Genomic DNA, 56,584 nt, shown 5'->3' with positions numbered 1-56,584 from the left:
GCCCGTTCTGGGCGCCATGCTCGACGATGCCGCCCGCGACATTCCGGAACTGGACGGTTGGCGCGACGCCCGCTAACAGGGCATCAGGCAACTGCCGTCGGCCCGTCATATCGGGCGGGAAACAGAATGGATCCTTATCGCGCGCATGGCCCTTCCCGTATTCGGACCCGATACCAGCCAGGAAGAACTCGACCGCATGGTCGAGAACGCCACGGCGGCGTCCAACTTCCTCAAGGCGATCAGCCACGAGGGGCGTCTGATGATCCTGTGCCATCTCGCCTCGGGGGAAAAATCGGTCAGGGAGCTCGAGGATCTGCTCGCCCAGCGACAGGCCGCCGTATCCCAGCAGTTGGGCCGACTCCGGCTCGAAGGGCTGGTCACGCCCCGCCGGGAGGGAAAGGCGATCTACTACTCCCTTGCCGACGACCGGGCCGTGCGCATCATGGACGTGGTCTACGATCTTTTCTGCAACGGCTCCGCCGGCCGGGGCGGACCCCGGTCCTGACCGGCGCACCTTCCGCCTCACCGGGCCGGGTTCCCGAATGATCGGCGGGATCGACGAGCCCGTCATGACCGCCCTCGTCGGGTTCTTCGGCGGCCTGCTGCTCGGGCTTGCCGCGCGTCTGGGCCGGTTCTGCACGCTCGGGGCGATCGAGGATGCCCTCTATCGGGCCTCGTGGGCCCGCGCCCGGATGTGGGGGGTGGCAGTTGGCGGTGCCGTCGTCCTCACCTTCACCGCGGGCGAGGCGGGGCTGATCGACCTTCCGGACACGTTCAACCTGGCCTCGCCCTGGTCGCCGGTCGCGGTCGTCGCAGGCGGGCTGCTGTTCGGCTACGGCATGGCGCTGGCGGGGAACTGCGGGTTCGGGGCGCTGGCGCGCGCCGGTGGCGGCGACATGCGATCCCTTGTCATCGTCATCGTCATGGGGCTGGCGGCCTATGCCGTCCTGTCGGGCCCGTTCGCCCCACTGCGCGTCGCGGTCTTTCCGCCGAACGTTCCGCTGCAGCCGCAGGGCCTTGCCCATGGCATCGCCGCGATGACCGGCATGCCGGTGGCCATTCCCGGCATCGCGGCCGGCCTGGGCCTCATCGGTCTGTCCCTCGCCGACCGCTCCTTCCTTCGGGACTGGCGCGCCATCGGCTGGGGTCTGTGCGTCGCCGTGGCCATCGTGTCTGGCTGGATCGGCATGGCCTGGATCGCGGACACCGGCTTCGCCGCCGTGCCGGTCGTCTCGCATTCCTTTGCCGCACCGCTCGGCGGGTCCCTGCTCTGGCTGATGACGGCGAGCGGTACCGATCTGGATTTCGGCATCGGCTCGGTCGCGGGCGTCTTGGCGGGCGCCTTCGTCGGCTGCCTGATCCGCGGACAGTTCCGCTGGGAGGCCTGCGAGGATCCGCGGGAATTGCGGCGCCAGCTCATGGGGGCCGTCGCCATGGGCGTCGGCGCGGTCCTCGCCATCGGGTGCAGCGTGGGCCAAGGCCTCACCGCGTTTTCCGTTCTCGCCTATTCCGCGCCGCTGGCCTCCGCCGCCATCCTCGTCGGGGCCGCGATCGGCCTGCACCAGTTGATCGTGGGCTTCGGCCGGATCTGACCCCGCGACGCAGGGCGATTTCGGCGGAGAGCCCTGATCACCGGCGCCAGATCGCGCAGGCCGACCTTGGCGGCATCCCCGCAACCCGCGACCGCTGCTCATGCACCGGTCCGCGCCGCCATCACGGAATCCTCCAGGGTATCCAGCGTCTCAGTGAAGACATCGTCGGGGATGGGCGCCAGAAAACGGATGACGTTTCCGTAGACACCGCAGGTCAAAAGGATGAGGTTCCGCTGCAGCGCCTCCCCTCGGGTCCTATCCGCCAAATCGGGGTTCGGCCGGTCCGTTCTCGCGTCGTCGACCTTTACTGTTTCGTGAAGACCGGACTGCGGCTATCGACGATCTCGGGCAGTCCCTCGCGCATGCCCTCCAGCCTCTGCTTCAGACGCGCCCCAAGGTCGTCGGCGCGGTTACAGAGTTTCCTCCTCCACGATGTTATCGAGGACGGCATGTGCGGCCGCGATCGGAAGGCTACCGTCCAACCCCTTGGCCATCGCCGTCAGGTTGGGAACGACACGCGAAAGACGTCGCCGGGCATCGCGCCAAACCTTTTCTTGTAGGGCATGACCTTGTCGGGCAGCGCCATGCCCATGAAGGTTCGGCCGGGCAAGGCGCGGATGAACGCGATGACAGCGGAACGGCCGGTCGCGGCTCGCGCGATCGTGACGGCGTCGCCGGCGACCTCCGCTTCCGCCGCAACGACGATCGTCTTCTTGTCGAAATCGCCAGGCAACAGGTCGTTCAGACGCGCCGCCAGATCCATGTAGTCGTGACAGGGCGCGACCTGGTAGCAGATGTGAGTGAACCGGTCCAGCTGCTGCTTCCCGACCGCGATTACCTTGGGTGACGGTGCCGAATGTTGACTGCCGCGATTCCGGCGGCGAAGCCGATGTAGTGGTTCTTCATCACATCCTGGATTTCTGCATCCTCGGCTTGGTGGCATAGGTCGGGGTCGTCATCCCGACGCCGCGAGCGATGTTCGCCCCACGCTTTTCGGCGTTCTTCGTCTTCTGTGCTTTCAATGAAACGTGCTGCCCCGCCCCTCAGCCGAGGGCGATCCAGGTCGTCTTCAATTCGGTGTATCTGTCGAGGGCGTGAAGCGACCTTTCGCGCCCGATGCCCGATTGCTTGAAGCCGCCGAACGGCACCGTCAGATCGTCGCAGTCATAACAGTTCACATACACGAGCCCGGCGCGGATCCCCGCGGAGACCTTGTGCGCCGTCGTCAGATCGTCGGTCCAGACGGCGGATGCGAGACCGAACGGTGTGTCGTTCGCGACGCGCACGGCCTTATCCATATCGTCGACGGCGATGACCGACAGGACGGGACCGAAGACCTCCTCACGCGCAATGGTCATGTCGTTCGTCACATCGGTCAGGACCACCGGCTCGACATAGCAGCCACCCGTATCCTCCCTGACCTGTCGTCCGCCCGTCCTGATCGTCGCGCCGTCGCGTTCCGCCGTTCGGATGAAGTCCATCCCCCGCTTCGTGTGGCGATGATCGACGAGCGCGCCCATGGAGGTGGAAGGGTCGAGCGGGTCGCCCGGCGCATAGTCCCTCGCGACCTCGAGCAGGGTCTCGACCACCTCGTGGTGGATGGTGCGCTCCACGATCAGGCGGCTGGGGCAGGTGCACATCTCTCCCTGGTTGAAGAATGCCGAATGGGCCGAAGTACGCGCCGCGTGCGCCGTGTCGCGATAGCTCGACAGGATGATGTTCGCGCTTTTGCCGCCCAGTTCCAGCCCGATCTTCTTGAGGTTCGACCGTGCCGAATATTCCATGAAGATGCGGCCCACTGGAGTCGAGCAAGTGAAGAAGATCCCGTCGACGTCCATGTGAAGCCCGGGCGCGCGCCCGACGTCCGGGCCCGTGCCGGTCACGACATTGAAGACCCCCGGCGGCACCCCCGCCCCCAGCGCGAGTTCCACCAGGCGGATCGCGGTCAGCGACGATTGCTCGGCCGGCTTCAAGACGACGGAATTTCCAGCGGCAAGCGCCGGCGCCACCTTCCAGGTCGCCATCAGCATGGAAAAGTTCCAAGGCACGACGGCGGCGACCACGCCCAGCGGCTCCCGCGTGACGAGGGCGATCGCATTGCGCGCGGTCGGCGCGATCTCATCGTAGATCTTGTCGATCGCCGCGCCGTAGTAGTCGAAGCAATTGGCCACGGCGCGGACGTCGATCGACGTGCTGTCGCCGATGGGCTTGCCCATATCGAGGGTCTCGAGCAGCGCCACCTCATCGCGTTGCGTGCGGATCAGGTCGGCCAGGCACCGCATCACGCGCTTGCGGTCGGCCGGCGTCGTCCCGCTCCAGACGCCTGCCTCGAACGCGCGCCGTCCGCTCGCGACGGCACGGTCCACATCCCCGGCATCGCACAGCGCCACATCCGGAAGATGACGGCCATCGATCGGGCTTTTCGATGCGAAGGTCTTGCCGGACAAGCCGTCGACGGACTTTCCGTCGATCACCGACTGTCCGGAAAATGTGATGGCCGTCGCGGCATCCTGCCAGTCGCCCGACGTCCGCTCCATGCCACCCCGTTTTCTGATACAATCCTGAATAAAGATATCACGATGCGGCGACGCAGGGCCAATTCGTTTCGGGTCAGGGTCCGTAGGGAACCTGCGAAGGCGACGACAGCTTCGCGCGATCGAGAAGGTATTGCCTGCCGGAGCGATAGATGCCGTCCCGGATGTCCGCCTCGATAGCGACAGCGAGTGCGCCGGGGTCGCGATCCCGCAGGGCGCGCAGGATCTCCTTGTGACGGTCGATGACGTAGAACTCCAGTCCGCTCTGCAGGATCTGGCGCTGGAACGGACCGAGTTGCAGCCAGATGCTCTCGATCATGGGCATTGCCGCCTGATGTGGATTGGTCATGTAGACAGCGCGATGGAAGTCGTGGTTGAGGACTGTAAGCCCTAGTTGGTCGTCCGTGACGAGCGCCTCGTCCATCCGCGTATCGATGCGTTCGAGCCCCTCGATGATCACGTCCGAGACGTAGGGCAGCACGCGAACCGCCGCATGGCTCTCGATCGTCACGCGCAGGCTGAAGATCTCCTCGAACTTGGCCAAGGTCATCGCCGGGACCCTCATCCGCCGGTTTCCCAGCACTTCGATCGCGCTCTCGGTGCTCAGCCTGCGGACGGCTTCCCGGACGGGCGTCGGACTGCACGCCATCAGGTCCGCCAACCCCCGAATGGTCAGTGTCGTCTCCGGCGCGAGGTTCCCGGTCATGATGGCGGACCGTAGCCTGCGAAAGACCGCCTCCTGCTCCGTCGAAGGCGATCGGACTGCGATATCGGGCATCTCTGCCTGCTCATCCATGTGCGTTCCGAGCCTCCCGTTGATGTCTTCACGGGTCACAGGCCAAAGGCCGCCGTTGACACTAGGCAAATTGTGATCATACGTCACAAAATAATATCACATGAGCGATACATTCCGATGAGGGACATGGATAGCCTTGGCTGGCTTTCGCTAGAGGCGGGTATCTCGAATGTCCTGGCTTGCACCTGCGACCGGAACGGCCTGCTGCCCGGAAAGCCGCTGGACCTGAATAATCCCGAAAGGGTCCTGGCGGGTGCGATGCGGACGCCCGTGTCCCGCGCCGTGACAGACATCCGGAGCGAGGATATCGAGGCCAGCGCCTTCGTCTTCGAGACTGGCGATGCGGGAAGGATCTGTCATCATTGCAAGCGCCCGGAACCGATGTGCCTCGACCGGCAGGTCACCCAGTACGAATATCACAGCTATCTGGAGACCGTCTGATGAATGCGCGGAGCGAGATGTCCTATGCGGGCGACGGGCGGCACACGAACAGCTATTATGCCGCCTCGGCCAACCCTGCCCCCGACCGACCCAGCCTCAAAGGCGAGATAGAGGCCGATATCTGCGTCGTCGGCGCAGGATACAGCGGCTTGTCCACGGCGCTGCATCTGGCTGAGAAAGGCCACAGCGTCGTCATCGTCGAAGGGGCGCGCGTGGGCTGGGGGGCGTCGGGGCGCAATGGCGGGCAGATCGTCAACGGCCTGAACGCCAGCCTGCAGACGATCCGGAAACGCTATGGACAGGACACGGCGCACTTCGTCGCCGGAATGGTTCAGGAAGGCGGCGAGATCATCCGCGAACGGGTCGCGACCTACGGGATCGCCTGCGACCTCAAGGACAACAACATCTTCGTCGGCCTCACCGGCGCGCATATGCGCGAACTGGAGGAGCGTCGCGCCCTCTGGGCCAGCTACGGCATCGACAACCAAGAGATGCTGGACCGCGAGCAGTTGCGCGACCATGTCCGCTCCGATCTCTATGCCGGCGGGTTGATCGACCGCACGGGCGGGCACATGCATCCGCTGAACCTCGCTCTGGGCGAAGCGGCGGCGTTCGAGAGCCTCGGCGGCACGATCTACGAGATGTCGCCGGTGACCAAGGTGGATACGGAAGCCCCGTCGCCAACGGTCACGACCGCGCAGGGGAAGGTGACGTGCAGGACGCTCGTCCTCTGCGGCAATGCCTATCTGGGGGAGGTGGTCCCGAAGCTGGCGGCGCGGGTCATGCCCGTCTCCACGCAGGTCATGGCGACCGAACCGCTCGATCCGGACCTTGCAGCGTCACTCATCCCCGGTGACGACTGCATCGAGGATATCCGCTACATCCTCGACTACTACCGGCTTTCGGCGGACAAGCGGCTGCTGTTCGGCGGCGGCACGGTCTATGGCGGGGCCGATCCCCGCGACATCGAGGCCAAGCTGCGCCGGAACCTCGCCGCGGTCTTTCCGCAACTGGCGCACGTCAAGGTCGAATATGCCTGGAGCGGCAATTTCGCCCTGTCGTTCAGCCGGGTGCCGCAGATGGGCCGCATCGGCGCGAACACCTATTTTGCCCATGGCTACAGCGGTCACGGCGTCACCGGATCGCATACCTTCGGCCGGATCCTGTCGGAAGCGATCACGGGCGACCTGTCCCGTTTCGACGTCTTCGCGTCGTTGCCCTGGTATCCGTTCCCCGGAGGCCGGGCCCTGCGCGTGCCTTACTCCGTTATCGGATCGTGGTGGTACGGACTGCGGGATCGTCTGGGCGTGTAGCCGAAGAACGAGTGCCTTGGCGCGGCGGCCATCGGCCCCTTCGCGGAACTCCATGGCCGAGGGTGACCTCGATATCGACAGCAGGTCCGACCATGTTGCCAAAGACACGATCACGAACGTCGAGGCGGAAACCTGCATGAAGACCGACTACGATGTCTTCGACAGCAACGAGGTTCCGAAAGCCCATCTGCCGAGCGGATCGACGTGACACCACGTCGCCGTCCCCTCGATCAAGATCATGCCCCCCTCCTCGACTGAATCGGGCTCGACCCATTCCGAGTGGACGAAGGATCTACCGCAAGCGCGGGTGTCTCCGGAAGCGGTGCGGCCTCACCTGCGGTGCCTGCATTCCTCGCCGTACATCAACGCCCCCGCCAACGGCGAAATCGTTCGGGCGCGTGGCGGTGCGGCCAACGCTCCGACCAGTGAAAACGTGCTGTCGTTCGTGGACGACATCCCGCGCCCCGAAGTCCGGGCCCGATCACGGCCGTCGTCTCTTTCGCCATCCCGACCCTTTTTGTGACAGGGTTCGTGCACGAAGGCGTCCGCGAAGAACCGGCCATCTAGTTCCCGAAGAACGCCCTTCATCCGATAACGTGACGGCCGCAGATGGTTGGCTCATCACCGGGTCGCGGTTCGGGGCCTTCGAAGGTCACGTCTGGCTCCCGCCCTTCCAGCAGTTCCTGGGCGCGGCCTACGGGGAGAGGGCGTAGATCGTCCGCGTGTGCTTCGGCCATCAGATCCTCACGCAAGCGCCCGGCAGCACAGTCCAGAAGTTTGCCGGCCGCTGGTCCGTGGGTCCGGTCCGATACAAGGTGGAGGGCGGCGGGATTGCGTAGATGGCCTGGCACCAAGGCCAGATCGCCGTTCTGCCCAATGGTGCGGAGGTGATCGTCCCGTCGGACTTCCGCAGATACGCCATTTCGCGCAACGGCGACCGGCCGCTGACGTGCCAGCTGCATTCCGAATGCGCCCCGGCGTTCTTTTCGGCCCTTTTTCGAAGTGCGCAGGTCAATCCCGCCCGCCGAGGTGGCGCAGGGCATCACCTGAACGACGGTTCCGCAAGACAGCGGCGCGCGGATAACCCGTCGCGCCACTGCCCCGCCGGACCGTCCCCTACTTCGTGCGGCCAAGCGCCACGACGGCGATCATCTCGACCTTCATGCCGGGGCGGGCGAGGGCCAAGCCGCCGGTGGCGCGGGCGGGCGGCGCCTCGCCGTCGACCCAGTCGTCCCAGACCGCGTTCATCCCCTGGAAATCGGCCATGTCGCTCAGCCAGACCTGGACCGAGGCGATGTCCCCCTTGGCGGCGCCCAGCGTCTCGACCACGGCGTCGATCTTGGTCAGGACCTGACGGGTCTGCTCGCCGATATCGGCAGTCAGGTCGTCGGGCACCTGCCCGGCGAGAAAGGCGATATCGCCGATGCAGACGGCCTGGCTCATGCGCGGGCCGGGGTTCAGACGGTGAAGGGTCATGGTCATTTCCTTTCGGGGTCAGTCGTTGTCGCTTGCCGTCGATCCGGCGCCCGCGCGGGACGCCTCCGACGGCGGAACGGTCGTCCGCATGGCCAATGCGTTCAGCGCGGCGATGGTGTCGGCATCGATCGGGGGCGATGCGGCAGCCGCCGGCGCGCGCGCGGGGCCGGGCCGCGCAGTCAGCGACAGCGCGGCTGATCCGGCCAGCCCGTCCATGGCCCCGGCCAGATCGCCCGGATCACCGCCGATGCAGACCGACCCATCGGCCCATTCCAGCTCGATCCGGATGTCCGCGGCCCCGGCGATCGTCGCAAGGAACGGCACCAGAAGCACCGGGTGATCCACCGGGCCGATCCTCAACGGGCAGCCTTCAGCCAATCCCTCGGCCAAAGTCGCATGATCGCAGAGCGTGGCGCCCAGCGACACCGGGCAGAGCGTCCGACCCTCCGGCGCGCGCCATTCGCCCGGCGCGACCGTGGGGCAGAGATCGGACCAGGCGCGGCCCTGCGCCTCCGCCAGATAGGCGTGCAGATACCGCGGCCCGTCGAACCCATGCTGGACGAGCCAGGCTGCGGCAAACCCCGCCTCCTCCGCCAGCCCCCAGGACATGCCCGCGCCGCGTGCGGCCTTCATGCAGAGCGCGGCCACTTCGTTGCGCGACAGCGCAGCGGTCCGGGCGCCATTGAGGAAGGGCGTCGAATCGCCGCGCGTCTGGTCCAACGGTTCGACGGTCATCGCGGCCCCTCCGATCCGATCTCGTCGGGATAGGGCGCTCCCTGGAACAGGTTGATCCGGACCCAGCGGTCGGACCTTGGGTCGAACCGGGTGGCGCCGAAGAACGCGAGCTTGCTGCGCAGCAGGTCGATGGGCAGCATGTCGGCCGCGATCAGGTTGTCGCGGACCTCGGCGTAGGGGTGGAAGCGCGCGACTTGTGCCCGCCGCACCATGAACCGATGCTCCGGGTGCGCCAGCAGGACGGTGGCGACCGGCGCATCGTCCGGGTAGTCGCGCAGCGTCCCCTCCAACTCACTCGCCAGGCGCGCAATGCAGAGCGGCTGCTCCCGAGCGGCGCCTTCCTCTATTGCGCGCTCGCCCAGCCTGGGCTCCAGCTTCTCCTCCGAGACGTACCAGAACCGCGCCACGTTCTCGGGCGCGGTGAAGTCGATGGCCAGCGCCCACCCATAGCGATCCGCCAGCACCGCGCGCAGGTCGCCCACGCGCATCGCGCCGTCCAGACGGAAGGCCGCCGCCTCGTCCGCGCCCATGGTCGTGGCCAGATCGTCCACCAGGTCGCCGTGCGGCTCCAGCATCAGCGACAGAAGCGCCTCCTGCCCCTCGCAACTCAGCGTGCCCGCGCCCCATCGCCACAATGCGTCCCAGGGGCGCGATTGCCCGGTGTTCCATCGCGTCAACTGATCCGACACGAGGTCCAGGTCGCGCCGAAGGTCACCCAGCTTGGCCACCTGAACCGGATGTTCGGATGTCCAGGCGGCGGCGTTCCGGATGGCCAGGTCCAGCACGCGGCGCAGTTCGGTCACGGCTTCGGGCGTCGCAGAGGGCTGGTGGCGGACGCGCGCCAACGCCTCCTCCCGCGCCATCATCCAGTTGTTGAGAAGGATGGGGTGGCGGACCACGAAGGGCGCCATGCCGAGCCCCGTCGAATTGCCCACGCCCAGCGTCCGCCTGATCGCGGGGTCGAGACGCACCGCCCCCACGCCGCCGCGCACGGCGGCCATGTGCTCCACGATGTCCACGGTGAAGGCCCGGATCAGCCAGACAGTCAGCATCTCGACCTGGAAGGGCGCGGCGAGTTCGGGGCGATCGGCGATGTCGGCGCGGTCGGCGGCGCCGAACTTGCCCGACCCGTAGACCGCGGTCGTCCGCATCAGATAGCCAACGGCCGCGATTTCCTTCAGGTCGGGCTGGCGGCCTTCGGACAGCGCCTCGATCACGTGGCGGACCAGGCGCACCGACCGGTTCGCGCGCGCCAGCGTCAGCTCCCGCGTGGTGACCCGGCCCGCTTCCTGCAAGGGCACGTTGGCGCGCAGACGCTCGATGTCGGCGGGCGAAGGCTCGCCGTCGAACAGGGTAAAGGTCGCGTCCCATGCGGTGGCGATCACCCGATCCGACCGCATCTCATCGGGAAGGTCATGCGCGAAGGCGACGAGGCTATAGGCATGCGCCCCGCCCCGCACGCGGTAGACGGCATGGCCCACGCCCCGGTCGTCCACCTCCCATACGGGCCGGTCGATGCGCCACCCTTCGGTCCGCATCCGTCGCAGCAGGGTCCGCAGGAACGACAGACGGGTCGGATGGCTGCACCCCATGCGCGCCAGACGCATGACCTCCGACGCGGGCCGGCGGAAGGCGGCGACGTCGGGCATCGGATGAAGATCGGTTCTGGACATCACGTTTCCTCCCCAAGGTGACGGATCGACGGCCGTGGCGGCCCTTGCGTCCGCCACGCGCCCTGTCAGGCGTGGACTGTCCTGCCTGCGCGACCCAGCATCAGCGTGATGCGGACGGCATCCCACAGCGACGGGAGCAGGATCAGCGACACGGGCACGGCGGTCACCACGATGAAGCTCTGCAGCTTGCCGATGCCCCCCGCGCCCGTCGAGATCAGGATCAGCGCCATCACCCCCATGACAAGGCCCCAGAACGCCCGAAGGCCGGCCGTGGGCTCTCCCTCGGACATGGCGGCCGAGATGACGTAGCTCATCGAATCGCTGGTCGTGGCGACGAAGAACATAGTCAGGACGAGGAACAGCACCGACAGCATCAGCCCCAGCGGCATCGCCTGGGTGATGGCCAGCAGGCCCGCGGGCAGGTTGAACCCCTCGAACGGGCCCGAGATCACGCCGGGCTGGGCGATCTCGAAGAAGATGCCGGACCCGCCGATGATCGTGAACCAGAAGTTGGTGACGATGGGGGCCACGATGGAGAGCATCACGATGATCTGGCGGATCGACCGGCCGCGGCTCACGCGGGCGATGAAGATCGCCATGAGCGGCCCGTACCCCATGAACCAGCCCCAGAAGAACACCGTCCACCAGCCGAGCCAGCCCGGATCACCGAAGACCCCCGCCTCGCCCCGGTGAAGCGCCATCTGGAAGAAGTTGCCAAGATACACTTTCATCCCCCCGAAGAAGCCCGAGAAGATCCCCGTCGTAGGCCCCGCAACCAGCATGAAGGCCAGAAGTGCCAAGGCCAGGATCACGTTGATCCGCGACAGAAGCTGGATGCCCCGGGTCAGCCCCGTGATGGCCGAGACGGTATAGACCCCGACGAGCGCCAGCACGGCGATGGCCTGCGTGGTGAAGGTGTCGGGCACCCCCGTCAGCGCGTTCAGGCCATAGGACATCTGCAATCCGAGGAACCCGATCGGCCCCACGGTCCCCGCCACGACCGCGATCACGCAGGACGCATCCGCGATCAACCCGATGGGTCCGTGGATGGCCCGGTCCCCGAAGACCGGATAGAGCAGCGTGCGCGGCGCAAGCGGCAAGCCCTTGTCGTAATGGTAATGCATCAGCATCACCGTCGTCAGCGACCCCAGGATCGCCCAGGCGAGGAACCCCCAATGCAGGAAGCTCTGCGCCAGCGCAGCACTCGCGCGGGCCTGCGGGTCGTCGCCGACGTCCGCAAAGATCGGCGGCGCCGACAGGAAATGCGCTATGGGCTCGCCCGCCGCCCAGAACACGCCGCCCCCCGCCAAAAGGGTGCACATGATCATCGACCCCCAGCTGAACAGCCTGAACTCCGGCCGCGCGAGGCCTCCCATTATCGTCCCCGCCCCCGGCAGGACGCAGACCACGAGGCCGATCAGGAACGTCGCCAGCAGAAGCACCTGCCAGTAAAGGCCGAAGTACCGTGCCGAGAACGCGAAGCCCGCGTCCACCAGCGCGGACAGGCCGTCGATGTCGAACAGCGCATAGGCGCAGAACAGCAGGATGAACCCGACCGCGACCGCGAACAGCGGCTTGTCGATGCGACCGGACTGGATGTCCGTCTCCGTGTCGGTATCGCTCATCTGGTTCCCTCCCTGAACGTGATGGTTCCGCGTCCTATTCGGCGGCGCGGCTTTGCATCCCCGGCGACGCGCTCTGCGCGCCGAAGCTCCGATTGAAAAAGGCGTGCCAGTTGCCGCCCATCACGCCATCGACCGTCGCGCGGTCGAGGCCGGCGGCCAGCAGCCCGCCGCGGATGCCGGCCAGATCGCGGTTGTCGTGGAACCAGTCGGGCATCGGCGGGAATCCGGGCGCCTCCGCGCTCCCCTCGCCGTAGTCCACGGTCTTGGTCCAGCGGCCCGTCCGCATCCAGTCGACGATGCTGTCGGGCTGGTCCTGGCAAAGGTCGGTGCCGATGCCCACGCCCTCCGGCCCGACCAGATCGACGGCGCGCGCGGCCATGTCGCACCAGGATTGCAGCGTGCAGGCGCTGCCGCTCAGCAGGTGGTGCGGATAGGCCGACAGCCCCAGCATCCCGCCGCCCTCGCCCAGGGCCCGCAGCAGGTCGTCGGACTTGTTGCGCAGGGCGGGGTGCCAGCTTGCCGGGTTGGCGTGGGTGATGGCGATGGGTCGGGTCGACTGGTCGATCGCCTCACGCGTGGACCGCTCGCCCGAATGGCTCATGTCCACCACGAGCCCCACGCGGTTCATCTCGGCCACCACGGCACGACCCATGCGCGTCAGTCCGGTGTCGTCGTTCTCGTAGCAGCCCGAGGCCAGCAGCGACTGGTTGTTGTAGCTGAGCTGCATGAACCGCAGGCCGAGCGTATGAAGCACCTCGACCAGCCCGATGTCGTCCTCGATACACGAGGGGTTCTGGGAGCCGAAGAAGATCGCCGTGCGGCCCGTCTCATGCGCAAGGGTCACATCGGCGCCGGTCCGGCCCTGGAAGATGAGGTCGGGATGAGCCTCGAACCAGCGGTTCCAGCGTTCGATGTTCAGCACCGTCTCGCGGAAGGTCTCGTGATAGGCGATCGTGACGTGGACGGCATCGACGCCTCCCGCGCGCATCTGCCGGAAGATCCCTTCGGACCAGTTGGCATACTGCAGCCCGTCGATCAGGACGCTCATTCCGGCGCTCCCGCCGCGACATAGGCCGTCTTGACCGTGGTATAGAATTCCGCCGCATAGGTGCCCTGCTCGCGCGGGCCATAGCTCGACGCGCCGCGGCCGCCGAAGGGAACGTGATAGTCGGTGCCGGCGGTGGGCAGGTTCACCATCACGCATCCGGCCCGCATGTTGGCGCGGAAATGGCTGGCGCGGGCCAGCGACCGGGTCATGATCCCCGCCGTCAGCCCGAACTCGGTGTCGTTGGCCAGGGCCAGTGCCTCGTCGTAGCTTTCGGCCTTCTGCACGCAGGTGACGGGGGCGAACATCTCCTCTCGGTTGATCCGCATGTCGTTTCGGGTGCCCGCGAAGACCGCCGGGGCCATGAAATAACCTTTGGTCGCGCGCTCCAGCCGCTCGCCGCCGCACAAAAGCTCCGCGCCCTCCGACCGGCCCAGTTCGATGTAGTCGAGGTTCTGCGACAGCTGCTCCTCGCTCACCACCGGGCCGATCTGGGTGTCCTCCTCCTGCGCATGCCCGACCTTCAGCGCCCGTGCCGTCGCGACCAGCCGGTCCACGAAAGCGTCATGGATCGACGTGTGCACGATCAGTCGGCTTGCGGCGGTGCATTTCTGTCCGGTGCCGCCAAAGGCCGAATTGGCGGCATGCGCCACCGCCAGGTCGAGGTCCGCGTCGTCCATGACGATGAGCGGGTTCTTCGACCCCATCTCCATCTGCACGCGCGTCATGTTGCCCACCGCCGCCGATGCGATGGCGCGTCCAACCGGGACCGAGCCGGTGAAGCTGATCGCATCGACCGCCGGGCTTTCGACAAGCCGCTGGCCCACGTCGCGGCCGGGGCCGGACACCAGGTTGAAGACACCCGCCGGGATGTCCTGGCGCGCGATGATCTCGGTCAGGGCGACGGCGCTCGCCGGCGTCAGGTTCGCGGGCTTCCAGACCACCGCGTTGCCGAAAGCCAGCGCCGGAGCGATCTTCCAGGCCGGGGTGGCCACGGGAAAGTTCCAGGGGCTGATGATGGCGACCACGCCCACCGGCTCGCGCCGGACGTCGATCTCGATGCCCGGGCGGACGCTTTCGGCCAGATCGCCATGCTGGCGCAGCGTCTCGGCGGCGAAATAGGTGAAGAACTGCCCTGCACGATAGACCTCGCCCCGACCCTCGGCCAGAGGCTTGCCTTCCTCACGCGACAGCAGGCGGCCGATCTCCTCGGCCCGCGCCATCAGTTCGGTCCCGATGGACATGAGAACGTCGTGCCGCTTCTGGATGCCGGCTGCCCACCATTCGGGCTGCGCCCGCCGCGCCGCTTCCAGTGCCGCATCGAGATGCGACGCATCCGCCTGCGCGTAATGCCCGATCAGCTCCGAAGTATCGGACGGGTTGCGGTTCTCGACAGTCGACACGCCGTCGCTCCATTCGCCGTCGATGAAAATTCCGGTGCGCTCGGTCATGGCGGTCTCCTGTGTGTGAGAGACACCCTAGACGGCGTGTGTCACTTCAGTCATTCTGCAAGTTCTGAAACAACCTTCAGTTATCCTGAATGGCGATCAAGCTTGAAATGCTCCGTGTCTTTCGCGTCGTGGCCGAACAGGGCACCTTGGCCGCAGGCGCGCGCCTGTTGGGACGGACCCCTTCGGCCATCTCGATGACGCTCGCCCAGATCGAGGACGAAATAGGCGCCCCCCTCTTCGAGACCGATCGCAAAAGCCGCCTGACCCCCTTGGGCCAGCTGGTGCTGGAGGAGAGCCGCCGCGCCACCGACATCTTCGATCGCAGCGCCGAGGCGATCCGTCGCCATGCCATCTCCACTGCGGGCATCGTCCGCATCGCCGCGGTGCCCTCGGCGACCGTGTCCCTGTTGCCGGCGGTGATCGAGGCGTTCCAGACCGCCCATTCCGATGTCCGCATCGAGATCAGCGACGTCGACAGCGTCGCCGTGCGCCGCCGCGTGCAGCGCGACGAGGCCGACATAGGCATTATCTCCGCCCGGCCCGATGATCCGTCGGAGGGGGAGCTGATCCGCTGCGACGACCTCGGGATCGTCTGCGCCGAAGGCGGGCCTGTCCACGCTGCCCATCTGGCCGAGGGCGGACGATCCGGCTGGGGCCTGCTGGCCCTGGAACGGCTGATCGCCAATCCGCTCTGCCATCTGATCGACGACCCCGACGTCCATGCCCTGCTCGCCGCCAGCACGCTGGAGGCACGCAACACCACCGCCATCCTGTCCTTCGTTCGCCGTGGCCTGGGCGCCAGCATCCTGCCCTTCGACGCCGTGCGGAGCCAACCCGAGGGTGTGGAGTTCTTCGTCCCCTCCCATCCCGTCGGCCGGCGGGAGCTTCGCCGGATCCGCCAGAAGTCCGATCGACCGGGCGCGCAGGTCGAAGCCTTCTGGGACCTTCTCCGGCGCCCCTTCCCGACCCTCTGACCGCTGCCTATCGTCCCCCATGCTGATCGCCTTCAACAAGCCCATGAACGTGCTGAGCCAGTTCACCGACGAGGGGAAATGGCCCGGCCTGAAGCGGTGGATCGACGTGCCAGACGTCTATGCCGCCGGGCGGCTCGACCGCGACAGCGAAGGGCTGCTGATCCTGACCGACGACGGGCGGGTGCAGGCCCGCATCACCGACCCGCGAAAGGCCATGCCCAAGACCTACCTCGCCCTGGTCGAGGGGGAGCCGGACGTGGAGGCGCTCGACGCGCTGCGCGGGGGCGTGACCCTGCGGGACGGGCCGACCGCGCCGGCGCGGGTCCGGGCGGTGCCGGCGCCCGAGTGGCTCTGGCCCCGCGACCCGCCGGTGCGCCTGCGGAAGTCCGTGCCCGACGCCTGGCTGGAGATCACGATCACCGAAGGGCGCAACCGGCAGGTGCGTCGGATGTGCGCCCACGTCGGCCTGCCGGTGCTGCGACTGATCCGCGCACGGGTGGGTGACTGGGGGCTGGATGGATTGGCGCCGGGGGAGTGGCGCAGGCTCTAGGCCATGGAACCGGGCATCCCGCCCCGCGGTTGGGACGCGAACCCAACATCAGGAGACGCCCGTGACCGAGACCGTATCCATGCCCCTGCCCGGCCGGCCCGCGCCCGCGCTCGACCTGGACCTCATCATCGGGGCGAAGTGGTCGCTGGCCGAACAATCGCCCGAGGCCTTCACGATGATCGTGGCCTACCGCGGATTGCATTGCCCGATCTGCAAGGAGTACCTGACCGACCTGCGCGACCTCTATGACGATTTCCTGGCGAAGGGGGTCGAGGTCGTGACCGTGTCGATGGACGACGCCGACCGCGCGAAGGCGGCCCATGGCGACTGGGGACTCGATCCGATGCCGATGGCGCATGACATGACCGAGGATCAGGCACGCGCCTGGGGTCTGTTCCTGTCGGAGGGGCAGGGCGACGACGCGCCGGAGGTCTTCTCCGAGCCGGGATTGTTCCTCGTGAAGCCCGACGGAACGCTCTATCTGGCCGAGATGGCGAGCGGCCCCTTCGTTCGGCCGGACCTGAAGTTGCTGGCGTCGAAGATGGGGTTCATCATCGAGAAGGACTATCCCGCGCAAGGCACGCGGGCGGCCTGAACGCGCCCGTCAGCGCAGCGCGTCGGCCGCGATGATGGGAAAGAACGCGCCGCCCGAGGCCACGCCGAAGACGCCGTCGCGTTCCTCTCCCAGTTCCACCAGCCGGTAGAAAGACTTCCGGTCGATCAGGGCCTGCAGGCCGCGCCTTACCTCGACATAGGGGGAGGGTTCGCCGTTGGCGGCCAGTTCGACCCGGATCGGATGGTCGGGACCGGCAGGCACCGTGTCGCCGACATTGGTGCGGAAGGTGATCACGCCGTCCCCCGCGTCGAAATCGACGGCGACGAAGGGCGCATCCTCGACCTTGATGCCGACCTTCTCGACCGGGGTGACGAGGAAATGGCGTTCTCCCTCCTTCTTCAGGATCGAGGAAAAGAGCCGCACCAGACCGGGTCTCCCGATGGGCGTGCCTTCATGGATCCAGGTCCCGTCGCGGCGGATCACGATGTCGATCTCGCCGCAATAGGGCGGATCCCATTTGTCCACCGGCGGCGGCCCCTTGGACGCGCGGGCCGCGTCGAGGAGGGATGCCGCCGAGGGGTTCACGTCATCTTGTTCGGCCATTGCCCTTTGCCCCTGCCTCCGTCACCGATAGATGTACCCAACAGATAACCCCCGCGGGAGCATTGCAATGGCCGATGAGCTTTTGAACGAGATCGAGGCCCTGGGCGCCCGCCTGACCGAGGCGCGCGGCGCCATCGCCACCCGCATCATCGGGCAGGACGCGGTGGTCGGCCTGTCGCTGGCGGCGATGCTCTCGGGCGGCCACGCGCTCCTGATGGGATTACCGGGTCTGGGCAAGACGCGGCTGGTCGAGACGCTGGCCACCGTGATGGGCCTTTCGGGCAATCGCATCCAGTTCACGCCCGACCTGATGCCGTCGGACATCCTGGGGTCCGAGGTGCTGGAGACGGCGGCCGACGGCAGCCGGGCCTTCCGCTATATCGAGGGGCCGATCTTCGCGCAGCTTCTGATGGCCGACGAGATCAACCGCGCCAGCCCCCGCACGCAGTCGGCCCTGCTCCAGGCCATGCAGGAGCGGGAGGTGACGGTGGCTGGCCAGACACGGCGCCTGCCCGCGCCGTTCCACGTTCTCGCCACGCAGAATCCCATCGAGCAGGAGGGCACCTATCCCCTGCCCGAGGCGCAGCTCGACCGGTTCCTCGTCAAGATCGACGTGGATTATCCCGACCGCGACACCGAGCGGGCCATCGTGCTGGCCACGACAGGCGGCGCGGAGGCACAGGCGCCGGCGGTTTTCGACGCGGCGGGCCTTATCGCGGCGCAGGCGGTGGTGCGCCGGATGCCCGTGGGCGATTCCGTGGTCGAGATGATCCTCGACCTCGTGCGTGCCTGCCGACCCGACGGCGAAGACGCGCCCGACACCGTGCGCCGCCACGTCGCCTGGGGCCCCGGTCCGCGCGCGGCGCAGGCGCTGATGTTGCTGGTGCGGGCGCAGGCCCTGCTGGAGGGGCGGCTCGCCCCCGACCCGACCGACGTGTCGCGGCTGGCCCGGCCGGTTCTGGGCCACCGCATGGCCCTGTCTTTTGCCGCCCGCGCCGAAGGCGTGCTGCTGGACGAGGTGATCGACGAAGTGACGGACCGGACGATGCGCCTCGGTCGCGCGGCTTGAACGACATCCTCCATACGCCCGCCACCCTGCGCGCCCGGTCGGAGGCGGCTGCGGCCGCCCTGCCTGGCCTGCTCATGTCGGCGGACCGGCTGGCGGCGACCGTCCTTCTGGGCGAACACGGGCGCAAGCGGGCCGGACCGGGCGATGCCTTCTGGCAGTTCCGTGCCGCGCAGGCGGGCGATCCGCGCCGGTCGATCGACTGGCGGCAATCGGCGCGGGGCGATGCCCATTTCGTGCGCGAGACGGAGTGGCAGGCGGCGCAGTCGCTGATGCTGTGGGTGGACGACGCCGCATCGATGTCCTTTGCCTCGGGCAAGCGGCCGTCCAAGCTGCGCCGGGCGCAGACGCTGGCCTTGGCGCTGGCGGTGCTGGCCGTGAAGGCGGGCGAGCGGACGGGCCTCGCCACCCTGCCCGAGCCGCCGCGCGGCGGGCGGGCGCAGTTGATCCGGCTGGCCAACGCGCTGATGGAAGGGGGCGATAGGCCGGACTACGGCGCACCCCGGCCCCGCGTGATGCCCATGGGCGCGCGCGCCGTCTTCCTGTCGGATTTCCTCGGGCCGCCGGAGCCCGTGGCCGACGCACTTACCGCCGCCGCCGACCGGGGCGTGCGGGGCGTTCTGGTGCAGATCCTCGACCCCGAGGAGGAGGCCTTTCCCTACGACGGCCGCACCCTGTTCGAGAGCATGTCCGGCACGCTGCGTTTCGAGACGCTGAAGGCGGGGCAGCTTCGCGACGACTACCTCTTCCGCCTTGCCGCCCGCCGGGCCGCGCTGCGCGACCTGTGTTCGCGGACGGGCTGGCGGTTCCATCTGCACCACACCGATGCCTCGCCCGAGGCGGCGCTTCTGTCGCTCTATACGGCGCTGGAACGTCACCGATGACCGGCATCGCCTTCACCGCGCCCCTTCTGCTGATCGGGTTGATCCTCCTGCCGGTGCTCTGGTGGCTGCTGCGCGCCGTGCCGCCTGCGGCGGTGCGCCGGCGGTTTCCGGGCATCGTCCTGCTGCTGGGGTTGCGCGACGACGAAAGCCAGACGGCGACGACGCCTTGGTGGCTGCTGGCCCTGCGGATGCTGGCGCTGGCGGCCGTAATCGTGGGCTTCGCCGGGCCGATCCTGAACCCGCGCGCGGCGGGCACGGGCGGCGGGCCGCTTCTGGTGCTGATGGACGCGAGCTGGGCCTCGGCCCGCGATTGGCCGGCGCGGGTGGCGAAGGTCGACGAGATGCTGCGCGACGCCGCGCGGGCCGGGCGTCTGGCCGCCGTGCTGCCCCTGACCGAGCCGCTGCCCGAGGAGATCCCCTGGCAATCCGCCGCCGCCTGGGTCGAGCGTCTGCCCTCGGTCGAGCCGCGCGCCTGGGCGCCGGACTACGCAAGGCTGGCCGATCTCGACACCGATGGGGCGGAGGTCGTCTGGGTCTCCGACGGTCTGGCACGGGAGGGGCGCGATGCCCTGCCCGCCCGCGTGATCGAAAGCGGGCGCTTCGTGGTCGGCCTGCGGCCCGCGCGCTACGAGGACGGGATGATCGCGCTGGAGGCGGTGCGGATGGGTGACGGCACGGCGCGGAGCGTCGATATCCGCGCCATCGGACCGGGGCCGAACGGAGCGCTGACGCAACTGGGCGTGGCAACCGCCGCCTTCGAGGCGGGCGCGGCCGAGGCCGAGGTCGAGCTATCGCTGCCGCCCGAGCTTCGCAACCGCGTCGCCCGGTTCGAGATCGCGGGCGAGCGGTCGGCCGGGGCCGTGACGCTGACCGACGACAGCCTCGCGCGGCGGGAGGTGGCGCTGCTGACGCGGGCGGAGGACGAGGCGCAGGACCTGCTGTCGCCGCTCTATTACCTGCGGAACGCGCTCGACCCGACCGCCGACCTGATCGAGGGCGACCTGCAGACCCTCCTGCCCGCGGATCCGGACGTGCTGGTCATGGCCGACGTGGCCCGCCTGTCGCCGACCGAGAGCGCGCAGGTCACGGAATGGGTCGAGGACGGCGGGCTGCTCCTGCGCTTCGCCGGCCCGCGCCTCGCCGCCTCGGACCTGAGCCGGGACGTAGAGGACCCGCTGATGCCCGTGCGCCTGCGATCGGGCGGCCGTACCGTGGGCGGCGCGCTGTCCTGGGGCGAGCCGAAGTCGCTGCGCCCCTTCGATGAGGCCTCGCCCTTTGCCGGGCTTCAGACGCCGGAGGAAGTCACGGTCAGCAGCCAGATCGTCGCGCAGCCCGACCCGACGCTGGCCGACCGCACCATCGCCGCGCTCGCCGACGGCACGCCGCTGGTCACGCGCAAGGTGCTGGGCGAGGGGCAGGTGGTGCTGTTCCACGTCACCGCCAACGCCGAATGGTCGACGCTGCCGCTGTCGGGCCTCTTCGTCCAGATGCTGGAGCGGCTGGCCGTGTCCACCCGCCCCCCCGCCCTGTCGCCGGAGGATCTTGAGGGCACGACCTGGGTGCCGCGCACGGTTCTCGACGGCTTCGGTACCGCGCGCGATGCGGGCGGCATGGCGGGCGTCGCGGGCGAGGATCTCGTGGATCCGGTGCCGTCGCCGGCCCTGCCGCCGGGCGTCTACGAGGGGCCGGGGGCGAGCCTTGCGTTGAACGTGCTGGACGCGGAGGCGGTTCTGGGGCCCGCCGTCTGGCCGGCGGGCACGGCGGTCGAGGGGCTGGACCGCGCGGCCGAGACGCCGTTGATGCCATGGCTTCTGGCACTGGCCATGGGCCTTCTGACGCTCGACGTGCTGGCCTCTCTCTGGCTGGGCGGGCGGCTGCGACGCGGGATGTCGGCGGCGCTTCTGGTGGTGCTGGCGGCGGGCCTGCCGCAGGGCGCGCGGGCGCAGGAGGACAACCCCGCCGTGCCGGGCGAGGTGACGCTGGCCTATGTCGAGACCGGCGACGCCCGCATCGACGAGGTGTCGGCGGCGGGGCTGCGCGGCCTGTCGACCGTGCTGGCGCAGCGCACCTCGGTGGAACCCGACGCCCCGCGCGGCGTGAACCTCGAGACCGACGAGCTTGCGTTCTACCCCCTGCTCTACTGGCCCGTGACCGAGGCGCAGCCGCTTCCGTCGGCCGAGGCCTATGCGCGCCTGAACCGCTACCTGCGCGGCGGCGGGATGATCGTCTTCGACACCCGCGACGCCGACCTGGGCGGGTTCGGGTCGTCCTCGCCCGCCTCCGTCCGGCTGCGCGATCTGGCCGCGCCGCTCGACGTGCCGCCGCTGGAGCCGATGCCGCCGGACCACGTGATGACGCGCACGTTCTACCTGCTGCAGGACTATCCCGGCCGTTACAACTCGCCCGAGGTCTGGGTCGAGGCGTCCCCCGACGTGGAACAGGTCGAGGGGATGCCCTTTCGCAACCTCAACGACGGCGTGACGCCGGTGGTGATCGGCGCGAACGACTGGGCCGCCGCCTGGGCCGTGGACGACCGGGGCCGCGCGCTTCTGCCCGTGGGACGCGGCTATGCGGGCGAGCAGCAGCGCGAGATCGCCTATCGGTTCGGCGTGAACCTGGTGATGCATGTGCTGTCGGGGAACTACAAATCCGACCAGGTGCATGTGCCCGCCCTTCTCGACCGGCTGGGGAATTGAGATGACGCGGCAGATCCTGTTCGACCCGATGCTGCCCTGGCCCGTGATCGCGGTGCTGGCGGGCGTGGCGCTGGCCTTCTGCCTGCTTGCGGCATGGCGCGGCCTGCCGGGGTGGTGGCTGCGGGCGCTGGCCGCGGGCGTGCTGACCGTGGCGCTTCTCGACCCGAGCCTGCAGACCGAGGAGCGCGAGCCGCTGTCGGACATCCTGCTCGTCGCAGTGGACGAGAGCGCGAGCCAGCGCCTGTCGGACCGCGCCGGCCAGACCGAGGCCGCGCTGGCCGACCTGCTGGCCGAGGCTGACGCGGACGGGCTCGACGTGCGGGTGACGCGGGTGGCGGACGCGTCGGGCGACGAGGGCACGCTGGTCATGGGCGCGCTGAACGAGGTTCTGGCGCAGGTGCCGCGCGACCGGGTCGCCGGGGCGGTCGTGATCTCGGACGGACGGGTGCACGACGCGGGGCTGGCCCCCGACCTGCCCGCACCGCTGCACCTTCTGCGGACCGGCCGCTCCGACGACTGGGACCGGCGGCTGATCGTGTCGAACGCGCCGAGCTTCGCCATTCTCGACGAGGAGTTCACGATCACCCTGCGGATCGAGGATCAGGGCGATGTGCCGCCCGAGATGGGCGCGGAGGCCGACATCGTGGTCTCCGTCGACGGCGGCCAGCCCCGTGCCTTCCGCATCCCCGTGGGGCAGGATCTGGAGCTTCCCATCGCCCTGCCGCACGGCGGGCTCAACGTGATCGAGTTCACCGTGCCCGAGGCGGACGGCGAGCTGACCGACCGCAACAATGCCGCCGTGGTGCAGATCAACGGCGTGCGCGACCGGCTGCGCGTGCTGCTGGTGTCGGGCGAGCCGCATCCGGGGCAGCGGACCTGGCGCAACCTGCTCAAGGCAGATTCCGCCGTGGACCTCGTGCATTTCACCATCCTGCGGCCACCGGGCAAGCAGGACAACGTGCCGGTGAACGAGCTGTCGCTGATCGCCTTTCCCACGCGTGAATTATTCAGCGAGAAGATCGAGGAATTCGACCTCATCATCTTCGACCGCTACAAGCGGCGCGGCATCCTGCCGTCGATCTATTTCGACAACGTCCGCAACTACGTCGAACAGGGCGGCGCGCTTCTGATCTCGGCGGGGCCGGACTATGCCTCGGCCGACAGCCTCTATCGCTCGCCCCTGGCGCCGATCCTGCCCGCGGCGCCGACGGCCATCCTGCTCGACCGGCCGTTCCTGCCTACGGTTTCCGAAACGGGCGAGAAGCACCCGGTGACGGAAGGTCTGCCGCAGGGATACGGCGAGGACGGCGCACCTTGGGGCCGGTGGTTCCGACAGGTGCAGGTGCTTGCCAATCCCGACGCGCAGGTGGTGATGGACGGCACCGAGGGCGAGCCGCTTCTGGTGCTGGACCGCGTCAAGGCGGGACGCGTGGCGCTGCTCGGGTCGGACCACGTCTGGCTGTGGGATCGCGGCTATGAGGGCGGCGGCCCGCAGGCGGAGTTGCTGCGGCGGCTGGCGCATTGGCTCATGGCCGAGCCGGAGCTGGAGGAGGAAGCCCTGACGGCGAGTGCGCTGGGCCAGGAGATCACTGTGACGCGGCGGACCCTGGGCGAGACGCCGGGCGCGGTGACGGTCACGGCGCCCGACGGAACCGAGACGGAGCTTGCGTTGACCGAGGAGGCGCCGGGCCGCTTCGTCGGACGGATCGAAGGGGGCGAACAGGGCCTCTATCGTCTTGTCGAGGGGGACCGGACGGCGGTGATCGGCCTTGGCCCCGCCGCCCCGCGCGAATTCGTCGAGACCATCGCCACCGACGTCGTTCTGGCGGATGCCATCGACGCACGCCGGGGTGGCGCCATCGCGGTCGAGGACGGCGCCCCAGACCTGCGCTCCGTGCGCGAGGGGCGGCGGGCCGCCGGGCGCGGCTGGATCGGCTGGACCCCGCGCGGCGCCTATCTGACGGCGGACGTGCGCGTCCTGTCGCTGGTACCGGCGTGGCTGTTCCTGCTGCTGGCGGCGGGGCTGGCGACGCTGGCGTGGCTGCGCGAGGGGCGGCGCTGAAGGGATTTGGCGTTGGCACGGGCGACCATCCGTGGTGATGTCGCGGGCGCGCCACCCGGGGGAGACCTGAGACGATGACCGACCGCAGAACGCTTCTTGGCCTCGCCGCTGCGCTGGCCGTCCTGCCCCTGCCCGCCCTGGCGCAGGAAGTGGTGCTGAAGCTGCACCAGTTCCTGCCCGCCGAGGCCAACGTGCCCGCGCAGATCCTGGACGTCTGGGCCGACAACGTGGAGCGGGACAGCGACGGCCGCATCAAGGTGGACCGCTATCCGTCGATGCAACTGGGCGGGACGCCGCCGCAGCTGATGGACCAGGCCATCGACGGTGTGGCGGACGTCATCTGGACGGTCGTGGGCTACACTCCCGGCCGCTTTCCCCGAACCGAGGTCTTCGAATTGCCCTTCATGGTGAGCGATGCGGAGGCCGCATCCGCGGCGTTCTGGCAGATGTTCGAGAGCGACATGCAGGAGGAGTTCACGGACGTCCATCTGCTCGGCACCTGGGTCCACGGTCAGGGCCTGATCCACGCCGACCGGGAAGTCCGCGTGCCGGGCGACCTGCGCGGCGTCAAGGTCCGCGGCCCGTCGCGGACGGTGAACCGGATGCTCGAGACGCTGGGTGCCGTGCCCGTGGGCATGCCCGTGCCCGCCGTGCCCGAAGCCCTGTCGCGCGGTGTCATCGACGCCGCGACCCTGCCGTGGGAGGTGACGGGGTCGCTCAAGGTGCCGGAATTGGTGGAGCATCACACCGAGTTCGAGGGGCCGATGCTCTATACCCTGACCTTCGTTCTGGCGATGAACAAGGCGCGTTACGAAGGGCTGCCCGATGATCTGAAGGCAGTGATCGACGCCAATTCGGGGCTTGAATTCTCGGTCTTCGCTGGCCGGACACAGGCCGCCGCCGACGCGCCTGCGCGGCAGGCGGCGGTCGACGCGGGCAATACCGTCGTCACCCTGTCGGGACCGGAGGCGCAGGTCTGGCGGGACGCGGCGCAGCCCGTGCACGAGGCCTGGGTGGCCGAGATGGAGGCCGCGGGCATCGACGGGCAGGCCCTGATCGACCGGGCACGCGGCCTGATGGACGGCTACGGCGGCTGAGGCGCCACGCGCGGAAGGAACGGCTGCCATGATCTCACGCTGGATCGCGGCCCTGGCCCGCCTGATGGCCTTCCTCGGCGGCGCCGTCCTGACCGCGATGATCCTCCTGACCTGCCTTTCCATCACGGGACGGTTCCTGAACGGGGTACTGCAATCGCCGCCCCTGGCCGGGAGCGCTCTGTCCGAGGCGTTGCTCGCCACGGGGCTGGGTCCGATTCACGGCGATCTGGAGCTGGTCGAGGCGGGGATGGCCTTCGCCGTCTTTGCCTTCCTGCCCATCACGCAACTCCGGGGGGGCCATGCCAGCGTCGACGCGCTGACCGCGCGGCTGGGTCCGCGGGCGCGGCGGGGGCTCGCGGCGCTCTGGGCCGTGCTGTTCGCGGCGGTGCTGATCCTGATCGGCTGGCAGCTCTGGCAGGGGACGCAGGACAAGATGCGCTATGGCGAGACGACCTTCCTGATCCAGTTCCCGATCTGGTGGGCCTATGCCGCCGCGCTGACGGGGGCGATCGCTTCGGCGGCCGTCGCCGTCCATGTCGCGGTCGCGCGGCTGATCGAGGCGGCGACCGGATCTGTGATCCTGCCGCCCGAGGGGTCCGCGTCTTGAACGATCTTGCCACAGGCCTGTGGTCGTTCCCGGTGCTGCTGGCGCTGATCTTCCTGCGGATGCCCATCGGGCTGGCCATGCTGGCGGTCGCCCTGGGCGGGCTCTATGTCGTGACCGGCGATAACACCGTCGCGCTGTCGCGTCTGAAGCACGAGACCTATTCGACCTTTTCCAGCTATCTCCTGTCGATCGTGCCCATGTTCCTGCTGATGGGTCATTTCGCCACCCTGGGCGGGATGAGCCGGGCGCTCTTCCATGCCGCCGAAGGGTTCCTCGGCCATCGCAGGGGCGGGGTCGCGATGGCGGCCATCGGCGCCTGCGCGGGGTTCGGGGCGATCTGCGGCTCGTCGCTGGCCACGGCGGCGACCATGGGGCGCGTCGCCCTGCCCGAGTTGCGACGCCACGGATACGACGGCGGCTTCGCCACGGCGACGCTGGCCGCCGGGGGGACGCTCGGCATCCTGATCCCGCCGTCCGTCGTGCTGGTGATCTACGCGGTGCTGACCGAGCAGAACATCGCCAAGCTGTTCGCCGCGGCCATCGTGCCGGGCCTTCTGGCGGCCGTGGGCTACGCCGTAGCCATCCGCGTGCATGCGGCGAGGAACCCGGTGCCGGGGGGCCTGCGCGACGCGATCCCCATGAGACGGCGCATCCATCGCCTGCTGGCGGTCTGGCCAGTGCTCGCGGTCTTCGTGGCGGTGGTCGGCGGCATCTACGGAGGCGTCTTCACCCCGACCGAGGGCGCGGCGGTAGGCGCGGCGGGCACCGGTCTCATCGCCTGGGCACGCGGCGGGCTGACGGGGCGGACGCTGGCAGAGGCCTTCATGGGCACGGCCATGTCCACCGCGATGATCTTCTTCATCGTGCTGGGTGCGGGGTTCTACAACGGCTTCCTCGCGCTGACGCAGGTGCCGCAGGAAATGGCGCTCTGGATCGCCGCGCAGGGGTTCGCGCCGATGACGGTGATGGTGGCGATCCTGCTGTTCTATCTTGCTCTGGGCTGCGTGATGGATTCGCTGTCGATGATCCTGCTGACCGTGCCGATCTTCTTTCCGGTGGTGATGGCTCTCGACTTCGGGCTGACACCGGAGGAGGCGGCGATCTGGTTCGGCATCCTCACCCTGATCGTGGTCGAGGTGGGGTTGATCACCCCGCCCGTGGGGATGAACCTGTTCGTCGTGAACGCCATGGACCCGGGCACGCCCATCGTCCGGACCTGGCGGGCGGTGGTGTATTTCCTCGCCTCTGACGTGGTACGGGTGGCGATCCTGCTGGCCTTTCCCGCCATCACCCTGTTCGCGATCTGATTGCCAAGGAGGTTCCCATGTTCGACCTGAGGGAGATCGAGGCGGCCGCGCGGCTTGTGCACCGGAACATGCCTCCCTCGGCCCAGATGCGCTGGCCCCTGCTCGACCGGGCGACGGGGGCACAGGTCATCGTGAAGCACGAGAACCACAACCCGACCGGCGCCTTCAAGGTGCGCGGCGGGATCACCTTCATCGACTGGCTGACGCGGACGCGCCCCGACGTGACAGGCATCGTCACCGCGACCCGCGGCAACCACGGCCAGTCGCAGGCACGGGCGGCCACGGCGGCAGGATTGCGCGCGGTGGTCTATGTGCCCGAGAGCAATTCGCCCGAGAAGAACGCCGCGATGAAGGCCTGGGGCGCCGAACTGCGCATCCACGGCACCGACTTCGAGACCGCGCGGGAGGCGGCGATCCGCGCGGCTGGCGAGGAGGGGCTGACCGTCGTGCCGCCCTTCCACCGGGAGCTTGTGCGCGGCGTTGCGACCTATGGGTGGGAGCTTCTGTCGGCGCATCCCGAGATCGAGGTACTCTACGTGCCCATCGGCTGCGGCTCGGGCATCTGCGGTTGCATCGCCGCGCGCGACGCCCTGCGACATGGCGCGGAAATCGTGGGGGTCGTCAGCGAGGCCGCCCAGGGCGCGCGAATGTCGGTCGCGGCGGGGCAGGCAATATCGACCGACACGGCGCGGACCTTCGCCGATGGCATCGCCGTGCGGACTCCGGTGCGCGAGGCGCTGGAGATCTACGGCCGGGGGGCTGCCCGCATCGTCGCCGTGTCCGACGACGAGGTGGCCGAAGCGATCCGCCTCTACTGGACCGCCACGCACAACGCGACCGAGGGCGCGGGAGCCGCGCCGCTCGCCGCCCTCATGCAGGAGCGAGAGGCGATGGCCGGTCGGACCGTGGCAGTCATCAACTGCGGCGGCAACATCGACGCGGACCGGATGGCCACGATCCTGACGGGCGGCACGCCCGCGCCCTGACCCGTCGGTCAGTGACCGATGACCGAGACATCGGGTTCGCAGGCGCCGGGGCGCTCCATTTCCAGTGTCGTGTGCTCGACCCTGAAGACGTCGTGCAGGCGGTCGATCACACGCTGGCGCACCAGCACGGGATCGGCCTCATCGACAACGACATGGGCATCGACCGCCGGTTGCCCCTCCTGCATCTCCCACAGGTGGAGGTGATGGACGGAGGCCACGCCATCGACCCCCTCCATCTCGGCCAGCACGGCCTTGGCGTCCATGTCGGGCGGCGCGCCCAGCATCAGCATGCGGATGACGCGGGGCGTGCCCTGCCAGACGTGCCACAGGATGTATCCCGCGATGGCGAGCGTCACGATGGGGTCGACGATCCACCAGTCGAACAGAAGGATCAGCGTGCCCGCCACGATCACCCCAACCGATCCCAGGGCATCGGCCAGGTTGTGCAGAAAGGCCGCGCGGATGTTGGCCGAGGTCTTGGACATCGCATAGGTCAGCGCGGCCGTGACCAGATCGACGGCCAGCGCGATGCCGGCGACGATCACCACGATCCAGCCCGCCACGGGCTGCGGGTCGAACAGGCGGGCCGTGCCCTCCCACAGCAGCCAGAGCGCGATGATGGCGAGCGAGGTATAGTTCACCAGCGCGGCCACCATCTCGGCCCGGCCATAGCCGAAGGTCATGCGCGCGTCCGAAGGCCGCCGTGCGATCTTGCGGGCCGCGAAGGCAATGACGAGGCTGAGCGCGTCCGACAGGTTGTGGACCGCGTCGGCGATCATGGCCAGCGAGCCTGACACCACCCCCGCCACGATCTGCGCAACCGTGAGCCCGAGGTTGACCGCGATGGCGGCCATGACCTTCCGGTCGCCCGCCTCCGGGTCGATGTGGCTGTGGGAATGGCCGTGGTTGTGGTCGTGGGACATGGATTACATCGAACTCCCGTTGCATTGGACGCTGGCAACCGCAGTCGCGTCGACGTCCGCCGCGAGCGCTTGACCGGCCCCGTTCTGGAGAAAGCCCGTAGCAACAGCGAGCGGCTTCCGGTTCGCGTCCAGCAGGATGCAGGTCACCATGTCGATGCCCTGCGCAACCACGTCCACCGAAGCGGTTCCGAACATATCGAGCACACGCACCACGACGATCTCGTCCAAACTTTCGAACAAGACGTCGGCAAGCGTCTGTCCCGGCAGTGCCAGTGCCAGCGTGGCGATAGCCAGTCTACGTATCGCGTCCATTCAGTTTCCCGTTCCTTGTGCTGGCCGTTCCCGTCAATGCGCCGCAGCCCAGTTCGCGCCCTGTCCCGCTTCGACCGTCAGCGGGACGGACAGGGGCACGACCGGCATGTTCGCCCCCTCCATCACCTCGCGCGCGCGGGCGATCAGCACCTCGGCGTCGCCCTCGGCCACCTCGAAGAGGAGTTCGTCGTGGACCTGCAGCAGCATCGTGGCATCCAGCCCGTCGATGGCGTCTTCCATCCGCACCATGGCGCGGCGGATGGCGTCGGCGGCGGTGCCCTGGATCGGCGCGTTGATCGCGGCGCGGCGGGCGAAGCCGGCGCCGGGACCCTTGGCGTTGATCTCGGGCGTGTGGATGCGGCGGCCGAACAGCGTCTCGACCCGGCCATGCTCGCGCGCGAATTTCACCGTGTCATCCATATAGGCGCGGATGCCGGGGAAGCGTTCGAAATAGGTGTCGATGAAGGCCTGCGCCTCGTCGCGCGGGATGCGCAGGTTTCGGGCAAGGCCGAAGCCCGAGATGCCGTAGATCACCCCGAAGTTGATCGCCTTGGCCTGCCGGCGCACCTCGGGCGTCATCGCGTCGAGGGGCACGCCGAACATCTGGCTGGCGGTGATGGCGTGGATGTCCTGCCCTTCGGCGAAGGCCTTCTTGAGCGCATCGATCCCCGCGATATGGGCCAGGATGCGAAGCTCGATCTGGCTATAGTCCAGCGACACCAGCACCCGCCCCTCGGGGGCGACGAAAGCCTCGCGGATGCGGCGGCCTTCCTCGGTCCGCACGGGGATGTTCTGCAGGTTCGGGTCGGTAGAGGCGAGCCGCCCGGTGTTCGCCCCAGCAATGGAATAGGAGGTGTGGACGCGGCCCGTGTCGGGGTTGATGTGTTCCTGAAGGCTGTCGGTATAGGTCGATTTCAGCTTGGACAGTTGCCGCCAGTCGAGGATCAGGCGCGGCAGTTCGTGTTCGGTCGCCAGATCCTCCAGCACGTCGGCGCCGGTGCCGTACGCGCCGGTCTTGCCCTTCTTGCCTCCCTCCAGACGCAGTTCGTCGAACAGGATCTCGCCCAACTGCTTGGGGCTGCCGACGTTGAAGGACCGGCCGGCTTTCTCGTGGATCTCCTCCTCCAACCCGGCCATCTTCTGCGCGAAGGCGCCGGACATGCGCGACAGCACCTGACGGTCGACGCGGATGCCCGCCATTTCCATCCGCGCCAGTACGGGAACCAGCGGCCGTTCCAGCGTCTCGTAGACCTTAGTGACCCTTGCCGCATGAAGGCGGGGCTTGAGCAGGCGCCAGAGCCTCAGGGTGACGTCGGCATCCTCGGCCGCATAGGGGGCGGCCCGGTCGATTTCGACCCGATCGAAGGTGACCTGCGACTTGCCCGTCCCGATCAGCGTCTTGATCGGGATGCACTGGTGGTTGAGATAACGGTCGGCCAACGTGTCCATGCCGTGCCCGTGCAGGCCTGCGTGCTGGGCATAGGACAGCAGCATGGTGTCGTCGATGGGCGCCACCGTGACGCCTTCGCGGGCGAAGATCTTGAAATCGTATTTCATGTTCTGTCCGATCTTGAGGATGCTTGCATCCCCCAGCATCGGTGCCAGCATTTCCAGCGCGTGGGCCTTGTCCATCTGGCCAGGCGCCAGTTGCGCCTCGCCGTCGAACAGGTCGCCGCCGCCGGTGCGGTGGGCCAGCGGCACATAGCAGGCGACGCCCGGTTCCGTGGCGAGGCTGATGCCCACCAGTTCCGCCCGCATCTCGTCGAGCGAGGTCGTCTCGGTGTCCACGGCCACCGCGCCCGCCCGCGCGATCCGGTCGAGCCAGACCTGAAGCGCCGCCTCGTCGCGCACGACCTCATAGGCGTCGTGATCGATGGGCGCCTCCTCCGGTGCGTCGGGGACGGGCGCTGTGGCCGCCTCGATGACCGCGGGGGGTTCCTTGCCGAAACGCTCGGCGATGCGGCGCGTCAGGGTGCGGAACTCCATCCGGTTGAGGAAATCGAGCAGCTTCTCGGGATCGGGATCGCGGATCTCCAGGTCGTCGAGGCCGAAGGTCAGCGGACTGTCGCAGTCGAGCTGGACGAGCCTGCGGGAGAGTTCGATCTGTTCGCGGTGCTCGATCAGGGTCTGGCGGCGCTTCGGCTGCTTGATTTCCTCCGCCCGCTCCAGCAGCGCGTCGAGCGAGCCGTATTCTCCGATCAGCTGCGCCGCCGTCTTGATGCCGATGCCGGGCGCGCCGGGTACGTTGTCGACGGAATCCCCGGCCAGCGCCTGCACGTCGACGACACGCTCGGGGGCCACGCCGAACTTCTCGAACACGCCCTCGGCATCTATCCGTCGGTTCTTCATCGGGTCGAGCATCTCGACGCCCCCGCCGACCAGTTGCATGAGATCCTTGTCGGATGAGATGATGGTGACGCGGCCCCCCGCCTCGCGCGCGCGGCACGACAGGGTCGCGATGATGTCGTCGGCCTCCCATCCCTCCATCTCCTCGCAGGCGATGTTGAAGGCCATCGTCGCCTCGCGTGTCAGCGGGATCTGCGGGCGCAGGTCCTCGGGCATCTCGGATCGGTTGGCCTTGTAGAGGTCGTACATGTCGTTGCGGAAGGTGTGCGACCCCTTGTCGAAGATCACTGCAACATGGGTCGCGGCATCCGGGCCCGTGTTTTCCACGACGTAGCGGTCGATCATGTTGCAGAACCCCGCCACCGCCCCGATAGGCAGGCCGTCGGACTTGCGCGCCAGCGGCGGCAGCGCATGGAAGGCGCGGAAGATATAGGCCGAGCCGTCGATCAGATGCAGGTGGTGGCCCTTGCCGAAGGTCATGTCGCGCCCCTTGTCGCCCGTGTCGCCGCCGTCATGCCACGAACCCGCGCGCGCCGCCACACCGCCGCCGGGTCAGACGAGGCGCGTGCCGACCATGTGCCAGGTGACGGCAACGAAGAAGGTGACCGAGGCCGCGACGACGAAGCCATGCCAGATCGCGTTGTGGAACCGCATGTTCCCCAGCACGAGGAACGGCGTGCCCAGCGAATAGAGGATGCCGCCGGCGAGCATCAGCGCGAAGACGGGCCAGGAGGTCGTCGCAACCACCTCGCCCCCGCCCAGCAACACGGCCCAGCCCATCGCGAGGCCAATACCCACCGACAGCCCCGTCGACCGACGCCGCCGCAGGAAGGCCGTGGCCGTCGCCACGACGGCAGCGGTCCACATCGCGGCAAGAAACGTCGTCCCGGTGCCCGAGAGCAGCACGAAGGGCGTCACGGTGCCCGCGATCTTGAGGTAGATCGCCGCCATGTCGAGCCGTCGCAGCCGGTCCGACCAGGCCGGGTTCGAAATGTGGTTGTAGGCCAGCGAGGCGGACAACATGGCGATCAGGGTGGCGCCATAGATCGACACGCCGGCGATCGCCGGCAGATCGCCCCGCAACGTCGCCGTCAGCGTGATGAGAACCGGCACCGCCGCGAGCGCCAGGATCAATCCCGCGAGGTGGACCACGGCATCGCTGACGAGCTCCGCCCGGTCATAGGGGCGGGCGGGCTCGGAGGAAGTGCCAAGGGGGGTGTCGGGCGCGATCATGCAAATACATCTAACAGGGCCCGCGCCCGGTTCCACTCACGAAAGCGGCAGGCCGTGACGTAAGGCGCCGTCGTCAGTGGCCATCGCCTTCCAGCACGAACCGCTTGTCGCAGTAGCCGCAGTCGACCCAGCCCTGCTGGGGGTCGATGGCCAGCCAGACGCGGGGGTGGCCGCCCGCCCCGTTGCCGTCGCAGGCCACGCGAAGGCTGTGCACCACCTCGGTCTCGGGCGGGGGCAGGTCGTGCTGTCGACTGGGATAACGGGGGGTTCCTGTGGTCATGACGAAGGCTCCCGGGGGTCAATGGCCTTGGGTTGTCGCAGGGCCTTCACCGGCATAGGTGAAGGCGTCCCGGCCTTATGCGACAGCGACCGGGGCACGCGCAACACCCGGAGGGGCAACATGTCCGACGCCATCGAGATCACCGGCCTTCGCAAGGTTTACGCCGGCGACCGGCGGACCCCCGCGAAAGAGGCGCTGAAGAACCTCGACCTGACGATCCCCACGGGCAGCATCTTCGGCCTGCTGGGGCCGAACGGCGCGGGAAAATCCACCACGATCAACATCATGGCAGGGCTCGTCCGCAAGACCGCCGGCAAGGTCCGCATCTGGGGTTTCGATCAGGACGTGAACCCCCGGCAGGCCCGCGCCGCCATCGGCGTCATGCCGCAGGAATTGAACCTCGACCCGTTCTTTTCGCCCAAGGATGCGCTGGAGGTTCAGGCCGGGCTCTACGGCGTGCCTCGGCGCGACCGGCGGACGATGGAGATCCTCGATCTCGTGGGGCTCGCCGACAAGGCCGACGCCTATGCGCGCACCCTGTCGGGGGGGATGCGCCGCCGCCTGCTCCTGGCCAAGGCACTGGTGCATCATCCGCAGGTGCTGGTGCTGGACGAGCCGACGGCGGGCGTCGACATCGAGTTGCGGCAGATGCTGTGGCGCAACGTCCGCCGCCTGAACGAGGAGCGGGGAATGACGATCATCCTGACCACACACTACCTCGAGGAAGCGCAGGAGATGTGCGACGAGATCGTCATCATCGGCGACGGCGAGTTGATCGTGCGGGACCGCACGGCCAACCTGCTCGACCGGCTGGACGCCAAGACGCTGGTGATCGTGTCCGACGTCGACCCCGGCCCCCTTGCCCTGCCTGAAGGTGTCGAGATGGAGCGGCGGCCGGACGGTGCGCTGGCCTTCCACTATGGCCGGAGCATGATCACGGCGGGCGACCTGCTGGCCGCGGTTCAGCAGGCGGGCGTCACCATCCGCGACGTGCGGACGGAGGAGCCGGACCTCGAGGACGTCTTCGTTTCGCTGACCCACAAGGCCCCCGCGGCCTAGGCTGCCGCCTGTCGCCGCAGCATGTCGCGCGCCGCCAGTGCCGCGCCCCCGGTGATCAGAAGGCAGGCCAGCCCCAGCGCCCAGGTCGCTTGCGCCTGCCCCGCCGCGACCAGCACCAGCGTCGAGAGGAGCGGCGCGGCATAGCTGGCAGCGCCCAGCACCGGCAGGTCGCCGCGCTTGACGCCGATGTCCCAGAGAAAGAACGCGAGGCCCAGCGGCCCGACCCCCAGCCCCAGGATCGCCAGCCATTCCACGCCCTGCGGCGCGACCGTCCGCTCCAGCGCCAGATGCGCCACAGCCGACAGCACGGCCGCCGCAAGGCAGAACCCCGTCACCACGTCGGTGGGGACCGAGGCGACCCGGCGGGACAGCACCGAGTAGCCCGCCCAGACGACCGCCGCCACCAGCGCCAGCGCATAGCCCGCAGCATGATCCGCCGACAGCGCGACGCCCCGGCCGCCCGTCACGATCAGCGCCGCTCCCGCGAACCCGAGGAACGCACCGGCAAGGTGGTGCGCGCGCAGGCCGTCGCCGGTCGACAGGCTGGCGAACAGAACGATCAGCAGGGGCCAAAGATAGGCGATGAGGCTCGCCTGCACCGGCGGTGCCGCGCGCAGCGCCAGAACGTAGAGAAGGTGATAGCCGAACAGCCCGCCCACCCCCAGCACCCAGACCGGCCAGGGCTGCCGCCCGGCATCCCGCACCGCCCGCCAACCCCGACGCGACACACCCGCGACCAGCCCCAGCATGCCGCCGATGGCGAAGCACATCGCCAGAAGCTGCAACGGCGGCACCTCGCCCGAGAGCGTGGTGAAGAGGGCCAGCGTGGACCAGAGCACCACGGCCCCGAACCCCGCGAGCGTGGCGGCATTTCGCGTCATGGCGCCTTCGTGCCGTCTTGCATGGGCGGCCGCAAGCGGTAGCGTGGTCACGGGGAGGACGCGCCATGGCGGACAGGGTTGTGATCGTGGGCGGGGCGATGATGGGGTCGTCGCTGGCGTGGTGGCTGACCGAGCTGGGGCATGCGCCCCGTGACATCACCGTGGTCGAGCGCGACCCGACCTATGCCGCCTGCGGAACGGCGTTTTCCAACAGTTGCATCCGGCAGCAGTTCGGCAACCCGCTCAACGTCGCCATCAGCCGGTTCGGAGTCGAATACCTGCGGGCCTTCCAGATGCACATGGCCGACGACCGCGTGCCGCCGATCCACTTCCATCCCTTCGGATACCTCTATCTGGCGGGCGACGCGGCGGAGGCCGACCGCCTGACGCGCGCCCACGCGGTGCAGGTCGCCGCGGGGGCAGGCACCCGCCTGATGACACCGGAGGAGATCGCGCGCGCCTGGCCGTTCTATGACCTCGACGGCGTGATTCTCGGGTCGCACGGGACGCGGGACGAGGGCTACTTCGACGGGACCACGATGTTCGAATGGTGGCGGCGCATCGCGCGGGAGCGGGGGGTGGGCTACGTCGCGGGCGAGGTAACGGGCATCGACGCGGGCTGCGGGCGGGTGTCGGGCGTGACGCTCGCGGACGGCACGCGCCTGCCCGCCGACATCGTGGTCAACGCAGCCGGGACGCGGGGCGCGCAGGTGGCGCGGATGGCGGGGCTCGACCTGCCGGTGGAGCCCCGCAAGCGCTACACTTGGGTGTTCGAGGCGGCGCGGCCTCTCGACCGCGACCTGCCGCTGACCATCGACCCTTCGGGCATCCATGTACGGTCGGACGGCGCGGCCTACATGGCGGGGGCCACGCCCGATCATGACCCGGCGGTGGACCCGGACGATTTCGCGGGCGACTGGTCGATCTGGGAGGAGCACGTCTGGCCCCTGCTCGCCACCCGCATCCCCGCCTTCGAGGAGATCCGGATCAAGCGGTCCTGGGTGGGGCACTACGACCTCAACGTCTTCGATGCCAACGCCGTGCTGGGGCCGCACCCCGACCTGCCCGGCTTCATGTTCATGAACGGCTTTTCGGGCCACGGGCTTCAGCAGTCCCCCGCGATGGGGCGGGGTCTGGCCGAACGCATCGTCCACGGGGGGTATGTCACCCTCGATATGGCGCCTTTCGGCGTGGACCGCCTGCTGGCCGGGCAACCCTTTCCTGAACTTGCGGTGATCTGACGCCTCGGTCAGACGTAGCGGTTCCAGACGTTCTCCAGCCGCTCCTGCCGGCCGGAGCGGGGGGCGGGGTTCAAGCCGTCGCGTTCCACCCGCTGCGCGATGGTCTCCAGATCCGATCCCAGCAGGTCGGAGCCGTCCCAGCCGGCATAGCGTTCCACCCGCGCGGTCTCCAGCACACCGTCCTCCAGCAGTTTCGCCGCCGCCTTGAACCCGCGCGCGCAGACATCCATGGCGCCGACATGCGCCGCGATCAGGTCGACGGGGTCGAGCGACTGGCGCCTGAGCTTGGCGTCGAAATTGGTGCCGCCGGTGATGAACCCGCCCGCGCGCAGCACTTCGTAATAGGCGCGCGCGACTTCGGGGACGTTTTCGGGAAACTGATCGGTGTCCCAGCCCGACTGCATGTCGTTGCGGTTCATGTCGATGCTGCCGAAGATGCCAAGCGCGCCTGCCAGCGCCAGCTCATGTTCGAAGCTGTGGCCGGCGAGGATGGCATGGCCCTGCTCGATGTTGACCTTCACCTCGCCTTCCAGCCCGAAATCCTTGAGGAAGCCGTAGACCGTGGCCACGTCGTAGTCGTACTGGTGCTTGGTCGGCTCCTGCGGCTTCGGCTCGATCAGGATGGTGCCGTCGAAGCCGATCTTGCGGGCATAGTCCACGGCCATCGTCAGGAACCGTCCCGCCTGTTCGCGCTCCCGCGCGAGATCGGTGTTGAGCAGGGTCTCGTACCCCTCGCGACCGCCCCAGAGGACGTAGTTCTGCCCGCCCAGCCGGTGCGTGGCGTCGATGCAGGTCTTTACCGTGGCGGCGGCGAAGGCGAAGACATCCGGGTCGGGGTTCGTGGCCGCCCCGGACATGTAGCGGCGATGGCCGAACAGGTTGGCCGTGCTCCAGAGGAGCTTCGGGCCGCCCGCCTGCATCTTGCCGCCGATGTAATCGGTCATCTCCTCCAGCCGGCGGGTGTTTTCGGCAAAACCGTCGCCTTCAGGCCGGATGTCGGCATCGTGGAAGCAGAAGAACGGCTGACCCAGCAGGCCGAACATCTCGAAGGCCACGTCGGCCTTGAGCTTCGCGGCCTCCATCGTGTCGCCGCCCATGGCGTCGGGGAACCACGGACGCTCGAACGTCCGACCGCCGAAGGGGTCGCCGCCGGGCCAGGCGAAGCTGTGCCACCAGGCGGCCGAGAACCGCAGGTGGTCCTCCATCCGCTTGCCCATCACCATTTCGTCGGCGTCGTAGTGGCGGAACGACAGGTCGTCCGCGGCATCGGGATCGAAGCGGACGGGGGCGAGGCCCGCGAAGAAATCGGTCATGGTCAGAGAGTCCTCAAGATGTCGTAGGCATGGCGGTAGCGGGCGTGGGCCTCGGCAAAGGCGGGCCCCAAGGCCGCGTCGGGCTCGACCGTGCGGGCGATGGCGGGGGGCGTGGCGATCTCCGGGCCCGCGCCGGTGGCGGCCATCCGGCCCAGCCGCGCCGCCCCGAGGGCCGCGCCGAATTCGCCCTGCGCCGGCACGTCCAGCGGGAACCCGAGCGTCGTGGCCAGCACCTGCAGCCAATGGTCCGACCGCGACCCGCCACCCATGGCCAGCGCGCTGTGGATCGTCGTGCCCGTCGCGGCCAGTGCGTCGCGGCAGTCGGCGAAGGCATGTGCCACGCCTTCCAGCACGGCGCGGGTGGCGGCGCGGGCATCGGTGGCGTGGTCGAGGTGCAGGAACTGGCCACGGATGGCGGCGTCGTTGTGGGGCGTCCGCTCGCCGCCCAGATAGGGAAGGAACAGCGTCCGGCCCGGCGCGCGGAGGGGCCCCAGGTCGGCCGTCAGATGTGCCGCCGACTGCCCCGTCAGGCGCGACAGCCATTCGAGCGCGTCGGTCGCGGCCAGGATCACCCCCATCTGATGCCACGTGCCGGGCAGCGCATGGCAGAAGGTGTGGACCGCCGTCCCAGGATCGGGACGATAGCCGTCGGTCGCCGCAAACAGAACGCCGGAGGTACCGAGCGACAGGAAGGCGCTGCCGTTTTGCACCACGCCGGCCCCGATGGCCGCGGCGGCGTTGTCCCCCGCGCCGCCGGCAACCGGCACCTGCGGCAGGCCCAGTTCGCGCGCGAGATCGGCGCGGAGCGTGCCGCTGATGGCGAAGCCTTCGACGAGGCGGGGCATGTGGTCGCGCGTCAGGTCGCAGGCCGCCAGAAGGTCGTCCGACCAGTCCCGCGCGCCCGTGTCGAGCCAGGCGGTTCCGGCGGCGTCCGACATTTCGGACACATGCTCCCCGGTCAGGAACAGGCGCAGGAAGTCCTTGGGCAGCAGGATCCTGTCCGTCGCGTCGAAGACGGCGGGCTCATGCCGGCGGACCCATTCGACCTTGGGCGCCGTGAAGCCCGGAAAGACGATGTTGCCGGTCACGGCGCGGAACCGGGGGTCGGCGTCCATCGCCGCCGCCTCCTCGTGCGCGCGGGTGTCGTTCCACAAAAGGCAGGGCCGCAACGCCCGGTCGTCCGCCCCGACCATCGTCGCGCCATGCATGTGTCCGGCAAGGCCGATCCCCTGCAACCCGCCGCAATCGTGGCGGGCGGCCAGCGCGGCCAATGCGGTGCGCGCCGCGTCGCACCAGGACTGCGGATCCTGTTCGGACCAGCCGTCGTGGGGGCGCTGCACCGTCAGGGGCTCGGCATGTTCGGCCAGCACGCGGTCGCCGTCGTCCACCAGGATCGCCTTGAGCGACGAGGTGCCGAGGTCGAGGCCGATGAAGCTCATGCCGCCGCCTTGGGGTTCTTGCCCAGAATGATCATGCTCAGGATGTCGTCCTCGGTCACGTCCTCGACCCGTTCCGTGCCCACCAGTTGCCCGTTCTTCATCACCGAGACGCGGTCGCAGAGCGCCATCATCTCGCGCGTGTCGTGGCTGATGAGGAAGATGCCGAGACCCTGCGCCTTCAACTCCTGGATCAGGTCGGCGACCATCTTGGTCTCATGCACGCCCAGGGCGGCCGTGGGTTCGTCCATTATCAAAATGCGGGCGTTGAAATAGACCGCGCGGGCGATGGCGACCGACTGCCGCTGACCGCCGGAAAGCGCCGAGACCGGGTCCTTGATCTTGCGGAAGTTGGGGTTGAGGCGGGCCATGATCCGGCGCGTCTCGGCCTCCATCCGGGCGTCGTCGAGGAACCCCAGCGGGGTCGTCAGTTCGCGGCCGAGGAACAGGTTGGCGGGGGCATCCAGATTGTCGGCCAGCGCCAAGGTCTGGTAGATCGTCTCGATGTTGTGGCGCCGGGCGTCGGCGGGGCTGCGGATGTCGGCGGGTTGCCCGTCGATGCGGATCTCGCCCGAATCCATGCGGTAGGCACCCGAGAGGATCTTGATGAGGGTGGATTTCCCCGCGCCGTTGTGGCCCAGCAGGCCCACCACCTCGCCCGGCCAGAGGTCGAGGGAAACGCCGTCCACCGCCTGCACCCCCCCGAAGGCGATCGAGATGTCGCGCAGTTCGACAAGCGGGGTTCCGGTTCTGTCAACCATGCCTCAGGCCCCCGCACGCTTGCGATAGACGATGTCGATCCAGACGGCGAGGACGAGGACGCCGCCCACCACGATGTTCTGGAGCGGCGCGTCCACCCCCACCATCGCCATCCCCGATTGCAACGACTGCATGATGAGAGCGCCGATGATCGCGCCGTAGATCGTGCCCACGCCCCCCTTGAGCGCGGTGCCCCCGATGACGGCGGCGGCGATGACGCGGAGTTCGTCGAGCACGCCGATGTCGTTGGAATGGTTGGTCAACCGGGCGGAGGCTACGATGGCCGAGATGGCGCAGAGCACTCCCAGCAGGGCGAAGATCTTGACCGTGAGCCAGCGCGTGTCGATGCCCGAAAGCTCTGCCGCATCGGGGTTGCCGCCGGTGGCGAAGATGTAGCGGCCGAACCGCGTGCGCCGGGCGATCACGGTCATCACGATCGCCACGGCGATCAGCAGGACGACCGAGATCGGCACGCCGTAGCCCTGCACCAGCCCCTCGGGCATCACCTCGCCCCGTGCCTCGAACCGCCGCGCCAGCACGCGCGACGGAATGGTATAGGCATTGAGAAGCGCCACGAAACCCAGAATGGCGCCGATGGCTGCCGCGCCCACGGCGATTTCCGCCCAGAGCGGCTTGACGGGGAAGTCGTGGGCCATCTTGCCGCGCCGCGCCGACCACAGCGCCCAGACGACGGCCAGCGCCGCCAGCCCGCCCAGAACCCAGGATCCGGTCTCACCCAGCGTGCCGTTGATGCCGCCGAACAGCTGGAACGTCTCGTCCAGCGGGCCGATGGTCTGTCCGTCGGTCAGATACCAGGCCACGTTGCGCCAGATCAGCAGGCCGCCCAGCGTGACGATGAACGCGGGAATGGTCAGATAGCCGATCAGCCAGCCATGGAACGCCCCGATGAGCGCGCCGGTGGCGATGCCTGCGGCGATGGCGATCCAGGCGGTGGCCGGGTGCCCCAGTCCGAGGCCCAGCCAGTCGGGCACCACGAGCGTCTGCGTCATCGCCATCACCGCCGAACAGGTCGCCAGCACCGAGCCGACGGACAGGTCGATGTGGCGGGTGACGATGACGAAGACCATGCCCGTCGCCATGATGGCGACGCTGGCCGTCTGGATCGTCAGGTTGAACAGGTTGCGCGGCGTGATGAACCGCCCGTCGCTGGCCAGGTGGAACGCTACGGCGATCAGGACGAAGGCGCCGATCATGCCCAGAAGGCGCAGGTCCAGCTCCAGCGCGCGGAGGCCCTGGCGGGGCTTGGCGGGGGCGAGGCTTGCGTCGGTCATCGCGGTCTCCGGCAGTGTGTTGCGGATGGCCCGCCCCGCGGAGGGCGGGCCAATGGCATCAGTTGCAGGGCGCGGGGCCGTTCTCGACGCCCTGGCAAAGTTCCTCGACCGGGATCCAGCCCGCGTCGGTCACGGCGGTCAGGTTGTCGCGGGTGATCGGAACGGGCGCCAGGAACTCGGCCCAGAGCGTCGTGCCGCCGGGCGAGGTCCATTCCTCCGCCCCCTCGATGGCGGACATCTCGGTGCCCCCGGCCATGGCGAGCGCGATCTCGGCGGCGGCCTTGCCCAGCTCGCGCGAGTCCTTCCAGACCGAGACGGTCTGCGTGCCCTGCGCCACGCGGTTCAGCGCGGCGAAGTCCGCGTCCTGCCCCGACACCGGGATCCCGTCGAGACCCTGCGCGGTCAGCGCGGCCACGGCCCCGCCGGCGGTGCCGTCGTTCGATGCGACAACGGCATCCACCTGATTGTCCTCGGCCGTCAGGATCTGCTCCATGTTGCGCTGCGCGTTGGCGGGCAGCCAGCCGTCGGTATAGGCCTCGCCCACGATGGTGATCTTGCCTGCGTCGATGGCCTCCTGCAGCACCTCCTGCTGGCCGCCGCGCAGGAAGTCGGCGTTCGGATCGGTGGGCGAGCCCTTGATCATGACGTAGTTGCCCTCGGGCGCGGCCTCGAGCACGGCACGGGCCTGCATCCGCCCGACCTCGACGTTGTCGAAGGTGAGATAGAAGGCGTAGGGATCCTCGATCAGGCGATCATAGCCCACGACCGGGATGCCCTCGTTCTGGGCGGCGGTGACGGCGGGGCCGATGGCCTGGCTGTCCTGCGCCAGGATGATGAGGGCGTCGGCTCCCTGTGCGATCAGCGATTCGACATCCGACAGCTGCTTCGATGACGACGACTGCGCATCGGTGGAAATGTAGCTTGCGCCAGCGGCATCAAGCGCCTGCCGGATCGCGGCCTCGTCGGTCTTCCAGCGCTCCTCCTGAAAGTTGGACCAGCTCACGCCCACGACAGGGCCGTCCTGGGCCAGCGCGGCCGAGGCAAAGGTCAAGGATGCGGCAGCGGCCGCCGTCAGAAATGTCTTCATCGTATCCTCCCATTGGATCGCGGTCGCCGGACGTTGCCGCCACCGGATGCGGAAGGGAACCAAGTTTTAGTTCTGCTGTCAAAATTAATTTGACGACATGTCGGAAGAATCGTTCACTCCGACGCGGCCCCACGGGTGTGGCGGGCCGGAATGCCCTCCCTTTTCGGATTAGCGGGGAAAGAATAGTTGCCGGACACAACTAATCGACCTGACGACGCCCACGATGCAGCCCGGTTTTCCCTGGCCGACGCGCCGGGCTGCGGCCCGCTGCGGCGGGCGCGGCAGTCCGGCAGCCTGTCCCTGCGCCAGCGGATCTATGAACAGGTCCGTTCTGCCGGGCGGATCAGTCGCGCGGCATTGGCAAAGGAGTTGAGAGTGTCGCCGGGTTCGGTCACGCCCCCGGTATCGGACCTTCTCGCGGGGGGCCTCCTGTGTGAGCTGCAGGACGAGGGGCAGCCCAGCGGCCGGGGCCGCCCGCCGGTCACGCTCGGCCTGAACGCCCGCCGCGGGCTGGTCGCGGGGATGAAGGTCAGCGATCACGAATACTCCGCGCTGCTGGTCGATCTGGCCGGGCAACCGGTGGCGCAGGCGACCTTGCCACGGTCAGGGGCCGACCGCTCGGTGGCGGGGCTTCTGGACGACGTGGCGACGCTGCTGTCGCGCCTGTCCGGGGCGGCAGGCCATGGGGCGCCGCCGATCCTCGGCGCGGGGCTGGGCTTGCCGGGGATGGTCGATCACACCGGCGGGCGGCTGCGCTGGTCGCCCATCCTGGCCGCGCGCGACGTCGATCTGGCCGGCGCGGTGTCGGCGCGGCTGGGCCTGCCGGTGTCGGTGGACAACGACGCGAACCTGCTGACCATGGCGGAGCTGTGGTTCGGGCGGGGCCGGTCGCTGTCGGATTTCGCGGTCGTGACCATCGAATACGGCGTGGGGCTGGGCCTTGTCGTCGACCACGCCCCCTATCGTGGCGCGCATGGCTTCGGGATGGAGTTGGGGCATACCAAGGTGCAGCTTGACGGCGCACTCTGCCGCTGCGGCCAGCGGGGGTGCCTGGAGGCCTATGTCGCCGATTTCGCCCTGGTGCGCGAGGCGCCCATCGCCCTCGACGGAGCGCTGCCGCCGCGGAGCGAGGTGCTGGAAACGCTTTATGCGCAGGCCAAGGGCGGGAACGAGGCGGCGCGCGCGATCTTCGACCGGGCGGGGCGGTATCTTGCGCTCGGCCTCGCCAACGTGGCCAACCTGTTCGACCCCAACCGCATCATCCTGTCGGGCAGCCGGATGCGCTATGACTACCTCTACGCCGCCGAGATGCTGGCGGAGCTGCCGGGGCTGACGCTGAACACGCCCCCCCCGGTCGAGGTCAACGCCTGGGACGATCTGGTCTGGGCGCGGGGTGCTGCGGCGCTGGCGTTGTCGGACCTGACGCCGCGCCTGCTGGCATGAGGTGGATCGCCTTCCTGCTGGCCACGCCCGCGATCGCCGATGTGGCGTTCGAGCCGGTAGCGGTGCCCGAGCACATCTACTCCGGCGGGTGGGAGCATTTCGTCGGCGGCGGCATGGCGGCCATCGATTGCGACGGCGACGACCTGCCGGACCTGCTCGCGGCCGGGGGCGCGGCGCCGATGACCCTGCTGCGCAACCGGGGCGGCATGAGGTTCGAGCGTGGCCCCCTGCCGCGGATCACGGGAGGCACGGGGGTCTATGCGCTTGATATCGACGGCGACGGGGCGTCGGACCTCGTGGTGCTGCGGGTGGGGGGCAACCTGACGCTCAGGGGCGACGGGGCCTGCGGCTTCGCGCCCCATGACTTCGGCGTGCCGGGCGGCAGCGCCTGGACCACCGCCTTTTCCGCGACATGGGAGGCGGGGCAGGACCGGCCGACGCTGGCCTTCGGCAACTACGTCGACCGCGACGACCCGGAGGGGCCGTTCGGCGCCTGCGACGACAACTGGCTGCTGCGGCCGGGACCGGAGGGGGCCTATGTCGAGACGGTCCTGACACCGGGCTTCTGTGCCCTGTCCATCCTGTTCTCGGACGAGGACCGCGACGGCGAGACGACCCTGCGGCTGTCGAACGACCGTCACTACTACGTCCGCGGCGGGGCAGAGCAGATGTGGTCCCTGCGGGAAGGGCGGTTCCTGACGGCGGCGGACGGCTTCGACGCGCCCTCGATCTGGGGCATGGGGATCGCGTCGCGCGACATCACCGGGGATGGGCTGCCCGACCTGATGCTGACGTCCATGGGCGATCAGCTGACGCTACTGTCGGGCCCCGACGGGCTGACGCCCGCGCCCTTCGACATCGGCAGCTATGCCCAACGGCCGCATGCGGGCGGCGATGGGCGGCCGTCGACCGGGTGGCATGCGGCTTGGGGCGACGTGGACAACGACGGCGATGCCGACCTGTTCATCGCCAAGGGCAACGTGGACCAGATGCCCGACATGGCGATGGCGGACCCCAACAACCTGTTGCGGAACGATGGCGGCCGGTTCGTCGAAGTGTCGGTCGCGGCGGGCGTCGCCTCGGCCCACCGCGGTCGGGGCGCGGCGCTGGTGGATCTGGACGGCGACGGGCGGCTCGACCTCGCGGTCGTAAACCGGCGCGCGCCGCTGGAGGTCTGGCGCAACGTCTCGACGGCGGGAAACGCGCTGTCGGTCACGCTGGAGCAGTCGGGCGGCAACCGCGCGGCCGTCGGCGCCTGGGTCGAGGTGCGGACGCCCGAAGGTGTCCAGATGCAGGAGTTGACGCTGGGCGGCGGCCACGCGGGCGGCGCGGTGGGGCCGCTCCATTTCGGGATCGGCGCGGCGAGCACGGCAGACCTGCGCGTGACCTGGCCCGACGGGACGGCCGGGGAGTGGGAGAGGGTGGCCCCGGGGCGCCTAACGGTCACGCGATAGGGCCGATCAGCGATCCACCCGCAGGCCGGAAGGCACGGTTTCGGGGATGCCCAGCCGGCCAGCCAGAGCCGCCTCGTCGCGCAGGCTTTCGAGAAAGGCCATGAGGTTTGAGACCTCGGCTTCCGTCAGCACCCGGTCGGGGCCGCGGACGGCGGCCGCCAATGCCGAGACCTGTTCGGCGTCTTCCATGACGGTCCAGTCCTCGGCTTCCATCTCGGGCAGGGTCGCGTCGCGCCGGTACCAGCCCAGCGCCGCGCGAGGCGCCGCATGGTCGCGCAGGAAGGCCCTCAGGTCCGAATAGGCCCCCGCATGGCCCCAGGGACCCGTTTCGGTCACGTTGCGAAGCGAAGGCGTGCGGAAGGCGAAGCGGTCGCCCTCCTCCCCCGTCACGCGAAAGCGGCCGTCGTCGCGGGCGTGCGTCTCGAACCGGGCGCGCTTGCCGGGGCCGAGTTGCGGCTGGCCCATGGCGTGAAATCCGTGGTCGGTCTGGAACGGGCCTGCGTGGCAGGCGGCGCAGCCCGCTGCGCCGTAGAACAGCTCCACCCCCTGCAACGCCTCGACCGGCAGATCGGCCTCGCCGCGCAGCCAGGCGTCGAAGGGGGAGGTGTCGGAGCGCCATTCATGTTCGACGAAGGCCGCAATGGCGTCGGAAATGTCGGTGAAGTCGAGCCTGTCGTCGCCGGGAAAGGCCCGCTCCCACAGCGCTGCGTATTCGGGGATCGCGCGCACGCGGGCCGCCAGCACCTCCCAGGCGCCGTCCTCGCCGGTGATGAGGCCTTGGCGCACGGCGCGGGCGACGTCGTTCTCGGAGTAATGCCCGGCCATCTCGTCGGCCGAGAGCACCGGGAACATTGTCTGCGCCGACAGCAGGGTGTCGAACCCCTCGACCATCTCGGAGCCCATGGGGGTGCGAAGGCCGTCCTCGGTCCGTTCGATCCGGCCGTCGTGGAACAGCACCGTGAACTCGGACGCGCCGAGGTTCCAGAGCGCGGGCGCGTTGCGGGGGATGCGTTCCTCCGGCGGGTTCGCGGGGTCCACGGCACGGTCGGGGCCGAGGCCCCTGCCCCCCTCTCCCATCCCGAGGCTGAGGCCGTCGCCGGTGCCGAAGCTGGGATGATGACAGGTGCCGCAGCTGATGTTGCGGTTGCCGGACAGGACTCCGTCCCAGAACAGAAGGCGCCCCATTTCGACCTGCGCGGGGTCCGTCGCGCGGTAGTCGGCGTCGGTGACGGGTGCCGGAAACTCCATCGCCCAAGCAGGCGACGACAAAGACAGCAGAAGGGGCAGGACAAGGCGCGACATGGCCGCGACGTAACCACAGCGGCGCCGGGCACGGAAGACGGTGCGGGCGCATAATCGCTGGCGTTCCGCGGCGATTGACGATAACGCGCGCGCACCCCCAATTCGAGGCTGACCCAATGGACCTTCGCAACATCGCGATCATCGCGCACGTGGACCACGGCAAGACGACGCTGGTTGACGAGCTTCTCAAGCAGTCCGGTGCCTTCCGCGACAACCAGGCCGTGGCGGAGCGCGCCATGGATTCGAATGATCTGGAGCGTGAGCGGGGGATCACCATCCTGGCCAAGGCCACCAGCGTCGAGTGGAAGGATACCCGCATCAACATCGTCGACACGCCCGGCCATGCCGATTTCGGCGGCGAGGTGGAGCGCATCCTGTCGATGGTGGACGGCGTCGTCCTTCTGGTGGATGCGGCCGAGGGGCCGATGCCCCAGACGAAGTTCGTGACGTCCAAGGCGCTGGCGCTCGGGCTGCGGCCGATCGTGGTGCTCAACAAGGTGGACAAGCCCGATGCCGAGCCGGACCGCGCGCTGAACGAGGTGTTCGACCTGTTCGCGAACCTCGGCGCCGACGACGACCAGCTCGACTTTCCGGTGATGTATGCCTCCGGGCGCAGCGGCTGGGCCGACATGGAACTCGACGGGCCGCGCAAGGGGCTGGATGCGCTGTTCGACCTGATCCTGAGCCACGTGCCCGAACCGAAGCAGATGGCCGACCGGGACAAGCCGTTCCGCATGCTGGCCACGACGCTGGGCGCGGATCCCTTCATCGGTCGCATCCTGACCGGGCGGGTCGAGGCGGGCACCCTGCGGTCCGGGCAGACGCTGAACGCGCTGTCGCGCACCGGCGAGAAGATCGAGCAGTTCCGCGTTACCAAGATCCAGGCGTTCCGGGGCCTTGCGCTGCAGCCGATCGACGTGGCTGAGGCGGGTGACATCGTGACCCTGGCGGGCATGGCCAAGGCGACCGTGGCGGACACGCTCTGCGACACGTCGGTGGACACGCCCCTGCCCGCGCAGCCCATCGACCCGCCGACCATCACCGTGACCTTCGGCATCAACGACAGCCCGCTGGCCGGCCGCGAAGGCAAGAAGGTGCAATCCCGCGTCATCCGCGAGCGGCTGATGAAGGAAGCCGAGACCAATGTGGCCATCAAGGTCACCGACACGCCGGGTGGCGAGGCCTTCGAAGTCGCGGGTCGGGGCGAATTGCAGATGGGCGTCCTGATCGAGAACATGCGTCGCGAGGGGTTCGAACTGTCGGTCAGCCGCCCGCAGGTCGTCTTCCGTGAGGAGGACGGGCAGCGGCTGGAACCCGTCGAGGAAGTCACCATCGACGTGGACGACGAATATTCGGGCGTCGTGATCGAGAAGCTGACCGGCATCCGCAAGGGCGAGCTGACCGAGATGAAACCCGCCGGCGCGGGCAAGACGCGCATCATCGCCCATGTGCCGTCGCGCGGCCTGATCGGGTATCATGGCGAATTCCTGACCGACACGCGCGGCACCGGCGTCCTGAACCGCGTGTTCCACGACTGGGCCCCCTACAAGGGCGCCATCCCGGGACGGCGCCAGGGGGTGCTGATCTCGATGGAGGACGGGGTGTCGGTGGCCTATGCCCTGTGGAAGCTGGAAGACCGGGGCAAGTTCTTCATCGGCGCGCAGGAGCAGGTCTATCAGGGCATGATCATCGGCGAGCATTCCCGAGACAACGATCTGGAAGTGAACCCCCTGAAGGGCAAGCAGCTGACCAACGTCCGCGCTTCGGGCACCGACGAGGCCGTGCGCCTGACGACGCCGATCACCATGTCGCTGGAACAGGCCATCGCCTATATCGACAACGACGAACTGGTCGAGGTCACGCCCCAGTCGATCCGCCTGCGCAAGCGCTTCCTCGACCCGCACGAGCGCAAGCGGCATGCAAGGGCGGCGGAGTAGGGATAGAGTTTCTGTACTGAAACTCGGAAAAATGGGTGGCCCGGTCAGGCCGCTCACTTCTCCGACATCTAACAGGCTGCTGAAGAAGTCGGCCTTGAAGGACGTTGTTCCTGCCGTCACGATTTGAAGGCGGTTTTCTTCGGCATCGGCATCGGCGACGGTCGCGGGGTCTGAGTTGCCTTCTTCGTCAGGCCGCCAGGAGTTTCGGCAGCCTCGCGAGGTTGCAGGCCGCCATCGTCATCGTGAACTGGGCGCAGACCCTGTCGAGCCCGCGATGAACGGTCTGGGACATGCCGCCGACGGTCTTGGCCCAGCCGAACGGTTCCTCTATACTCTTCCGGCGCCGCTGGGACAGGGCGTGGCCGAGGTGCTGGGTTGTCCGTCCGTTGATGGCGGAATGCCGGGCTTTCTGCGCGACGTGCGGTGTCACGACCATGCGCCTGAACTCGGCGACGAAGTCGGCGCTGTCGTATCCGGTGCTGTCGTATCCCTTGTCCGCCCCGAGCGCCAGGCGTCGGGTCGAGCCCGGTGAGTGCCGGTTGATCATCTCGAGTGCCGCCTTCCGCTCGCCATGCCCATCCATCGCCCGGTAGGCGATTGCGCAGCAATCTGCCGAGAGGGGGCGTGGGTCAGCTCTGCCTGCACCACGAGGCCGTTCCGGTTTTCCATCAGCTTATGCCCCATGAAGCACAGCAACGCCGCCGCGCCCGGCGCCTTCTTGCAAAGCCGCGCATCGGGGTCCGTTACGGACGCATGGGTTGCGTTCGAGCGCTTCTGACCCCGGAAGTTCACCTCGGGGTTGCGGGTCTGGCGGGGCGTGTCGGTCATCGGCTGGGTCTCGGTTTGCTGGGGCTGGTCGGTGTCCGGGGCGGTCTCGTCGGCTGGTGGTGATGGCGGCCCGCCGGGGTCATCATCCTGCGGCGGCGCTGTACCTTCCTTCGGCTGGAAACTCTTCATGGACGCCCATGCCCTGACCAGGGTGCCGTCGACCGAGAAGTGCCCGTCCGACAGCAGCGGCTTGGCCTGAGGGTGCGCGGGGATCGCGGCCATGACCTTGCGCGACATGTCGGTTGTCAGCAGCCGGTCGCGGGTCTTGCTGAACACCGTGGGAACTCAGACCGGGTCGTCGATGCCCAGCCCGACGAACCATCAAAACAGCAGGTTATAGTCCATCTTCTGCATCAACTGCCGCTCCGAGCGGATCGAGAGCAGGATCTGGAGAAGGCTCGCACGGATCAGGCGCTCCGGCGCAATGGGGGGGCGACCAAAGTCGGTATAGAGCGCGTCGAACTCGGCATCGAGGCTCGTCAGCGCATCGTTCACGATCTGCCGGATCTTGCGAAGCGGACGACCCGCAGGGATCCGCCCCTCAAGGTCGACATAGCTGAACGGCGACCCGCTCGCTTCGTCCGTCCCACGCATCGTCACCCTAACCACCGCTGCCGTGCCGGAAGTGAATCATGTTCTCATAACCGCGTCGAGACCGGCCTTTTTCAGCAGCCTGTTAAGGGAAATCGCCAGGGCGTAAATGCTGTTGCGCAAGCTACCACGAGGGCCAGCGCGACACCTATGCCCACTGAGTAATGGGCTGCGTTCGAATGGCGCCGCCGACAAGGAGGCAGCGGCGGGCAATCGACGTCAGACCTCGGCCAATCCCACGAAACCCCTGTGTTTTAATAGATAAGCTAAAATTTCTCGATATTCACAGAAATCTCTTGGGAGGGGCGCGCATGCAAAACCGCCGTTCTGCGCGCTCTCATGCCCCGTTGGCAAGCATGGCTCAACTGGCGGCCCTGGAAGGACTCGAACCCTCAACCTCGGACTTAGAAGGTCCTTGCTCTATCCAGTTGAGCTACAGGGCCGCTGGGGCGGTTCGTATGACAGATCGACGCCTTGTTCCAGCGGGAACGATGGCGACCGGGGCCGGCCGGATCAGTCGCCCGCGGCACTCGAGAGGCGGCTGGACAGCAGGTCTCCGGTCCGGGCCAGGATCGAATAGCCGATCATCGAGAATGCAGTGTTGATCTGCTTGAGCGCTCGCAGGGTCTCCTGGTGGATGTTGCTCGTCTCGATGCTATCGGTCAGCGCGTCCATCAGCCGCCCCAGGTGCTGTCGTTGCAGATGCTGTTCGACGGCGCGGACCTTGTCCTTGGCCGCGACCAGTTCGCGGGCGGCGTCAGGGTCCTGCGTCATCATCACGTTCAGCGCCAGCTGCACGTTGGTCAGCACCCGGTCGTGAAAATCGCCGATTTCCCTCCCACCCTTGGCTGAAAAGGCGATCCCGTCGACGTGCAGACGCCGGGCGAGGTCTAGCATGGTGCGCGTCACGATGTCCGATGCCGCTTCGAGGTTGATCGCGATGGAGGCGAGGTCCATGGCCCGGCGGCTCTGTTCCTCGTCGAGTTGCTGTCGGTTGATCTTGGCCAGGAACAGCTTGAGTGCGAAGTGCATCCGGCTCACCTGTCGGTCGCGGTTGCGGATGGCCTCCGCGGTCGGCTCGTCCCAGGTCTCGAAAAGGGGACCGGCCGCGCGCAGCATCGTCTCGATCAGTTCTCCCATCCGCAGCACCTCCCGCGCTGCAGAATCGAGCGCGCGGTCCGGCCGGTCGAGCGTCGCTTCATCCAGCGCGCCGGGCATGGCGAGACGTCCCGAAGGGTCCGTTCGGTCAGGCAGCAGGCGGGCGGCGAGGGTGCTGACCGGGCCGAGGAAGGCCAGCCCGACGACCGCCAGGCCGAGATTGAACACGAGATGCAGATTGATGACCTGTCGCGCGTCCTTCGCACCCAGCCAATCGAGGGCGAACCCCTGGACGATGAGGACGGCCAGCACCAGCAGTGCCCCGCTTCCCCGCAGCCCCAGGTTCGCGGCCACGATCCGGCGGGCCGTCACCGGGGCCGCCAGCGTCAGCATGTAGGCGATGAAACCGCCGCCCAGGTTCGCGCCCAGCACCATCGCGGCCGCAGCGGAAGCAGGCAACAGGCCCTGCCCCACCAGCGTGACGAACAGCAGGACAGCGGCGACGCTGGAATGCACCATCCAGGCGAAGACCGCGCCGATGACGAAGGCCGTCAGTGGATCGCCGCCGAGATACTGCATCGCCGCGATGGTGCCCGTGCTGTCCATCAACGGAGCCGTCGCGGCCCGGATCATGTCGAGCGATGCGAAGATCAGCGCCAGACCGATCAGGATGCGCCCGACGGGCCGCGTCCGTCGCCCTTCGCCCCGCATGAACAGCGCGACCCCGACAAGCAGCAGAAGCGGTATCAGCCAGGTCTGCCTGACCAGCAGCAGTTGCGCCACGATGGCCGACCCGACATCGGCGCCCAAAAGGATGGCAAGCCCCGCCGTCGCCGCGAGGCCCCCTTTGGAAACGAAGTTGGATACGAGGATCGCCACCGCGGTCGAGCTCTGCAATGCCACCGCCGCGCCCAGCCCAGTCGTCGCCGCAAGGACGCGGCCGGAGGTGGACCGGCGCAGCACCTGCCGCAGCTCCGTCGCAAAGGCACGTTCGACGCCCGTTCGCACCAGCCGCACCGACCAGATCAGAAGGGCGGCCGTCCCCGCGATGTTGAGGATGAACAGGAGGATCTGCGGCTCATGCACGGAAGCTCTGTCCCCTCATGCTGCTGTGGACGTGTGGGCAATGCGCTTCGGGCGCGGCGGGCATCCTTGACCGCAGCAATCGCCCATCCCGCACCAAAGCGCCAGACCGAAGCCGATTTCGGCCCCCGCAAGGGGTTGCGTTCGGTCCGCAGGTGACCAGGCTTCCCGCCTCAGACCCGCCAGCGCAGAAGCCGCCGTTCCAGAAGTCCGATCGCGGCGCTCGTCAGAACCCCGAGCAGCGACAGGATGACGACGCCGGCGAACAGTCGCTCCAGATCATAGAGTGACCCGGCCTCTAGGATGTAGGCCCCGATGCCGTAGGTCGCGCCCAGCATCTCGGCCGCGACGAGCAGGATGATCGAGATGGCGAGGCCGATCCGCAGTCCCGACAGGATGCCCGGCATCGCTCCCGGAAGCACGATCTTGCGGACGATGCTGCCCCAGGACAGGCCGAACGACTGCCCCATGCGGATCAGCGTGCGATCGACGTTGTCCACCGCACCATAGGTCGCGACGACCATGGGCGTGAAGGTGCCGAAGGCAATCAGCGCGTATTTCGACGGCTCGCCGATGCCGAACCAGATGACGAACAGCGGCAGCAGCGCGATCTTGGGGATCGGGAAGATCGCCGCCACCAGCGGCACCAACCCCGCCCGCGCCAGGCTGAACAGCCCGATCAGCGTGCCCACGCCGATCCCCGCCAGCGCGCCCAGCGTCGCACCCACGGCCAGTCGGCTGAGCGAGGGGATGAGGTGCTTGAACAGAAGCCCCGTGTCCCAGAGTTGCACGAACGTGCCGGCGACGTCGGACGGCAGCGGCAGCGTCAGGCGCGACATCCACCCCATCCGGAGCCCCAGTTCGATGGCAAGGACGATAGCTACGATGACCGCCACCCCCACCCAGCGGCGCGGGCGGGCTACGAAGCCGCCGCCACGGAACGGCACGGGGCGGGAGTCAGCCATCCAGAAGCTCCGCATCGGCTGCCCGCGCCTCGTCGCGCATCAGGCCCCAGAGGTGGCTCTGCACGTCCTCCATCGCTCCCCGCGCATCCAGCGGCGCGTCGATCTCGACCACCTCGCGGATACGGCCGGGCCTGCGCGACAGGACGACGACGCGGTGGCCAAGACGCACCGCTTCGGCCAGGTTGTGCGTGACGTAGACGGCCGTGAACCGCTCCCGCAGCCAGAGCGCCACGAGATCGTCCATCAGAAGCTCCCGCGTCTGCGCGTCGAGCGCGGAGAGCGGCTCGTCCATAAGCATGACGGCGGGGTTCACGGCCAGGGCGCGGGCAATGGCCACGCGCTGCTTCATGCCGCCCGACAGCTGCCGGGGCAGGGCGCCCGCGAAATCGGTCAGCCGGGTGCGGGCCAGGACGTCATCGATGATCGTGCGCCTCTCCGCACGGCTCAGCGCGTGATCCTCCAGCACCAGCGACACGTTCCCGTCCACCGTGCGCCAGGGCAGCAAGGCGAAGTCCTGGAACACGAAGGTCAGCGGGTTCAGCGACCCCCGCGGCGGGGCGCCGCGCTGCATCACTGCCCCGACGGTCGGCCGCTCAAGCCCGCCGATCATCCGCAGCAGGGTCGATTTCCCGCAGCCCGACGGCCCCACGATGCAGACGATCCGCCCTGCCGGAATGTCCAGCGAGACGTCCCGCAGCACCTCGGTATCGCCATAGCGATGCGACAGGCCCTCGACCGTCAGGTCCACTAGCTGCCGACCGTCTCGACGTAGGAGGTGTCGATGAGCTGCTCCAGCGTGATCGCGCTGTCGATCAGCCCCTCCGACTGGAACCATTCCAACTGATCGCGTACCGACGCGACGTTGAGCGCGGCCCCTTCGTTCAGACGCATGGTGCCCTGGATGATGGGGGGCGCGGCCTCCTTGACCGTGCGATCGGGATAGACGTAGGGTTGCAGCAGCGCGACCATCTCCGCTACGCCCTCCTCTCCGCCGGCGCGGTCGATCATCGTGGAGTTGTAGATCGACGTCGCCGCATTCATCGCGCCCAGATAGGCTGTCGTCAGCTCCCGGTCCGCCACGTTCACGGTCGAGCCGAAGATGGTCGTGACCTGATAGCCCGGAAGATACTCCGCCACTTCGCCCACCCGGTGCACTTCGCCCGAGGCGACGAGTCCGCTGGCAATGTGGGGCACGATGGTCCAGCCGTCGACCTGCCCGGTCTTGAGCGCGCCTATGATGGCGCCGACCTTCTGCAGCGGCACGAACTCCAGCCCGATGCCTTCGGCCTGCGCGATCTTCGACCCCATGTAATGGAACGACGACCCGGCCGTCGTCATCCCGAACCGCCTGCCGTCGAGCATGCCCGGCGCGGTGACGCCCGCCTGATACGCGGCGTCCGACACAAGGATCGCCTGGCCGGGGATGCCTTTTTCTTCCGACAGCGCACCGCCGAAGACCTTGATCGCGCCCTTTTCGGCCAGGCTGACCAGCCCGCCCGAGATCGCTGTCATGGCATAGTCCACATCGCCCGAGGCGATGGCCACCGCCATGGGCTGTGCCGCCTCGAAGAACACCGGCTCGACCGTCAGGCCCGCCTCGTCGAACAGGCCCCGCTCCAGCGCGATGAAGGTCGCAGCGTGGCTGGTGAAGCGCAGCGCGCCCACCCGGATCGTGCGGCCCTGCGCGATCGCGGGCGTGGCCAACGCGGCGCCGGCAGCGGCGCCAATCACACCGATGGCGTGGCGACGGGTCATGATCATGTCGGTCTCCTCCCCCTTGGTTGCGGCTGAACAGACGCAAAAGGGCGGGGCGGTGTCAACGGTGGTGTGGCACAGGTTGACGCGGATGCATCTTGCCGACGAAGGGTGAAATGGCGAAAGAGCAAATCCCGGCGTTCGGTTCCGGGTCGCTGTGAGTGAGGCGAAGCGTTTCCTCGGAAACATCGTTCTGGCAGGCAAAGGAACTTCTGATTGAGTGAGATTCTGGAAGAACGGTTTGTCGTCTTCATCGATATCCTTGGGTTCGGCGCCATGGTCCGGCAGGCAGCAAGAGACCCCGATGGCGAGATGGCGAACCGAGTGGCTGCGGCTTTGAAAGTGATCGAAGACCTAGGCCAGTCTCGCGGAGATATCGTCTTTCCGTCCAAGAGCAACAGCGACTTCCATAGCCATGCCTTCTCGGACTGCATCGTGATGTCTGTTGTTCCATCTGCGGAGGTTGTGGCTGAGCTGTTTGTCGTGCTGGCGAAGCTGACTCTCGATCTTATGGAGATCGGCGTCTGGATCCGGGGCGGGATGTCTCACGGCTTGATTTCCAAGACAAGGACGACGCCGTGGGGGCCTGCCATTGTCGAAGCCTATGAAGTCGAAAGCAAGCTGGCCATCAATCCGCGTATTGCGATGGGAAAATCTGCTGTAGAGTTTGTCAACCGAGCGGCGACAGGTGTTCAAAAGGACGATCGTCTGGTGCGGGACGACGATGGTGTATGGTCACTTGAACCATTTGTATGGGTCAGAAGTGATGCTCGTGAAAAACTGCCGTACCTTACTAAAGAGAAAGCAAGGCGGATTAAATCTGAACTTGAGTCTGCCCACGAAGGAGTTGTTGACAGTCCGCGAATATTTTCTAAAATCGAATGGCTAAGGGAAAGGTGGGATTCTCAATTGAAGCCGAAAGACGGCGTTCCAATTTTTGATTGCAGAACGGAATTGGGAATTGAACAGGATTCAATAGAGGATTGGGTGACAGCATTTGAAACTGCATTTAAAGGTGAGGATTGAGCTGCGGTTTGGCTCCGATCTTGCCGTCGATATTCAGGCTTTGCGCCGCCGAAGACACTGACCTGCCACTGAACGTTCATCCAGCCGCGCCCGGCGCCTTCTTGCAAAGCCGCGCGTCGGGGTCCGTTACGGACGCATGGGTTGCGTTCGAGCGCTTCTGGCCCCGGAAGTTCACCTCGGGGTTGCGGGTCTGGCGGGGCGTGTCGGTCATCGGCTGGGTCTCGGTTTGCTGGGGCTGGTCGGTGTCCGGGGCGGTCTCGTCGGCTGGTGGTGATGGCGGCCCGCCGGGGTCATCATCCTGCGGCGGCGCTGTACCTTCCTTCGGCTGGAAACTCTTCATGGACGCCCATGCCCTGACCAGGGTGCCGTCGACCGAGAAGTGCCCGTCCGACAGCAGCGGCTTGACCTGAGGGTGCGCGAGGATCGCGGCCATGACCTTGCGCGACATGTCGGTTGTCAGCAGCCGGTCGCGGGTCTTGCTGAACACCGTGGGAACTCAGACCGGGTCGTCGATGCCCAGCCCGACGAACCGTCAAAACAGCAGGTTATAGTCCATCTGCTGCATCAACTGCCGCTCCGAGCGGATCGAGAATAGGATCTGGAGAAGGCTCGCACGGATCAGGCGCTCCGGCGCAATGGGGGGGCGACCAAAGTCGGTATAGAGCGCGTCGAACTCGGCATCGAGGCTCGTCAGCGCATCGTTCACGATCTGCCGGATCTTGCGAAGCGGATGACCCGCAGGGATCCGCTCCTCAAGGTCGACATAGCTGAACGGCGACCCGCTCGCTTCGTCCGTCCCACGCATCGTCACCCTAACCACCGCTGCCGTGCCGGAAGTGAATCATGTTCTCATAACCGCGTCGAGACCGGC

The 56,584-nt window shown here is 68.2% G+C and carries 49 protein-coding genes, 1 tRNA gene and 2 pseudogenes (1 of these 52 cut by a window edge); 23 read left to right on the top strand and 29 right to left on the bottom strand.

Translation table 11 applies throughout. The features are described 5' to 3' along the window. The 3 genes from JAN5088_RS00515 to JAN5088_RS00505 all read left to right on the top strand — a co-directional run. Positions 1 to 76: the end of a thioredoxin domain-containing protein gene (locus JAN5088_RS00515; protein ID WP_055681127.1), read on the top strand. 314 nt of this gene lie to the left of the window's left edge; only the last 76 of its 390 coding nucleotides appear in the window; its start codon lies beyond the left edge, outside the window; its stop codon occupies positions 74 to 76. Between the two features lie 69 nt (positions 77 to 145). After that, complete coding sequence (locus JAN5088_RS00510; RefSeq protein ID WP_055680847.1) at positions 146 to 505, top strand: ArsR/SmtB family transcription factor; 360 nt, start codon at positions 146 to 148, stop codon at positions 503 to 505. 37 nt (positions 506 to 542) lie between these two features. Next, positions 543 to 1,592, top strand: a complete 1,050-nt coding sequence (locus tag JAN5088_RS00505; RefSeq protein WP_055680846.1) for a YeeE/YedE family protein — start codon at positions 543 to 545, stop codon at positions 1,590 to 1,592. Between the two features lie 499 nt (positions 1,593 to 2,091). On the opposite strand, the gene JAN5088_RS19490 is transcribed toward JAN5088_RS00505, so the two are convergent. From JAN5088_RS19490 to JAN5088_RS00490, 3 genes are all read right to left on the bottom strand, one after another. After that, positions 2,092 to 2,535, bottom strand: a complete 444-nt coding sequence (locus tag JAN5088_RS19490; RefSeq protein ID WP_306455433.1) for an aminotransferase class III-fold pyridoxal phosphate-dependent enzyme — start codon at positions 2,533 to 2,535, stop codon at positions 2,092 to 2,094. A gap of 100 nt (positions 2,536 to 2,635) precedes the next feature. Next, positions 2,636 to 4,129: an aldehyde dehydrogenase gene (locus JAN5088_RS00495; RefSeq protein WP_055680844.1), complete on the bottom strand. Its 1,494-nt coding sequence runs from the start codon at positions 4,127 to 4,129 to the stop codon at positions 2,636 to 2,638. A 73-nt stretch (positions 4,130 to 4,202) separates the two neighbouring features. Next, positions 4,203 to 4,904, bottom strand: a complete 702-nt coding sequence (locus JAN5088_RS00490; protein ID WP_233489678.1) for a GntR family transcriptional regulator — start codon at positions 4,902 to 4,904, stop codon at positions 4,203 to 4,205. Positions 4,905 to 5,048: 144 nt separating this feature from the next. Here JAN5088_RS00490 and JAN5088_RS00485 point away from each other — a divergent pair, with 144 nt between their 5' ends. The 3 genes from JAN5088_RS00485 to JAN5088_RS18780 are packed head-to-tail and all read left to right on the top strand — an operon-like array spanning position 5,049 to position 6,884. Then, the gene (locus JAN5088_RS00485; RefSeq protein WP_055680842.1) at positions 5,049 to 5,363 is read left to right on the top strand and encodes a hypothetical protein; all 315 of its coding nucleotides are present in this window, start codon (positions 5,049 to 5,051) and stop codon (positions 5,361 to 5,363) included. Next, positions 5,363 to 6,676: an NAD(P)/FAD-dependent oxidoreductase gene (locus JAN5088_RS00480; protein WP_055680841.1), complete on the top strand. Its 1,314-nt coding sequence runs from the start codon at positions 5,363 to 5,365 to the stop codon at positions 6,674 to 6,676. The genes JAN5088_RS00485 and JAN5088_RS00480 overlap by 1 nt, the downstream gene beginning before the upstream one ends. A gap of 52 nt (positions 6,677 to 6,728) precedes the next feature. Further along, positions 6,729 to 6,884, top strand: a complete 156-nt coding sequence (locus JAN5088_RS18780) for a hypothetical protein (RefSeq protein ID WP_158448453.1) — start codon at positions 6,729 to 6,731, stop codon at positions 6,882 to 6,884. A gap of 908 nt (positions 6,885 to 7,792) precedes the next feature. Here JAN5088_RS18780 and JAN5088_RS00475 read toward each other — a convergent pair. From JAN5088_RS00475 to JAN5088_RS00450, 6 genes are all read right to left on the bottom strand, one after another. Then, positions 7,793 to 8,152: a RidA family protein gene (locus tag JAN5088_RS00475; RefSeq protein WP_055681126.1), complete on the bottom strand. Its 360-nt coding sequence runs from the start codon at positions 8,150 to 8,152 to the stop codon at positions 7,793 to 7,795. An 18-nt stretch (positions 8,153 to 8,170) separates the two neighbouring features. After that, positions 8,171 to 8,887 (bottom strand): DUF3726 domain-containing protein, encoded by a 717-nt coding sequence (locus JAN5088_RS00470; protein WP_055680840.1) that lies wholly within the window; start codon positions 8,885 to 8,887, stop codon positions 8,171 to 8,173. Beyond that, positions 8,884 to 10,560 (bottom strand): hypothetical protein, encoded by a 1,677-nt coding sequence (locus JAN5088_RS00465; protein ID WP_055680839.1) that lies wholly within the window; start codon positions 10,558 to 10,560, stop codon positions 8,884 to 8,886. The genes JAN5088_RS00470 and JAN5088_RS00465 overlap by 4 nt, the downstream gene beginning before the upstream one ends. A gap of 65 nt (positions 10,561 to 10,625) precedes the next feature. Then, positions 10,626 to 12,185, bottom strand: a complete 1,560-nt coding sequence (locus JAN5088_RS00460) for a BCCT family transporter (RefSeq protein ID WP_055680838.1) — start codon at positions 12,183 to 12,185, stop codon at positions 10,626 to 10,628. Positions 12,186 to 12,219: 34 nt separating this feature from the next. After that, positions 12,220 to 13,233 carry a membrane dipeptidase gene (locus JAN5088_RS00455; protein WP_055680837.1) on the bottom strand — a complete coding sequence of 338 codons (1,014 nt, stop codon included), beginning with the start codon at positions 13,231 to 13,233 and terminating at the stop codon, positions 12,220 to 12,222. Then, the gene (locus tag JAN5088_RS00450; RefSeq protein WP_055680836.1) at positions 13,230 to 14,681 is read right to left on the bottom strand and encodes an aldehyde dehydrogenase family protein; all 1,452 of its coding nucleotides are present in this window, start codon (positions 14,679 to 14,681) and stop codon (positions 13,230 to 13,232) included. Before JAN5088_RS00450 ends, JAN5088_RS00455 begins: the two co-directional genes overlap by 4 nt. A gap of 89 nt (positions 14,682 to 14,770) precedes the next feature. Here JAN5088_RS00450 and JAN5088_RS00445 point away from each other — a divergent pair, with 89 nt between their 5' ends. The 3 genes from JAN5088_RS00445 (at position 14,771) to JAN5088_RS00435 (ending at position 16,800) form a co-directional block, all read left to right on the top strand. Next, positions 14,771 to 15,655, top strand: a complete 885-nt coding sequence (locus tag JAN5088_RS00445; protein WP_055680835.1) for a LysR family transcriptional regulator — start codon at positions 14,771 to 14,773, stop codon at positions 15,653 to 15,655. 19 nt (positions 15,656 to 15,674) lie between these two features. Continuing rightward, a complete protein-coding gene (locus JAN5088_RS00440) occupies positions 15,675 to 16,205 on the top strand; it encodes a pseudouridine synthase (RefSeq protein ID WP_055680834.1) in 531 nt (176 codons plus the stop codon). Positions 16,206 to 16,266: 61 nt separating this feature from the next. After that, the gene (locus JAN5088_RS00435; protein ID WP_233489677.1) at positions 16,267 to 16,800 is read left to right on the top strand and encodes a peroxiredoxin-like family protein; all 534 of its coding nucleotides are present in this window, start codon (positions 16,267 to 16,269) and stop codon (positions 16,798 to 16,800) included. Between the two features lie 9 nt (positions 16,801 to 16,809). Here JAN5088_RS00435 and JAN5088_RS00430 read toward each other — a convergent pair whose 3' ends face one another. Next, positions 16,810 to 17,364, bottom strand: a complete 555-nt coding sequence (locus JAN5088_RS00430; protein WP_055680833.1) for a DUF1285 domain-containing protein — start codon at positions 17,362 to 17,364, stop codon at positions 16,810 to 16,812. Positions 17,365 to 17,431: 67 nt separating this feature from the next. Here JAN5088_RS00430 and JAN5088_RS00425 point away from each other — a divergent pair, with 67 nt between their 5' ends. From JAN5088_RS00425 to JAN5088_RS00390, 8 genes are all read left to right on the top strand, one after another. Continuing rightward, positions 17,432 to 18,433, top strand: coding sequence for an AAA family ATPase (locus JAN5088_RS00425; RefSeq protein WP_055680832.1), 1,002 nt, complete (start codon positions 17,432 to 17,434; stop codon positions 18,431 to 18,433). 5 nt (positions 18,434 to 18,438) lie between these two features. After that, the gene (locus JAN5088_RS00420; protein ID WP_055681124.1) at positions 18,439 to 19,314 is read left to right on the top strand and encodes a DUF58 domain-containing protein; all 876 of its coding nucleotides are present in this window, start codon (positions 18,439 to 18,441) and stop codon (positions 19,312 to 19,314) included. Beyond that, complete coding sequence (locus JAN5088_RS00415; RefSeq protein WP_055680831.1) at positions 19,311 to 22,010, top strand: DUF4159 domain-containing protein; 2,700 nt, start codon at positions 19,311 to 19,313, stop codon at positions 22,008 to 22,010. The genes JAN5088_RS00420 and JAN5088_RS00415 overlap by 4 nt, the downstream gene beginning before the upstream one ends. Before the next feature lies 1 nt (position 22,011). Next, positions 22,012 to 24,072, top strand: coding sequence for a hypothetical protein (locus JAN5088_RS00410; RefSeq protein WP_055680830.1), 2,061 nt, complete (start codon positions 22,012 to 22,014; stop codon positions 24,070 to 24,072). 74 nt (positions 24,073 to 24,146) lie between these two features. After that, the gene (locus tag JAN5088_RS00405; protein ID WP_055680829.1) at positions 24,147 to 25,169 is read left to right on the top strand and encodes a TRAP transporter substrate-binding protein; all 1,023 of its coding nucleotides are present in this window, start codon (positions 24,147 to 24,149) and stop codon (positions 25,167 to 25,169) included. A 28-nt stretch (positions 25,170 to 25,197) separates the two neighbouring features. Then, positions 25,198 to 25,776 (top strand): TRAP transporter small permease, encoded by a 579-nt coding sequence (locus tag JAN5088_RS00400; RefSeq protein ID WP_055680828.1) that lies wholly within the window; start codon positions 25,198 to 25,200, stop codon positions 25,774 to 25,776. Then, positions 25,773 to 27,083, top strand: a complete 1,311-nt coding sequence (locus JAN5088_RS00395) for a TRAP transporter large permease (protein ID WP_055680827.1) — start codon at positions 25,773 to 25,775, stop codon at positions 27,081 to 27,083. Before JAN5088_RS00400 ends, JAN5088_RS00395 begins: the two co-directional genes overlap by 4 nt. Positions 27,084 to 27,100: 17 nt before the next feature. After that, positions 27,101 to 28,069: a threonine dehydratase gene (locus tag JAN5088_RS00390; protein WP_055680826.1), complete on the top strand. Its 969-nt coding sequence runs from the start codon at positions 27,101 to 27,103 to the stop codon at positions 28,067 to 28,069. Positions 28,070 to 28,077: 8 nt separating this feature from the next. On the opposite strand, the gene JAN5088_RS00385 is transcribed toward JAN5088_RS00390, so the two are convergent. From JAN5088_RS00385 to JAN5088_RS00365, 5 genes are all read right to left on the bottom strand, one after another. Beyond that, positions 28,078 to 28,992 (bottom strand): cation diffusion facilitator family transporter, encoded by a 915-nt coding sequence (locus JAN5088_RS00385; RefSeq protein WP_055680825.1) that lies wholly within the window; start codon positions 28,990 to 28,992, stop codon positions 28,078 to 28,080. A gap of 3 nt (positions 28,993 to 28,995) precedes the next feature. Then, entirely contained in the window at positions 28,996 to 29,304 is a 309-nt protein-coding gene (locus JAN5088_RS00380; RefSeq protein WP_055680824.1) for a hypothetical protein, read from the bottom strand. Between the two features lie 33 nt (positions 29,305 to 29,337). After that, complete coding sequence (gene polA, locus JAN5088_RS00375) at positions 29,338 to 32,130, bottom strand: DNA polymerase I (RefSeq protein ID WP_055681123.1); 2,793 nt, start codon at positions 32,128 to 32,130, stop codon at positions 29,338 to 29,340. Positions 32,131 to 32,202: 72 nt separating this feature from the next. After that, a complete protein-coding gene (trhA, locus tag JAN5088_RS00370) occupies positions 32,203 to 32,883 on the bottom strand; it encodes a PAQR family membrane homeostasis protein TrhA (RefSeq protein WP_055680823.1) in 681 nt (226 codons plus the stop codon). 73 nt (positions 32,884 to 32,956) lie between these two features. Further along, positions 32,957 to 33,163: a zinc-finger domain-containing protein gene (locus JAN5088_RS00365; RefSeq protein WP_055680822.1), complete on the bottom strand. Its 207-nt coding sequence runs from the start codon at positions 33,161 to 33,163 to the stop codon at positions 32,957 to 32,959. 120 nt (positions 33,164 to 33,283) lie between these two features. On the opposite strand from JAN5088_RS00365, the gene JAN5088_RS00360 reads away from it, so the two are divergent. Further along, positions 33,284 to 34,222: an ABC transporter ATP-binding protein gene (locus JAN5088_RS00360; protein WP_055680821.1), complete on the top strand. Its 939-nt coding sequence runs from the start codon at positions 33,284 to 33,286 to the stop codon at positions 34,220 to 34,222. Here the strand turns inward: JAN5088_RS00360 and yddG are convergent. Further along, entirely contained in the window at positions 34,219 to 35,103 is an 885-nt protein-coding gene (yddG, locus tag JAN5088_RS00355) for an aromatic amino acid exporter YddG (protein ID WP_055680820.1), read from the bottom strand. The genes JAN5088_RS00360 and yddG overlap by 4 nt on opposite strands. Before the next feature lie 65 nt (positions 35,104 to 35,168). On the opposite strand from yddG, the gene JAN5088_RS00350 reads away from it, so the two are divergent. Next, complete coding sequence (locus JAN5088_RS00350) at positions 35,169 to 36,344, top strand: NAD(P)/FAD-dependent oxidoreductase (protein WP_055680819.1); 1,176 nt, start codon at positions 35,169 to 35,171, stop codon at positions 36,342 to 36,344. Between the two features lie 8 nt (positions 36,345 to 36,352). Here the strand turns inward: JAN5088_RS00350 and xylA are convergent, their stop codons facing one another. Genes xylA through xylF form a run of 5 tightly spaced genes read right to left on the bottom strand, consistent with a single transcriptional unit; the run spans position 36,353 to position 42,231 of the window. Next, a complete protein-coding gene (gene xylA / locus JAN5088_RS00345) occupies positions 36,353 to 37,657 on the bottom strand; it encodes a xylose isomerase (RefSeq protein ID WP_055680818.1) in 1,305 nt (434 codons plus the stop codon). A 2-nt stretch (positions 37,658 to 37,659) separates the two neighbouring features. Then, entirely contained in the window at positions 37,660 to 39,096 is a 1,437-nt protein-coding gene (gene xylB, locus JAN5088_RS00340; protein WP_055680817.1) for a xylulokinase, read from the bottom strand. Next, complete coding sequence (locus tag JAN5088_RS00335) at positions 39,093 to 39,854, bottom strand: ATP-binding cassette domain-containing protein (protein ID WP_055680816.1); 762 nt, start codon at positions 39,852 to 39,854, stop codon at positions 39,093 to 39,095. The genes xylB and JAN5088_RS00335 overlap by 4 nt, the downstream gene beginning before the upstream one ends. Positions 39,855 to 39,857: 3 nt before the next feature. Further along, on the bottom strand, positions 39,858 to 41,144 hold the full coding sequence (locus JAN5088_RS00330) for a sugar ABC transporter permease (RefSeq protein ID WP_055680815.1): 1,287 nt from the start codon (positions 41,142 to 41,144) through the stop codon (positions 39,858 to 39,860). A gap of 58 nt (positions 41,145 to 41,202) precedes the next feature. After that, entirely contained in the window at positions 41,203 to 42,231 is a 1,029-nt protein-coding gene (gene xylF / locus JAN5088_RS00325; RefSeq protein ID WP_055681122.1) for a D-xylose ABC transporter substrate-binding protein, read from the bottom strand. Between the two features lie 240 nt (positions 42,232 to 42,471). Between xylF and JAN5088_RS00320 the strand changes: the two genes are divergently transcribed. Next, a complete protein-coding gene (locus JAN5088_RS00320; protein WP_055681121.1) occupies positions 42,472 to 43,674 on the top strand; it encodes an ROK family transcriptional regulator in 1,203 nt (400 codons plus the stop codon). After that, positions 43,671 to 45,128 (top strand): CRTAC1 family protein, encoded by a 1,458-nt coding sequence (locus JAN5088_RS00315; RefSeq protein ID WP_055680814.1) that lies wholly within the window; start codon positions 43,671 to 43,673, stop codon positions 45,126 to 45,128. The genes JAN5088_RS00320 and JAN5088_RS00315 overlap by 4 nt, the downstream gene beginning before the upstream one ends. Positions 45,129 to 45,134: 6 nt before the next feature. Here JAN5088_RS00315 and JAN5088_RS00310 read toward each other — a convergent pair whose 3' ends face one another. Further along, positions 45,135 to 46,430 carry a cytochrome-c peroxidase gene (locus JAN5088_RS00310; RefSeq protein WP_055680813.1) on the bottom strand — a complete coding sequence of 432 codons (1,296 nt, stop codon included), beginning with the start codon at positions 46,428 to 46,430 and terminating at the stop codon, positions 45,135 to 45,137. A gap of 116 nt (positions 46,431 to 46,546) precedes the next feature. Between JAN5088_RS00310 and typA the strand changes: the two genes are divergently transcribed. Further along, positions 46,547 to 48,367, top strand: coding sequence for a translational GTPase TypA (typA, locus tag JAN5088_RS00305; protein ID WP_055680812.1), 1,821 nt, complete (start codon positions 46,547 to 46,549; stop codon positions 48,365 to 48,367). A gap of 187 nt (positions 48,368 to 48,554) precedes the next feature. On the opposite strand, the pseudogene JAN5088_RS00300 reads toward typA, so the two are convergent. From JAN5088_RS00300 to JAN5088_RS00275, 6 genes and pseudogenes are all read right to left on the bottom strand, one after another. Then, positions 48,555 to 49,789, bottom strand: a pseudogene (locus tag JAN5088_RS00300) (IS5 family transposase). A 363-nt stretch (positions 49,790 to 50,152) separates the two neighbouring features. Further along, a tRNA-Arg gene (locus tag JAN5088_RS00295) sits at positions 50,153 to 50,229 on the bottom strand. 70 nt (positions 50,230 to 50,299) lie between these two features. After that, on the bottom strand, positions 50,300 to 51,970 hold the full coding sequence (locus tag JAN5088_RS00290; protein WP_055680811.1) for a Na/Pi cotransporter family protein: 1,671 nt from the start codon (positions 51,968 to 51,970) through the stop codon (positions 50,300 to 50,302). 170 nt (positions 51,971 to 52,140) lie between these two features. Further along, a complete protein-coding gene (locus tag JAN5088_RS00285; protein ID WP_055680810.1) occupies positions 52,141 to 52,932 on the bottom strand; it encodes an ABC transporter permease in 792 nt (263 codons plus the stop codon). Next, the gene (locus JAN5088_RS00280) at positions 52,925 to 53,680 is read right to left on the bottom strand and encodes an ABC transporter ATP-binding protein (RefSeq protein WP_055680809.1); all 756 of its coding nucleotides are present in this window, start codon (positions 53,678 to 53,680) and stop codon (positions 52,925 to 52,927) included. Before JAN5088_RS00280 ends, JAN5088_RS00285 begins: the two co-directional genes overlap by 8 nt. Continuing rightward, positions 53,680 to 54,693 (bottom strand): ABC transporter substrate-binding protein, encoded by a 1,014-nt coding sequence (locus JAN5088_RS00275; protein ID WP_055680808.1) that lies wholly within the window; start codon positions 54,691 to 54,693, stop codon positions 53,680 to 53,682. The genes JAN5088_RS00280 and JAN5088_RS00275 overlap by 1 nt, the downstream gene beginning before the upstream one ends. Before the next feature lie 210 nt (positions 54,694 to 54,903). Between JAN5088_RS00275 and JAN5088_RS18475 the strand changes: the two genes are divergently transcribed. Further along, a complete protein-coding gene (locus JAN5088_RS18475; protein ID WP_143114559.1) occupies positions 54,904 to 55,713 on the top strand; it encodes a hypothetical protein in 810 nt (269 codons plus the stop codon). A gap of 85 nt (positions 55,714 to 55,798) precedes the next feature. On the opposite strand, the pseudogene JAN5088_RS00270 reads toward JAN5088_RS18475, so the two are convergent. Further along, positions 55,799 to 56,518: pseudogene (locus JAN5088_RS00270) on the bottom strand (transposase); the annotation flags it as partial. Positions 56,519 to 56,584: the final 66 nt, after the last annotated feature.

It is taken from the genome of Jannaschia rubra (assembly GCF_001403735.1).
Classification (GTDB): Bacteria; Pseudomonadota; Alphaproteobacteria; order Rhodobacterales; family Rhodobacteraceae; genus Jannaschia; species Jannaschia rubra.
The sequence above is the reverse complement of the archived record's forward strand: the minus strand, read 5'-3'. Positions and strand labels throughout refer to the sequence as shown.

What these genes read in the sequence shown, in the direction of transcription:
- JAN5088_RS00510 (WP_055680847.1), top strand. Translation starts at nt 146, where the DNA reads ATGGCCCTTCCCGTATTCGGACCCGATACCAGCCAGGAAGAACTCGAC.
- JAN5088_RS00505 (WP_055680846.1), top strand. Translation starts at nt 543, where the DNA reads ATGATCGGCGGGATCGACGAGCCCGTCATGACCGCCCTCGTCGGGTTC.
- JAN5088_RS19490 (WP_306455433.1), bottom strand. Translation starts at nt 2,535, where the DNA reads ATGCCACCAAGCCGAGGATGCAGAAATCCAGGATGTGATGAAGAACCA.
- JAN5088_RS00495 (WP_055680844.1), bottom strand. Translation starts at nt 4,129, where the DNA reads ATGGAGCGGACGTCGGGCGACTGGCAGGATGCCGCGACGGCCATCACA.
- JAN5088_RS00490 (WP_233489678.1), bottom strand. Translation starts at nt 4,904, where the DNA reads ATGCCCGATATCGCAGTCCGATCGCCTTCGACGGAGCAGGAGGCGGTC.
- JAN5088_RS00485 (WP_055680842.1), top strand. Translation starts at nt 5,049, where the DNA reads ATGGATAGCCTTGGCTGGCTTTCGCTAGAGGCGGGTATCTCGAATGTC.
- JAN5088_RS00480 (WP_055680841.1), top strand. Translation starts at nt 5,363, where the DNA reads ATGAATGCGCGGAGCGAGATGTCCTATGCGGGCGACGGGCGGCACACG.
- JAN5088_RS18780 (WP_158448453.1), top strand. Translation starts at nt 6,729, where the DNA reads ATGGCCGAGGGTGACCTCGATATCGACAGCAGGTCCGACCATGTTGCC.
- JAN5088_RS00475 (WP_055681126.1), bottom strand. Translation starts at nt 8,152, where the DNA reads ATGACCCTTCACCGTCTGAACCCCGGCCCGCGCATGAGCCAGGCCGTC.
- JAN5088_RS00470 (WP_055680840.1), bottom strand. Translation starts at nt 8,887, where the DNA reads ATGACCGTCGAACCGTTGGACCAGACGCGCGGCGATTCGACGCCCTTC.
- JAN5088_RS00465 (WP_055680839.1), bottom strand. Translation starts at nt 10,560, where the DNA reads ATGTCCAGAACCGATCTTCATCCGATGCCCGACGTCGCCGCCTTCCGC.
- JAN5088_RS00460 (WP_055680838.1), bottom strand. Translation starts at nt 12,185, where the DNA reads ATGAGCGATACCGACACGGAGACGGACATCCAGTCCGGTCGCATCGAC.
- JAN5088_RS00455 (WP_055680837.1), bottom strand. Translation starts at nt 13,233, where the DNA reads ATGAGCGTCCTGATCGACGGGCTGCAGTATGCCAACTGGTCCGAAGGG.
- JAN5088_RS00450 (WP_055680836.1), bottom strand. Translation starts at nt 14,681, where the DNA reads ATGACCGAGCGCACCGGAATTTTCATCGACGGCGAATGGAGCGACGGC.
- JAN5088_RS00445 (WP_055680835.1), top strand. Translation starts at nt 14,771, where the DNA reads ATGGCGATCAAGCTTGAAATGCTCCGTGTCTTTCGCGTCGTGGCCGAA.
- JAN5088_RS00440 (WP_055680834.1), top strand. Translation starts at nt 15,675, where the DNA reads ATGCTGATCGCCTTCAACAAGCCCATGAACGTGCTGAGCCAGTTCACC.
- JAN5088_RS00430 (WP_055680833.1), bottom strand. Translation starts at nt 17,364, where the DNA reads ATGGCCGAACAAGATGACGTGAACCCCTCGGCGGCATCCCTCCTCGAC.
- JAN5088_RS00425 (WP_055680832.1), top strand. Translation starts at nt 17,432, where the DNA reads ATGGCCGATGAGCTTTTGAACGAGATCGAGGCCCTGGGCGCCCGCCTG.
- JAN5088_RS00415 (WP_055680831.1), top strand. Translation starts at nt 19,311, where the DNA reads ATGACCGGCATCGCCTTCACCGCGCCCCTTCTGCTGATCGGGTTGATC.
- JAN5088_RS00410 (WP_055680830.1), top strand. Translation starts at nt 22,012, where the DNA reads ATGACGCGGCAGATCCTGTTCGACCCGATGCTGCCCTGGCCCGTGATC.
- JAN5088_RS00405 (WP_055680829.1), top strand. Translation starts at nt 24,147, where the DNA reads ATGACCGACCGCAGAACGCTTCTTGGCCTCGCCGCTGCGCTGGCCGTC.
- JAN5088_RS00400 (WP_055680828.1), top strand. Translation starts at nt 25,198, where the DNA reads ATGATCTCACGCTGGATCGCGGCCCTGGCCCGCCTGATGGCCTTCCTC.
- JAN5088_RS00390 (WP_055680826.1), top strand. Translation starts at nt 27,101, where the DNA reads ATGTTCGACCTGAGGGAGATCGAGGCGGCCGCGCGGCTTGTGCACCGG.
- JAN5088_RS00385 (WP_055680825.1), bottom strand. Translation starts at nt 28,992, where the DNA reads ATGTCCCACGACCACAACCACGGCCATTCCCACAGCCACATCGACCCG.
- JAN5088_RS00380 (WP_055680824.1), bottom strand. Translation starts at nt 29,304, where the DNA reads ATGGACGCGATACGTAGACTGGCTATCGCCACGCTGGCACTGGCACTG.
- polA (WP_055681123.1), bottom strand. Translation starts at nt 32,130, where the DNA reads ATGACCTTCGGCAAGGGCCACCACCTGCATCTGATCGACGGCTCGGCC.
- trhA (WP_055680823.1), bottom strand. Translation starts at nt 32,883, where the DNA reads ATGATCGCGCCCGACACCCCCCTTGGCACTTCCTCCGAGCCCGCCCGC.
- JAN5088_RS00365 (WP_055680822.1), bottom strand. Translation starts at nt 33,163, where the DNA reads ATGACCACAGGAACCCCCCGTTATCCCAGTCGACAGCACGACCTGCCC.
- JAN5088_RS00360 (WP_055680821.1), top strand. Translation starts at nt 33,284, where the DNA reads ATGTCCGACGCCATCGAGATCACCGGCCTTCGCAAGGTTTACGCCGGC.
- yddG (WP_055680820.1), bottom strand. Translation starts at nt 35,103, where the DNA reads ATGACGCGAAATGCCGCCACGCTCGCGGGGTTCGGGGCCGTGGTGCTC.
- JAN5088_RS00350 (WP_055680819.1), top strand. Translation starts at nt 35,169, where the DNA reads ATGGCGGACAGGGTTGTGATCGTGGGCGGGGCGATGATGGGGTCGTCG.
- xylA (WP_055680818.1), bottom strand. Translation starts at nt 37,657, where the DNA reads ATGACCGATTTCTTCGCGGGCCTCGCCCCCGTCCGCTTCGATCCCGAT.
- xylB (WP_055680817.1), bottom strand. Translation starts at nt 39,096, where the DNA reads ATGAGCTTCATCGGCCTCGACCTCGGCACCTCGTCGCTCAAGGCGATC.
- JAN5088_RS00335 (WP_055680816.1), bottom strand. Translation starts at nt 39,854, where the DNA reads ATGGTTGACAGAACCGGAACCCCGCTTGTCGAACTGCGCGACATCTCG.
- JAN5088_RS00330 (WP_055680815.1), bottom strand. Translation starts at nt 41,144, where the DNA reads ATGACCGACGCAAGCCTCGCCCCCGCCAAGCCCCGCCAGGGCCTCCGC.
- xylF (WP_055681122.1), bottom strand. Translation starts at nt 42,231, where the DNA reads ATGAAGACATTTCTGACGGCGGCCGCTGCCGCATCCTTGACCTTTGCC.
- JAN5088_RS00315 (WP_055680814.1), top strand. Translation starts at nt 43,671, where the DNA reads ATGAGGTGGATCGCCTTCCTGCTGGCCACGCCCGCGATCGCCGATGTG.
- JAN5088_RS00310 (WP_055680813.1), bottom strand. Translation starts at nt 46,430, where the DNA reads ATGTCGCGCCTTGTCCTGCCCCTTCTGCTGTCTTTGTCGTCGCCTGCT.
- typA (WP_055680812.1), top strand. Translation starts at nt 46,547, where the DNA reads ATGGACCTTCGCAACATCGCGATCATCGCGCACGTGGACCACGGCAAG.
- JAN5088_RS00285 (WP_055680810.1), bottom strand. Translation starts at nt 52,932, where the DNA reads ATGGCTGACTCCCGCCCCGTGCCGTTCCGTGGCGGCGGCTTCGTAGCC.
- JAN5088_RS00275 (WP_055680808.1), bottom strand. Translation starts at nt 54,693, where the DNA reads ATGATCATGACCCGTCGCCACGCCATCGGTGTGATTGGCGCCGCTGCC.